Annotated in this window: 62 protein-coding genes and 2 rRNA genes (1 of these 64 running past the window's edge); 33 read left to right on the plus strand and 31 right to left on the minus strand. The window is 36.9% G+C overall.

The annotated features are described in order from the left end of the window. The 4 genes from G504_RS0106910 to trhA all read left to right on the plus strand — a co-directional run. Positions 1-283: ribosomal RNA gene (locus G504_RS0106910) — 23S ribosomal RNA — on the plus strand; the annotation flags it as partial. A gap of 157 nt (positions 284-440) precedes the next feature. After that, positions 441-552: ribosomal RNA gene (gene rrf, locus G504_RS0106915) — 5S ribosomal RNA — on the plus strand. Between the two features lie 116 nt (positions 553-668). Further along, on the plus strand, positions 669-2,006 hold the full coding sequence (locus G504_RS0106920) for an amidohydrolase family protein (RefSeq protein ID WP_019669425.1): 1,338 nt from the start codon (positions 669-671) through the stop codon (positions 2,004-2,006). Continuing rightward, a complete protein-coding gene (gene trhA / locus G504_RS0106925; protein ID WP_026348441.1) occupies positions 2,006-2,632 on the plus strand; it encodes a PAQR family membrane homeostasis protein TrhA in 627 nt (208 codons plus the stop codon). The genes G504_RS0106920 and trhA overlap by 1 nt, the downstream gene beginning before the upstream one ends. Here the strand turns inward: trhA and G504_RS0106930 are convergent. Beyond that, complete coding sequence (locus G504_RS0106930) at positions 2,629-3,300, minus strand: ZIP family metal transporter (RefSeq protein WP_019669427.1); 672 nt, start codon at positions 3,298-3,300, stop codon at positions 2,629-2,631. The two genes, trhA and G504_RS0106930, sit on opposite strands and share 4 nt — an antisense overlap. A gap of 82 nt (positions 3,301-3,382) precedes the next feature. Between G504_RS0106930 and G504_RS0106935 the strand changes: the two genes are divergently transcribed. Beyond that, a complete protein-coding gene (locus tag G504_RS0106935) occupies positions 3,383-4,546 on the plus strand; it encodes a THUMP domain-containing class I SAM-dependent RNA methyltransferase (RefSeq protein WP_019669428.1) in 1,164 nt (387 codons plus the stop codon). A gap of 23 nt (positions 4,547-4,569) precedes the next feature. Here the strand turns inward: G504_RS0106935 and G504_RS0106940 are convergent, their stop codons facing one another. From G504_RS0106940 to rlmD, 3 genes are read right to left on the minus strand one after another with little or no spacing between them, the layout of a single operon-like run. Continuing rightward, on the minus strand, positions 4,570-5,355 hold the full coding sequence (locus tag G504_RS0106940) for a DUF6048 family protein (protein ID WP_019669429.1): 786 nt from the start codon (positions 5,353-5,355) through the stop codon (positions 4,570-4,572). Beyond that, positions 5,336-5,839: a DUF6452 family protein gene (locus tag G504_RS0106945; RefSeq protein WP_019669430.1), complete on the minus strand. Its 504-nt coding sequence runs from the start codon at positions 5,837-5,839 to the stop codon at positions 5,336-5,338. The genes G504_RS0106940 and G504_RS0106945 overlap by 20 nt, the downstream gene beginning before the upstream one ends. 40 nt (positions 5,840-5,879) lie before the next feature. Further along, positions 5,880-7,295: a 23S rRNA (uracil(1939)-C(5))-methyltransferase RlmD gene (gene rlmD, locus G504_RS0106950; protein ID WP_019669431.1), complete on the minus strand. Its 1,416-nt coding sequence runs from the start codon at positions 7,293-7,295 to the stop codon at positions 5,880-5,882. A 111-nt stretch (positions 7,296-7,406) separates the two neighbouring features. Between rlmD and G504_RS0106955 the strand changes: the two genes are divergently transcribed. The 3 genes from G504_RS0106955 to rocD all read left to right on the plus strand — a co-directional run bounded on the left by G504_RS0106955 (position 7,407) and on the right by rocD (position 9,748). Then, positions 7,407-7,961, plus strand: a complete 555-nt coding sequence (locus G504_RS0106955; protein ID WP_019669432.1) for an RNA polymerase sigma factor — start codon at positions 7,407-7,409, stop codon at positions 7,959-7,961. Further along, positions 7,954-8,337 (plus strand): DUF6768 family protein, encoded by a 384-nt coding sequence (locus G504_RS0106960; protein WP_019669433.1) that lies wholly within the window; start codon positions 7,954-7,956, stop codon positions 8,335-8,337. The genes G504_RS0106955 and G504_RS0106960 overlap by 8 nt, the downstream gene beginning before the upstream one ends. 124 nt (positions 8,338-8,461) lie before the next feature. After that, a complete protein-coding gene (gene rocD / locus G504_RS0106965; RefSeq protein WP_019669434.1) occupies positions 8,462-9,748 on the plus strand; it encodes an ornithine--oxo-acid transaminase in 1,287 nt (428 codons plus the stop codon). A gap of 77 nt (positions 9,749-9,825) precedes the next feature. On the opposite strand, the gene rplS is transcribed toward rocD, so the two are convergent. The 6 genes from rplS to G504_RS0106995 all read right to left on the minus strand — a co-directional run bounded on the left by rplS (position 9,826) and on the right by G504_RS0106995 (position 15,226). Continuing rightward, positions 9,826-10,176, minus strand: a complete 351-nt coding sequence (gene rplS / locus G504_RS0106970) for a 50S ribosomal protein L19 (protein ID WP_019669435.1) — start codon at positions 10,174-10,176, stop codon at positions 9,826-9,828. Positions 10,177-10,313: 137 nt separating this feature from the next. Next, on the minus strand, positions 10,314-10,991 hold the full coding sequence (gene trmD / locus G504_RS0106975; protein ID WP_026348442.1) for a tRNA (guanosine(37)-N1)-methyltransferase TrmD: 678 nt from the start codon (positions 10,989-10,991) through the stop codon (positions 10,314-10,316). A 30-nt stretch (positions 10,992-11,021) separates the two neighbouring features. After that, positions 11,022-11,465 (minus strand): GNAT family N-acetyltransferase, encoded by a 444-nt coding sequence (locus tag G504_RS0106980; protein ID WP_019669437.1) that lies wholly within the window; start codon positions 11,463-11,465, stop codon positions 11,022-11,024. A gap of 40 nt (positions 11,466-11,505) precedes the next feature. Beyond that, positions 11,506-12,126 (minus strand): hypothetical protein, encoded by a 621-nt coding sequence (locus G504_RS0106985; protein WP_019669438.1) that lies wholly within the window; start codon positions 12,124-12,126, stop codon positions 11,506-11,508. A gap of 138 nt (positions 12,127-12,264) precedes the next feature. Further along, the gene (locus tag G504_RS0106990; protein WP_019669439.1) at positions 12,265-13,713 is read right to left on the minus strand and encodes a glyceraldehyde-3-phosphate dehydrogenase; all 1,449 of its coding nucleotides are present in this window, start codon (positions 13,711-13,713) and stop codon (positions 12,265-12,267) included. A gap of 121 nt (positions 13,714-13,834) precedes the next feature. Further along, a complete protein-coding gene (locus G504_RS0106995; RefSeq protein ID WP_026348443.1) occupies positions 13,835-15,226 on the minus strand; it encodes a S1C family serine protease in 1,392 nt (463 codons plus the stop codon). A gap of 128 nt (positions 15,227-15,354) precedes the next feature. On the opposite strand from G504_RS0106995, the gene dapF reads away from it, so the two are divergent. The 4 genes from dapF (at position 15,355) to G504_RS0107015 (ending at position 18,473) form a co-directional block, all read left to right on the plus strand. Then, a complete protein-coding gene (gene dapF, locus G504_RS0107000; protein WP_019669441.1) occupies positions 15,355-16,131 on the plus strand; it encodes a diaminopimelate epimerase in 777 nt (258 codons plus the stop codon). Beyond that, on the plus strand, positions 16,128-16,649 hold the full coding sequence (locus G504_RS0107005; protein WP_019669442.1) for a GNAT family N-acetyltransferase: 522 nt from the start codon (positions 16,128-16,130) through the stop codon (positions 16,647-16,649). Before dapF ends, G504_RS0107005 begins: the two co-directional genes overlap by 4 nt. After that, positions 16,649-17,692: an endolytic transglycosylase MltG gene (gene mltG / locus G504_RS0107010; protein ID WP_019669443.1), complete on the plus strand. Its 1,044-nt coding sequence runs from the start codon at positions 16,649-16,651 to the stop codon at positions 17,690-17,692. Before G504_RS0107005 ends, mltG begins: the two co-directional genes overlap by 1 nt. A 148-nt stretch (positions 17,693-17,840) precedes the next feature. Next, complete coding sequence (locus G504_RS0107015; RefSeq protein ID WP_019669444.1) at positions 17,841-18,473, plus strand: hypothetical protein; 633 nt, start codon at positions 17,841-17,843, stop codon at positions 18,471-18,473. 53 nt (positions 18,474-18,526) lie between these two features. Here the strand turns inward: G504_RS0107015 and G504_RS0107020 are convergent, their stop codons facing one another. The 3 genes from G504_RS0107020 to dnaA are packed head-to-tail and all read right to left on the minus strand — an operon-like array spanning position 18,527 to position 21,150. Next, positions 18,527-19,249 carry an SAM-dependent methyltransferase gene (locus tag G504_RS0107020; RefSeq protein ID WP_019669445.1) on the minus strand — a complete coding sequence of 241 codons (723 nt, stop codon included), beginning with the start codon at positions 19,247-19,249 and terminating at the stop codon, positions 18,527-18,529. Between the two features lies 1 nt (position 19,250). After that, a complete protein-coding gene (locus G504_RS0107025) occupies positions 19,251-19,718 on the minus strand; it encodes a low molecular weight protein-tyrosine-phosphatase (RefSeq protein ID WP_019669446.1) in 468 nt (155 codons plus the stop codon). 7 nt (positions 19,719-19,725) lie between these two features. Then, positions 19,726-21,150, minus strand: coding sequence for a chromosomal replication initiator protein DnaA (gene dnaA, locus G504_RS0107030; protein WP_019669447.1), 1,425 nt, complete (start codon positions 21,148-21,150; stop codon positions 19,726-19,728). Between the two features lie 207 nt (positions 21,151-21,357). Here dnaA and G504_RS0107040 point away from each other — a divergent pair, with 207 nt between their 5' ends. Continuing rightward, positions 21,358-21,780 carry an acyl-CoA thioesterase gene (locus tag G504_RS0107040; RefSeq protein ID WP_019669449.1) on the plus strand — a complete coding sequence of 141 codons (423 nt, stop codon included), beginning with the start codon at positions 21,358-21,360 and terminating at the stop codon, positions 21,778-21,780. Between the two features lie 30 nt (positions 21,781-21,810). Here G504_RS0107040 and G504_RS0107045 read toward each other — a convergent pair whose 3' ends face one another. Genes G504_RS0107045 through ribD form a run of 4 tightly spaced genes read right to left on the minus strand, consistent with a single transcriptional unit; the run spans position 21,811 to position 24,941 of the window. Next, entirely contained in the window at positions 21,811-22,428 is a 618-nt protein-coding gene (locus tag G504_RS0107045; protein WP_019669450.1) for an IMPACT family protein, read from the minus strand. Further along, positions 22,428-23,291 (minus strand): DMT family transporter, encoded by an 864-nt coding sequence (locus G504_RS0107050; protein ID WP_019669451.1) that lies wholly within the window; start codon positions 23,289-23,291, stop codon positions 22,428-22,430. The genes G504_RS0107045 and G504_RS0107050 overlap by 1 nt, the downstream gene beginning before the upstream one ends. After that, complete coding sequence (locus tag G504_RS0107055; RefSeq protein WP_019669452.1) at positions 23,285-23,896, minus strand: HAD-IA family hydrolase; 612 nt, start codon at positions 23,894-23,896, stop codon at positions 23,285-23,287. The genes G504_RS0107050 and G504_RS0107055 overlap by 7 nt, the downstream gene beginning before the upstream one ends. Continuing rightward, on the minus strand, positions 23,889-24,941 hold the full coding sequence (gene ribD, locus G504_RS0107060) for a bifunctional diaminohydroxyphosphoribosylaminopyrimidine deaminase/5-amino-6-(5-phosphoribosylamino)uracil reductase RibD (protein ID WP_026348444.1): 1,053 nt from the start codon (positions 24,939-24,941) through the stop codon (positions 23,889-23,891). The genes G504_RS0107055 and ribD overlap by 8 nt, the downstream gene beginning before the upstream one ends. Positions 24,942-25,041: 100 nt before the next feature. Between ribD and prmC the strand changes: the two genes are divergently transcribed. From prmC to ligA, 3 genes are read left to right on the plus strand one after another with little or no spacing between them, the layout of a single operon-like run. Then, a complete protein-coding gene (prmC, locus tag G504_RS0107065; RefSeq protein WP_019669454.1) occupies positions 25,042-25,893 on the plus strand; it encodes a peptide chain release factor N(5)-glutamine methyltransferase in 852 nt (283 codons plus the stop codon). Positions 25,894-25,941: 48 nt separating this feature from the next. Then, positions 25,942-26,523 (plus strand): LOG family protein, encoded by a 582-nt coding sequence (locus G504_RS0107070; RefSeq protein WP_019669455.1) that lies wholly within the window; start codon positions 25,942-25,944, stop codon positions 26,521-26,523. Beyond that, positions 26,523-28,520: an NAD-dependent DNA ligase LigA gene (ligA, locus tag G504_RS0107075; RefSeq protein ID WP_019669456.1), complete on the plus strand. Its 1,998-nt coding sequence runs from the start codon at positions 26,523-26,525 to the stop codon at positions 28,518-28,520. The genes G504_RS0107070 and ligA overlap by 1 nt, the downstream gene beginning before the upstream one ends. Before the next feature lie 52 nt (positions 28,521-28,572). On the opposite strand, the gene G504_RS0107080 is transcribed toward ligA, so the two are convergent. Further along, positions 28,573-29,340, minus strand: a complete 768-nt coding sequence (locus tag G504_RS0107080) for a hypothetical protein (RefSeq protein ID WP_019669457.1) — start codon at positions 29,338-29,340, stop codon at positions 28,573-28,575. A 133-nt stretch (positions 29,341-29,473) separates the two neighbouring features. Between G504_RS0107080 and G504_RS0107085 the strand changes: the two genes are divergently transcribed. Beyond that, entirely contained in the window at positions 29,474-29,776 is a 303-nt protein-coding gene (locus tag G504_RS0107085) for a hypothetical protein (RefSeq protein WP_019669458.1), read from the plus strand. Between the two features lie 45 nt (positions 29,777-29,821). Here G504_RS0107085 and G504_RS0107090 read toward each other — a convergent pair whose 3' ends face one another. From G504_RS0107090 to G504_RS0107100, 3 genes are read right to left on the minus strand one after another with little or no spacing between them, the layout of a single operon-like run. After that, positions 29,822-30,268 carry a hypothetical protein gene (locus G504_RS0107090; RefSeq protein ID WP_019669459.1) on the minus strand — a complete coding sequence of 149 codons (447 nt, stop codon included), beginning with the start codon at positions 30,266-30,268 and terminating at the stop codon, positions 29,822-29,824. A gap of 29 nt (positions 30,269-30,297) precedes the next feature. Next, positions 30,298-31,209 (minus strand): metallophosphatase, encoded by a 912-nt coding sequence (locus G504_RS0107095; protein WP_019669460.1) that lies wholly within the window; start codon positions 31,207-31,209, stop codon positions 30,298-30,300. A gap of 2 nt (positions 31,210-31,211) precedes the next feature. After that, the gene (locus G504_RS0107100; protein ID WP_019669461.1) at positions 31,212-31,976 is read right to left on the minus strand and encodes a 5'-nucleotidase C-terminal domain-containing protein; all 765 of its coding nucleotides are present in this window, start codon (positions 31,974-31,976) and stop codon (positions 31,212-31,214) included. 66 nt (positions 31,977-32,042) lie between these two features. Here G504_RS0107100 and G504_RS0107105 point away from each other — a divergent pair, with 66 nt between their 5' ends. The 13 genes from G504_RS0107105 to G504_RS0107165 all read left to right on the plus strand — a co-directional run bounded on the left by G504_RS0107105 (position 32,043) and on the right by G504_RS0107165 (position 44,566). Further along, complete coding sequence (locus G504_RS0107105) at positions 32,043-32,582, plus strand: DUF6913 domain-containing protein (RefSeq protein ID WP_019669462.1); 540 nt, start codon at positions 32,043-32,045, stop codon at positions 32,580-32,582. 11 nt (positions 32,583-32,593) lie between these two features. Continuing rightward, a complete protein-coding gene (dapA, locus tag G504_RS0107110; protein ID WP_019669463.1) occupies positions 32,594-33,484 on the plus strand; it encodes a 4-hydroxy-tetrahydrodipicolinate synthase in 891 nt (296 codons plus the stop codon). A gap of 170 nt (positions 33,485-33,654) precedes the next feature. Further along, complete coding sequence (locus tag G504_RS0107115) at positions 33,655-34,497, plus strand: outer membrane protein assembly factor BamD (RefSeq protein ID WP_019669464.1); 843 nt, start codon at positions 33,655-33,657, stop codon at positions 34,495-34,497. 2 nt (positions 34,498-34,499) lie between these two features. Then, on the plus strand, positions 34,500-34,829 hold the full coding sequence (locus G504_RS0107120; protein WP_026348446.1) for a DNA-directed RNA polymerase subunit omega: 330 nt from the start codon (positions 34,500-34,502) through the stop codon (positions 34,827-34,829). A gap of 1 nt (position 34,830) precedes the next feature. After that, positions 34,831-36,036 carry a bifunctional phosphopantothenoylcysteine decarboxylase/phosphopantothenate--cysteine ligase CoaBC gene (gene coaBC / locus G504_RS0107125; protein WP_019669466.1) on the plus strand — a complete coding sequence of 402 codons (1,206 nt, stop codon included), beginning with the start codon at positions 34,831-34,833 and terminating at the stop codon, positions 36,034-36,036. Then, the gene (gene porD / locus G504_RS0107130; RefSeq protein WP_019669467.1) at positions 36,029-36,922 is read left to right on the plus strand and encodes a type IX secretion system protein PorD; all 894 of its coding nucleotides are present in this window, start codon (positions 36,029-36,031) and stop codon (positions 36,920-36,922) included. Before coaBC ends, porD begins: the two co-directional genes overlap by 8 nt. Positions 36,923-36,982: 60 nt before the next feature. Next, entirely contained in the window at positions 36,983-38,635 is a 1,653-nt protein-coding gene (gene recN / locus G504_RS0107135) for a DNA repair protein RecN (protein WP_019669468.1), read from the plus strand. Positions 38,636-38,759: 124 nt separating this feature from the next. Beyond that, positions 38,760-39,572 (plus strand): enoyl-ACP reductase FabI, encoded by an 813-nt coding sequence (locus G504_RS0107140; RefSeq protein WP_019669469.1) that lies wholly within the window; start codon positions 38,760-38,762, stop codon positions 39,570-39,572. 66 nt (positions 39,573-39,638) lie between these two features. Continuing rightward, complete coding sequence (locus G504_RS0107145) at positions 39,639-40,655, plus strand: glycosyltransferase (protein ID WP_019669470.1); 1,017 nt, start codon at positions 39,639-39,641, stop codon at positions 40,653-40,655. Continuing rightward, positions 40,655-41,611 carry a CdaR family protein gene (locus tag G504_RS0107150; RefSeq protein ID WP_019669471.1) on the plus strand — a complete coding sequence of 319 codons (957 nt, stop codon included), beginning with the start codon at positions 40,655-40,657 and terminating at the stop codon, positions 41,609-41,611. Before G504_RS0107145 ends, G504_RS0107150 begins: the two co-directional genes overlap by 1 nt. After that, the gene (gene coaE / locus G504_RS0107155; protein ID WP_019669472.1) at positions 41,608-42,195 is read left to right on the plus strand and encodes a dephospho-CoA kinase; all 588 of its coding nucleotides are present in this window, start codon (positions 41,608-41,610) and stop codon (positions 42,193-42,195) included. Before G504_RS0107150 ends, coaE begins: the two co-directional genes overlap by 4 nt. 79 nt (positions 42,196-42,274) lie before the next feature. After that, positions 42,275-43,855 (plus strand): sensor histidine kinase, encoded by a 1,581-nt coding sequence (locus G504_RS0107160; protein ID WP_026348447.1) that lies wholly within the window; start codon positions 42,275-42,277, stop codon positions 43,853-43,855. Positions 43,856-43,861: 6 nt separating this feature from the next. Beyond that, complete coding sequence (locus tag G504_RS0107165; protein WP_019669474.1) at positions 43,862-44,566, plus strand: response regulator transcription factor; 705 nt, start codon at positions 43,862-43,864, stop codon at positions 44,564-44,566. Positions 44,567-44,614: 48 nt separating this feature from the next. On the opposite strand, the gene G504_RS0107170 is transcribed toward G504_RS0107165, so the two are convergent. From G504_RS0107170 to G504_RS0107205, 8 genes are all read right to left on the minus strand, one after another. Continuing rightward, positions 44,615-45,118 carry a gluconokinase gene (locus G504_RS0107170; RefSeq protein ID WP_019669475.1) on the minus strand — a complete coding sequence of 168 codons (504 nt, stop codon included), beginning with the start codon at positions 45,116-45,118 and terminating at the stop codon, positions 44,615-44,617. 1 nt (position 45,119) lies between these two features. Then, on the minus strand, positions 45,120-46,031 hold the full coding sequence (gene miaA, locus G504_RS0107175; RefSeq protein WP_019669476.1) for a tRNA (adenosine(37)-N6)-dimethylallyltransferase MiaA: 912 nt from the start codon (positions 46,029-46,031) through the stop codon (positions 45,120-45,122). Continuing rightward, on the minus strand, positions 46,031-46,873 hold the full coding sequence (locus tag G504_RS0107180) for an ion transporter (RefSeq protein ID WP_019669477.1): 843 nt from the start codon (positions 46,871-46,873) through the stop codon (positions 46,031-46,033). Before G504_RS0107180 ends, miaA begins: the two co-directional genes overlap by 1 nt. Further along, the gene (locus G504_RS0107185) at positions 46,870-47,991 is read right to left on the minus strand and encodes an exonuclease domain-containing protein (RefSeq protein ID WP_019669478.1); all 1,122 of its coding nucleotides are present in this window, start codon (positions 47,989-47,991) and stop codon (positions 46,870-46,872) included. The genes G504_RS0107180 and G504_RS0107185 overlap by 4 nt, the downstream gene beginning before the upstream one ends. Before the next feature lie 37 nt (positions 47,992-48,028). Then, positions 48,029-48,685, minus strand: a complete 657-nt coding sequence (locus tag G504_RS0107190) for a YggS family pyridoxal phosphate-dependent enzyme (protein WP_019669479.1) — start codon at positions 48,683-48,685, stop codon at positions 48,029-48,031. A gap of 95 nt (positions 48,686-48,780) precedes the next feature. Further along, a complete protein-coding gene (locus tag G504_RS0107195; RefSeq protein WP_019669480.1) occupies positions 48,781-50,031 on the minus strand; it encodes a DUF1015 domain-containing protein in 1,251 nt (416 codons plus the stop codon). Between the two features lie 4 nt (positions 50,032-50,035). Beyond that, the gene (locus tag G504_RS0107200; RefSeq protein WP_157473184.1) at positions 50,036-50,926 is read right to left on the minus strand and encodes a 3-hydroxyacyl-CoA dehydrogenase family protein; all 891 of its coding nucleotides are present in this window, start codon (positions 50,924-50,926) and stop codon (positions 50,036-50,038) included. A gap of 57 nt (positions 50,927-50,983) precedes the next feature. Next, positions 50,984-51,949, minus strand: a complete 966-nt coding sequence (locus tag G504_RS0107205; RefSeq protein ID WP_019669482.1) for a Gfo/Idh/MocA family protein — start codon at positions 51,947-51,949, stop codon at positions 50,984-50,986. Positions 51,950-52,066: 117 nt separating this feature from the next. Between G504_RS0107205 and G504_RS0107210 the strand changes: the two genes are divergently transcribed. Then, positions 52,067-52,708, plus strand: a complete 642-nt coding sequence (locus tag G504_RS0107210) for a protein-L-isoaspartate(D-aspartate) O-methyltransferase (protein ID WP_019669483.1) — start codon at positions 52,067-52,069, stop codon at positions 52,706-52,708. A 34-nt stretch (positions 52,709-52,742) separates the two neighbouring features. Here G504_RS0107210 and smpB read toward each other — a convergent pair whose 3' ends face one another. Further along, positions 52,743-53,204 carry an SsrA-binding protein SmpB gene (gene smpB, locus G504_RS0107215; RefSeq protein ID WP_019669484.1) on the minus strand — a complete coding sequence of 154 codons (462 nt, stop codon included), beginning with the start codon at positions 53,202-53,204 and terminating at the stop codon, positions 52,743-52,745. A 112-nt stretch (positions 53,205-53,316) separates the two neighbouring features. On the opposite strand from smpB, the gene G504_RS0107220 reads away from it, so the two are divergent. Then, positions 53,317-54,066 (plus strand): DUF6503 family protein, encoded by a 750-nt coding sequence (locus G504_RS0107220; RefSeq protein ID WP_019669485.1) that lies wholly within the window; start codon positions 53,317-53,319, stop codon positions 54,064-54,066. Here G504_RS0107220 and G504_RS0107225 read toward each other — a convergent pair. Next, positions 54,044-54,589 (minus strand): SixA phosphatase family protein, encoded by a 546-nt coding sequence (locus G504_RS0107225; RefSeq protein ID WP_019669486.1) that lies wholly within the window; start codon positions 54,587-54,589, stop codon positions 54,044-54,046. The genes G504_RS0107220 and G504_RS0107225 overlap by 23 nt on opposite strands. Positions 54,590-54,680: 91 nt before the next feature. Between G504_RS0107225 and G504_RS0107230 the strand changes: the two genes are divergently transcribed. Beyond that, on the plus strand, positions 54,681-56,273 hold the 5' portion of the coding sequence (locus tag G504_RS0107230; protein WP_083930711.1) for a PorP/SprF family type IX secretion system membrane protein. 66 nt of this gene lie beyond the right edge of the window; only the first 1,593 of its 1,659 coding nucleotides appear in the window; the start codon lies at positions 54,681-54,683; its stop codon lies beyond the right edge, outside the window.

Here is a 56,273-nt window from a genome sequence, read left to right on the forward strand (position 1 = left end):
TCGGTCTCTATCTACTGCGGGCGTTAGAAATTTGAGCGGTCCTGACCCTAGTACGAGAGGACCGGGTCGGACCGACCGCTGGTGTACCGGTTGTCCCGCCAGGGGCATTGCCGGGTAGCTAAGTCGGGAAGGGATAAGCGCTGAAAGCATATAAGCGCGAAACCCGCCGCGAGATGAGATTTCTTTAAAGGGCCGTGGAAGATTACCACGTTGATAGGTCATAGGTGCAAGTGCCGCAAGGTACGCAGCCGAGTGATACTAATAGCCCGTTGAGCTTGCGCCGTCAAGAGCCTTGTAGAAAAGGTAGTCTTGCACATCCTCCCTATTAAATACGTTACCTCCCAGAGTAAACACCCTGTCTCATTATGTTAAGATATTGCTGCCAGCGCTAGTGAAAACTAACCGGCAGACGTTGTTCCGCAAATCGGACAACGCAAAACTCGGGTGGCCATGGCGACGGGGTCCACCCCTTTCCATACCGAACAGGGAAGTTAAGCCCGTCTGCGCCGATGGTACTGCCGTAACTGGTGGGAGAGTAGGCCGCCGCCTTCTTTAAAAGCACTTATCAATTCGTTGGTAGGTGCTTTTTTTTATCTGTAATTTTTGTGCTACGCAAATGGAACAACACACTATATGTTTTTCCTATCTTTATAGAAAGAAAAAGCACTATGCAAAAACATGTACTTACAATAATAATTTGCCTTTTTACAGTAATAATTTCTTCTCAGGAAAATAAAATTAAAGCCCTTGTTGGCGGAACACTTATTGATGGGTTCGGTTCTGATCCAATTAAAAACAGTGTTGTAATTATTGACGGCCAAAAAATTAAGGAAGTAGGAACAGTGGGGAATATCAACATACCCACTAATGCCGAAATTATTTCTACAGAGGGAATGACTGTACTTCCCGGTCTATGGGATATGCATGTCCATACCATGATCAATGGCCACGCAGACTATGCCTATTGGGATAAAACCTATCCTCCTCTTTTTAAAGATGTCATAATGCCTTCTTCCGCGCATCAATTACTGATGGCAGGAGTTACAAGCGCCAGAGATCTTGGAGCTCCTCTTGAAGAAAGCATAGCCGTAAGAGATGCTATAAATAAAGGAGAAATACCGGGGGCTACGCTATATGTTTCAGGACCTTTTATTCAGCATAAACCCTATCCGGGGACAGAAGATTTCAGATGGGGCGTGGATGGCCCGGAGGATGGAAGGAAAAAAATACAAAAGTTGGCCAAAGCAGGCGTAGATGTTATCAAACTTATTGATCAGGACCAGATGACCAGGGAAGAGCTCAAAGCGGTGGTAGACGAAGCACATAAAAACAATTTAAAGGTCGTGGCACATGGGCACAGACCAGAAGAAATTAGAAGAGGTCTGGAAGTGAATGTAGATTGTTTTGAACATACCGGTTTGTCCTCCGCACCCCAATATCCCGATGATGTAATGCAAATGATTAAAGAGAGAACTGCTCAAATGAATTTAGGACCCCTTTTTTGGTGCCCAACAGTTGAAGGCTTATATAACTATGAATATGTTCGGGATAATCCCGAAAAACTCGATAATGACTCCTGGCATCTTGGGCTACCAGATAGTATTGTTGCTGATATTAAGCGAAGTATTGCGCATCCGGATAGACTACCGTATTTTCAGCTGACACCTTCAAGAAAACCTACATTAAAAACTAAAATTAACCAGTTACTGGATGCAGGTGTTGTCTTACTGGTTGGTACAGATAGTGGTATTCCAACAAAGTTTCATAGTCAGTCTACATGGAATGAACTGGATGTTTGGGTAAATGAATTTGGAATTGACCCGATGTATGCAATCAGATCTGCCACATATTGGCCTGCCTTATGGATGGGAGTCGCGGATGAAGTTGGGACTATAACCCCCGGAAAATACGCAGACATCATTGCTGTGAATGGTGACGTTTTGAGATATATAAGTTTATTACAAGATGTAGATATGGTAATAAAGCGGGGTAAACGCTATAAATAGTGGATATAGATTATCATAAGGAAGAAAAGCTAAATGCCATATCCCACGCAATTGGGATTTTCCTCGGTATAATTGGATTCTTTTTCCTTTTAAAATTTGATACCCACAAAACGGAGTACTCAACTGTTTCCATAGTCATATATAGTATTTCAATCGTCCTTTTGTTTTCGGCATCAACACTTTACCATTATGTATCTACCCAATCGGTAAAGATGAAACTGAGAGTATTGGATCATATAAGTATTTATTATTTGATAGCCGGCACCTATACACCAGTAGCGCTAATTACTCTGGAGGAAGGAAATGGATGGTTAATTTTCTATACAGTTTGGGGAATAGCTCTTGGAGGTACAATTCTAAAACTTTTTTTTACAGGAAAATTTGAGGTACTGTCACTAATATTATATCTTTTTATGGGGTGGTTGATTGTTTTTGACCTTCAAAGTATACTTATAAATACTTCCGGGCTGGGCTTATTTTTACTGCTATTAGGAGGGTTTTTTTATACTTCAGGTATTTTTTTCTATGCATTTAAGCGTATGCCGCATAACCACCTCATTTGGCATTTCCTGGTATTAGGTGGTGCAATAAGTCATTGGTTTTATGTTGCCTTAGCAGTAATCTAAAGAAAATATGCTATTACTGTCCCAAGTACAATCGCTGTTAACTTTCTAATGTTGAATGTATGTCCTTCAGAGCTTTCAAAAAGGATAACTGTAGAAATATGGAGAAATACGCCTATGACCAGGGCAGTAATAGGAGCGCTATAATTTGAAATAAAATCGAGCTTTGAGGCGGCAAAACTTCCCAGTGGCGTCATTATAGAAAAGAATACCATAAACAAAGTCCCGTATAAAATATTAATTTTTGAACCTATAAGAAAGATACTTAATATAAGGGCTATAGGTATTTTGTGTACCAAAATGCCATAAATTATATCATTGTTCTGGTTTATAGGAATGCCCTCTAAGAATGAATGTACACAAAGACTGATAAAAACCAGCCATGGAAAATTTCTTTGCTCACTATTAAGATGCACATGTCCATGCTCTGCACCTTTTGAAAAGAATTCCAGAAAAATCTGCAGGAGAATCCCCAGCATTATACAGATACCTATGATTTTTGGATCAGCCTTTTGATAGACCGAAGGTAAAAGTTCGAAGAGGGTAAGAGCTAATAAAAATGATCCGCTGAATGCCAGTAATAAACGAAGGCCTTCTTTCCTTTTCGGTTTTGTTAAGACAACAAAACCAAAACTTAAAAGAACAGCAATGATCAGTAAAATATAAGTCATGCCAATTTAAAATGGTCTTAGGGATACTAAAAAACAATGTGGATAAAATTAGTGTATTTTTGTGGCATTCTTTAAATGTATTATGGGTAATAATTTTAAAATGGTTGCTAAGACCATGTTTGGTTTCGAGGAAATACTTGCAAAGGAATTGCGCAACCTCGGAGCTGTAAATGTTGTCGAAGGGGTAAGGATGGTTTCTTTTGAAGGTGATACGGGTTTTATGTATAAAGCCAATTTATGCCTGCGTACTGCTATTAAAATATTAAAGCCTATTGATTCTTTCTATGTTAAGGACGAAACAGATCTTTATAAGAAAATATTTGCGATGGATTGGTCTAAATATCTAAATCCGGAAATAACATTTGCAATAGATGCCACCGTTAATTCAGAAAATTTTACACATTCATTATATGTCTCTCAAAAAACGAAAGACGCCATTGTAGATAAATTTCGTAATACTGTAGGTAAACGACCGGATGTAGATGTGAAATTTCCCGATTTGCGAATAAACATCCATATTCAAATGAACCGGTGCAATGTATCCCTCGATACTTCAGGGCGTTCCCTACATCAGCGAGGTTACAGGACAGCAACAAATATTGCTCCTATCAATGAAGTTTTGGCGGCAGGACTTCTTCTTTTAAGCGGATGGGACGGACAGTCTCATTTTTTAGACCCAATGTGTGGTAGTGGAACATTCTTAACGGAAGCCGCAATGATAGCATGCAACATACCCGCAAATATTAATCGAAAAGAGTTTGCATTTGAAAAATGGCACGATTTTGACAGTGAACTTTACGAGAAAATAGTAGAAAGTTGTTTAAACAAAACCAGAGAGTTTCACTATAAAATCATAGGTTATGACAAAGCTCCTTCCGCCGTGCAGAAAGCTAAGGATAATGCAGCGAATGCTAATTTGTCAGAATACATTACTGTTGAACGTAAAAACTTCTTTGAATCAGAAAAATTCACTGAAAACCATTTGCACATCGTATTTAATCCACCTTATGGAGAGCGCCTGAATATTGAAATGGAAGAATTTTACGGGAATATTGGGGATACTCTGAAACAAAATTATCCCGGTACAGATGCCTGGTTCATTACTTCGAACCTGGAAGCTTTAAAATTTGTCGGACTGCGTCCATCACGAAAAATAAAAGTATTTAATAGCCATTTGGAATCCCGGCTTGTAAAGTATATAATGTACGAGGGTAGTAAAAAGGCTAAATACAATAAGCAGCTTTAGTAACCAAAAACCTGTAAAATAAACTATTCTTCCACAGGATTTTCGTTCTTCTTTGCCTTTGCCTTTTTTCTATATAATGGAATGAAGTAAGAAATGGAATAATTATAGCCCACTCCAAATTTGCTATTATCATTTACCTTATTGAAACCGGGAATCCACAGATTTGGGAAGGAATCAGCTTCAGTGTTCGTGAATAAATAAGCCAGCCTGACACTGGCTCCAAGGTATAAATTTGCAAAAAGTTCGACTTTTATTCCTAAAAGGAATTCCAACCAGGTGGCATTTAATCCTGAAAATTCCTGAGGAGCATCAGACCCCGGAGCAAAATTATTGGGATTCCAATACCTGTTGCTATCGTAAATAGTATAATTATTTAATGTCTGGCTAAAAGTGCTACCTGCGTATCTGGCACCAAAAATTATAGAATTAGTCATCCCATACCAATTCTCATAGGTGTTATAATCAATGCCGAGTTTTATATAACTTCCGGAGGTGGTATAGTTGTATATTTCCACTCTGTTAAGGTCATCTATATTTTCCAGAGCTTCAAAACTGGTTTTTTCCTCATTGCCAAACTCAGCGGCAATGTATATCTTATTCGTAATACGATAGTCTGCCACAAATTCCAGTCCGGAATAATCACTATCTAGCAGTGCCCTAATAGGTTTGCTTAAATCTACACCAATGCGCAAGCCATAGCGCTGTCCAAAACTTGTTGAATCTCTGGGACTTAAATCCAGTGAATCGGTTTGGGCACTACTTGTTAAGATGCTTAAAAGCAGGGAACAACTAATGATATATCTTAACATGGGCGCTGTCTTGCAATTTTATTAATGGTGAAACTATTTCAATGTTCTGGATCCAATTTTCACTGTCTGAAGTAATCGTTTCACTTAAGTCATCATAATTGGCAATATAACCGCAGGCCCTCGAAATAAAAATTTCCTGTGTGCTATAGTCGAAACTGAGTGTGTCAATGTTACCTGTTTCCAAATCATCTTCATCTGCTGAATCGGAAATAAATATAAAACTGGTATTGACTTCATTTATTCTTAATGGCAGTGCAACAGAATCCAAAGAAGTTCTGTCGGCAATTGTATTGACGGTGGAGGATTGCCCTAACCCGATTATTCTCAGATTTGGGACGGCTTTTAACTCGCTTGGGTTATCATTATCATAAAATCGAATGATCATAAGTGGTGTGTCGCCATCCACGCAAATATCGTCTTTTTCGCAGGCAGAAAATGAGATAACAACCATTAAAATCAAGAGTAGAATCTTTATTTTTCCCATATCTATTTAACAATATCTTTAAGCATATATGAGCTTTTTTTCAATGAATCCGTTTTTTCAAAAGTACAACATTTTCCACGTGATGTGTTTGAGGAAACATGTCTACAGGCTGTATTGCTTTTATTTCATACACTTCTTTCATTAGTTCCAGGTCCCTTGCTTGCGTAGCACTATTGCAACTAACATAAACAATTTTTTCAGGAGCAATTTCAAGAATTTGCCTCACTACATCTTTATGCATACCATCTCTGGGCGGATCCGTTATTATAACGTCTGGTTTTCCGTTAAAGGCCACAAACTCATCATTCAGAATGTTTTTCATATCTCCTGAGTAAAAGCCCACATTGTTAATGTTATTCTCCTGAGCATTTGTTTCGGCCGCCAGAATAGCTTCTGGAATTGCCTCAATTCCTACAACTTTTTTAGCTTCAGCAGCTATGAATTGTGCTATGGTGCCTATGCCCGTGTAAAGGTCATAGACAAGCTCCGTTTTATTTAAACCAGCTAATTTTCTTACTATTTTATATAATTCGTAGGCCTGTTGAGAATTGGTCTGATAAAATGACTTTGCCGTGATCTTAAATTTCAGACCCTCCATTTCTTCGTAGATATATTCTTTGCCGCTATGGCAATGTACCTCCTGATCATAAATGGTGTCATTACCCTTACGGTTAATAACATATAATAAGGAATCAATTTGGGGAAATTTATTCTTCAGGTGATTTAATAACCCGTTTCGTTTCTTCTCGTCGTCATCATAAAATTGGATTAACACCATTATTTGTTTTGTTGATGATGTTCGGATCATCAGCGTTCTTAAAAGACCACGATGACTTCGGGGGTTAAAAAAACTAAGTCCATTTTCCAGCGCATATTTCTTTATTTGAAGACGAATTTCATTGGAGGGATCTGATTGTAAATGACATTTTTTAATATCCAGTATCTTATCCCACATGCCAGGGATATGAAATCCTATGGCATTTTTATCTGTTATTTCATTATTTGATTTAATTTCCTCCTGGGTTAACCACCTGCTGTCCGAGAAAGAGAATTCCATTTTGTTGCGGTAAAAATATTTTTGATCAGACCCTATTATTGGTAAAATTTCAGGTATTTCCAGATGACCAATTCTCCTCAAATTGTTTTCAACTTCTTTTTGCTTATAGAACAACTGGTGTGTATAATCCATATGTTGCCATTTACATCCTCCGCAAATTCCAAAATGCTCACATACAGGGGTTGCCCTTTTATCAGATAAGCTGTGAAAATTTGTAGCTATACCTTCAAAATAGGCCTTTCGTTTTTTAGTCGTTTGCACGTCTACAACATCGCCCGGTACCGCGTTGGAAATGAAAATGATTCTGCCATCTGGTGCTTTACCAATAGTTTTGCCTTTGGCTCCTGCATCAGTGACAGCTATATTCTCAAAAACCTGAGGACTACTTCTTTTTCTCATGCCCCAAAAATACCATTTACCACGAATCTTTAATCTTATCTTTAGTAGGAATTAAATAAAAGGATAAAAATAATTGAACCTTTTTCAAATTAATCTGTCTCTAAAGTTGGAATGGACAAGGGAAACGCTAAGAAAATATTCGAAGGATTATTGGTTTTACAATATCGATCAGGGAATAAGAAGGCATTTTCCTTATTGGTAAGTCGTTATAATTCAAAAATGTGCAATCACGCCTATTGGTTTACTTATGATAAAGATATTGCGAAAGATATAGTTCAGGATAGCTGGGGGTTAATCATCAAAAAAATACCCCACTTAAAAAACCCAAACAGTTTTGGAAGTTGGGCGATGCAGATTGTTACCAGAAAATCTATTGATTATTTGAACAAGAATAGTAGAAATAGAGAAAAACTAAGGGAATACCATAACGAACCCAAGGCAGATTATGACTTGAACCATATAGAATCTGATCTTCTAAAAGTTTATGAGGCCATTAAAAGATTACCTCAGGAACAACAAGTTGTACTTAGGTTGTTTTATCTGGAAGAATATTCCCTTCGGGAAATTAGTGAGATTATAGAAAAATCTGAAGGGACCGTAAAATCGAGATTATACCATGCCCGTGAAAAATTAAAAACAATTTTAAAAAACAGAAATCATGAATAAGAAAACAGAAAAGATCGACGAACTAATTAAAGAGACATTGTCAAAGGAGGAGGCCGCCTTTTACGATGACCTGGAAGAGCAGAATCTCATAGGAAAAATAGGAGAGATTTATAAGGGAAAATTGGGATGGTTAGCAGCGATTATGAATGTTGTACATCTACTAATGTTTATGGCTTTCATTTATTGTATAGTCCGGTTTTTTAATACAGATAGCACCAATGAACTTATAAAATGGGCATCAGCCGGTTTTTTAAGCATGATTGCGATGGCAATGCTTAAGTTGTTTGTTTGGATGCAAATGGATAAGAATGATATTCTTCGAGAACTCAAACGACTGGAATTACAAATTTCAACTCTCGGCAGAATGCAAAAATAATCAGAATAGGTAAGGATGGCATATTTTTTAAATTGTGCCAAAATTTGTAATTTAGCTATACTGCATAGGATGATTTCTCTCCCAAAGAAGGAATAGCTAAAGTTTTATCAAAATTGTAAGGAAAATGTCAGTTTTAGAAAAGATATCTTCCCAGGATGCTATAGCATTGGAAGAAAAATACGGGGCGCAAAATTATCATCCATTACCAGTTGTTTTAAGCAGGGGAGAAGGTGTTTATGTCTGGGATGTAGAAGGTAGAAAGTATTATGATTTTTTATCGGCTTATTCAGCTGTAAATCAGGGACATTGTCACCCACATATTATTTCGGCCTTAAAGGCGCAAGCTGAAAAATTGACGCTTACATCCAGAGCATTTTATAATGATATGCTCGGTAAATACGAAAAATACATTACGGAATACTTTGGATTTGACCGTGTATTACCAATGAATACGGGTGCAGAAGCAGTAGAGACAGCTTTGAAACTTGCACGAAAATGGGGCTATGAGAAAAAGGGTATTCCTGTAAATCAGGCTAAAATAGTTGTTTGTCAAAATAATTTTCACGGTCGCACGATCACAATTATTTCTGCTTCCAATGATCCAATAGCAACAGAGAATTTTGGCCCTTTTACTCCGGGAATTTTCTCAATCAGATATAATGATATCAATGCCCTGAGCGAGGCTTTGGAGGATAAGAATGTTGCTGCATTTATGGTTGAACCTATTCAGGGTGAAGCAGGAGTTTATGTTCCGGGGGAGGACTATCTAAAGGAAGCGTATAGCCTATGCAAGAGAAACAATGTTTTGTTCATTGCAGATGAAGTACAGACCGGGGTTGCCAGGACCGGTCGATTATTGGCTTCTTGCGGCAATTGTTCCTGTGCGGATAAATTATGCAGCGGAACTCCAGATGTGAAACCTGATATTTTGATATTGGGAAAGGCTTTATCCGGAGGTGTTTTTCCTGTATCGGCTGTTCTTGCCAACAATGATATTATGGACGTCATCAGACCGGGTAATCACGGTTCTACTTTCGGTGGAAACCCTTTGGCCTGTGCAGTTGCGATTGCCGCGCTTGAAGTGGTGAAAAATGAAAATTTAGCGGAAAATGCCTATCGTCTGGGCAAATTATTTCGATCTGAAATAAGGAAGTTAATAGAAAAAAGTAATCTTGTTCGGCTGGTTCGGGGTAAAGGACTTTTAAATGCCATTGTTATAAATGACGATGAGGATAGCTCTACAGCCTGGGATATATGTATTGCATTAAAAGAAAACGGGTTACTTGCAAAACCTACTCATGGAAATATTATTCGTTTTGCACCGCCACTGGTTATGACAGAAGAACAACTTTTAGATTGCGTTTCTATTATTTTTAAAACTATTTTGGAATTTGAAAAAAAAATGGCCTAAAAGAGAAGAAATAAATCTCATGTAATAAAAAAACCCTGATAATTAATTTATCAGGGTTTCTTAATACTGTGAACTTTTTAAGATCGAATTTCTTTAATCCTTGCCTTTTTACCGGTAAGGCCTCTAAAGTAATAAATACGAGCCCTGCGTACTTTACCTTTCTTATTGATTTCAATTTTCTGCAAAGCCGGCATATTTATGGGAAATATTCTCTCCACACCTATAGTACCAGACATTTTGCGAATTGTAAACGTTTCTGTAGCACCTGTTCCTCTTCGTTGTATAACTACACCTTTAAAAAACTGGGTACGTGTTTTTTCGCCTTCCTTTATTTCGTAGTATACCGTAATTGTATCACCTGCAGCGAATTGTGGAAATTCTTTTTTCGGAACAAATTCGTTCTCAACAAATTTTATTAAGGATTCCATTGATTTTTATTTTATTTAAGCCAAAAACAACATTCACGTATTTCGTCAGAGGTTGGTTTCAAATCGATTGCAAAAATACTCTTTATATTAGTACTTCCAAGAGATTTATCGCAATTTTTAAGCAGAAGCATAAGTTTTTACTCTTCCAATAAATCAGGTCTGCGTTCAATGGTCCTTTTAATTGCCTGTTCCTCCCGCCATTTTTCTATTTCAGGAAAGTTACCACTTACTAATATATCCGGAACTTTCAGACCTTTATATTCCCTTGGTCTTGTATATACCGGCGGGGCTAATAAGTTGTCCTGAAAAGTATCTGTTAGTGCAGAAGTTTCATCATTTAGAACCCCCGGAAGCAGACGAATAATTGTATCACAGAGAACAGCGGCCCCCAATTCACCTCCGGAAAGCACATAATCTCCAATGGATATTTCCCTGGTAATTAAAGTATCTCGGACCCTCTGATCGACTCCTTTATAATGGCCACAGAGTATGATAATATTTTTTAATAAGGACAAACTATTTGAAGTTTTTTGATTTAGGGTATCCCCATCCGGTGTCATGTAAATTATCTCATCATATTTTCGATCTCTTTTGAGAGAACTAATGCATTTATCAATTGGCTCAATCATTAATACCATCCCTGCACCACCTCCGAATTGATAATCATCTACCTGATTATAGCTTTTATCTGTATAGTCCCTTAAGTTATGGACGTGTACTTCAACCAGTTTCTTATCTATTGCACGCTTCAGTATAGAAGCCTCAAAGGGGCTTTTTAATAATTCTGGTAAAACAGTAATAATATCAATACGCATAAGCATATAACTTATTTTATTTAGACAAACCTATTTTGCTTCCCAAAAATAATGAAGCGTAGTAGTGTTTCTTCTCCAACCCAGACGTTCATATAATTTTTGTGCAGGATTGTTTATACCTGTTTCCAGAGCCAACCCCTTGTATTCCTGCAACAGGCAATATTCTTTGGCGTTGTTTAATAATACTTTGCCTATACCTTTATTTCGAAATTCGCTATACACATACAAATCGTTTAAAATAAATATGGGTTTAAGACTTACCGAGGAAAAGGAAGAATATAGTTGTGTAAAACCTGCCGGAGAACTGTCATAAAAAGCAAGGAAGATGACAGAATCCTTATTTTTCATTCTATTCTCCAAAAATCTTCGGGCCGCCTGTTCATCTGAATTCTGGTTGTAGAAAGTTCGGTATTTATCCAAAAGCGGAATCAATACGGAAATATGCTCTTTCGTTGCCCGAATTATAGTAGTCATAATGTATTAGGCTAAAAAAAGCCCCTTAAAGGAGCTTTTTCTATTTTGATTTTTTGTATTTATTTATTTCATCCTGGAGCTGCCTGCTTATCTTTTGTTCTCTTTCCAAAGCCCGTCGCCTGTGGTCCTCATATTCAGTTTCAAGCTCAGCTAAATTAGATTTCGCCTGTTGTGTTAATATATTACTTCTTCTAAACTTAAACACAAATAATAGGAATAACATGAGTAAACCAATTATCACCGTCCACAATATAAAATTATAAGTTCCTTTTGAAACCGTAGCACCTAGAAAAGCCATACTGTCTTTCTCGTTAGTAACAGCTGTAAGGTTATCTGTTGTCTCTTTTAATTTGCTATTTAGTGAATTGATAGAGGCCTCTTGCGCACTAATTGTGTTTTTTAGCTCAGCAGCTTTTTTATTAGCTGCATTTATAGAATCCAGGACATTTTTCTTAAGCTTATCCAGGTTTATAGTGCGAACCACTTCATATCTTTTTCCTTCCGCATTATAATTGCCTGATTTTTTGTATAAATATTCAAATTGACTTTCTATGGAACCACCGTCTAAAGACAATTCCTCTTGTTTGTCATCCTGCTGTGCGAAGTGTAGGTTACATGTCAGTAGGGCGATTAAAAAATAAACTTTGCTGAAACCTTTCATTTGAAATATTCTTAGTATTAATTTATGATTCAAGGAGGGAACTAAAGTACTCTAATAATATTAATTAATAAAAAAAAATCGTTCAATCATAAGATTGAACAAGAAGCTATTATCTTCATATTCTTAGCTGAGGAAAATTTAATAATACGTAAATCTTCGGACTTTCGCTAAATATTTTGCCAACCTGATTACCTGATGCGAATACCCAAACTCATTATCGTACCAAACATATAACACAATATTCTTACCATCGGCAGATACTATGGTAGCGTTACTATCATAAATAGAAGGGGCTGCGGTACCAACAATATCTGTTGATACCAACTCATTGCTTAGTGAATATTTAATTTGCTCTACCAAATCACCTTCCAAAGCATATTTTTTTATAATTGTATTTATTGCTTCCCGAGACGTTTTATTTTTGATTTCTAAATTGAGGATGGCCAGAGAACCGTTAGGCACAGGTACTCTTATTGCATTTGAAGTAAGTTTGCCTTCCAGCGATGGAAGCGCTTTTGCTACAGCACTTCCTGCACCCGTTTCCGTTATTACCATGTTTAATGCGGCAGCTCTTCCCCTTCTGTACTTGCCATGTAAATTATCAACTAAATTTTGATCGTTGGTATAGGCATGAATGGTTTCCAAATGGCCCTTTTTTATGCCCAATGAATCATCAACAACCTTTAATATTGGGGTAATGGCATTTGTTGTGCAAGAAGCAGCGGAATAAATATCATAAGTATCCGGATCAAAATCATATTGATTAACACCATGCACAATATTTGGGATATTTTTACCAGGGGCGGTCAGAAGTACTTTGCCTCCGCCTTTAGCTTTCAAATGCCTTTCCAGGGAATTTTTATCCCTGAAAGCACCAGAATTATCAATAATCAATGCATTTTTGATTCCGTATTTGGTATAATCTATATCTTCAGGTTTATCAGAATTAATGATATGGACCGTGGTCCCATTTATAATTAATGCCCTTTTAGCTATATCATAATCTACAGTACCTGTGAATTGACCATGAATCGAATCTGTTTTTAACAATGTAGCTCTTTTCTCCAGAATTTCTTCTGTTAAGTCTCCTCTGGTTACAATAGCCCTGAGCCTTAGCTGATTGCCTTTCCCAGTTTTGGCCATTAATTCCCGTGCAATCAACCTTCCAATTCTGCCAAAGCCATAGAGTACTACATCCTTTGGCTTAATTTCTTTAGAATTATTGGCCTCTTTTAATTTGTAGTGAATAAATGACTTCACGTCGTGCAAACTATTATTATCGGAATGAAACTCATAAGTGAGTTTTCCTATATCTATCTTTGAAGGAGGTAAGTTTATATCATGAATGGCACGCAGTAATTCTACAGAATCAAATATGGAAATTGGTTTTTGCACAAATTCACCGGCGTATTCATGAAGGTTTATGATATCACTGACATTTTTGTCAATCACCTGGTTTTTGAAAAGCACTACTTCAATGGCTTTATCATACCACAGATCGCTGATTATTTTGATGAATTCTGTGGTGGCTTTTCTTCTGTCGGCTTGAAACGCCAATTCCTTTTCATAAGATTTGATAGGGCTCATCTATGTTCAGTAATTTAATTTAAGGGCAAAATTATTGAATTCTACCGGCACCGCATAGAGAAAATATAAATAAAAAAGCACCCGAATCCGAGTGCCTTTAAATGCTTTAAAAGTTCATTCTTTATTGAAATACAATTCGTTCTTTCTCTCCATTTTTATCAATTAAAGTTATGACCGTTTTGTCATATCTTGAGATAGCACCAAAGAGATTTTTTGCTTCATAAATATCATTTACTTTTTCATTATCAATTTCCAGAATAACTTTTCCATTTAACCCATACCCCCTGTAAGTTTCAGGTACTCCGGTGATCTTGACCCCGGTTTTTGTATTGTAAACTTCCTTATCGTTCTCTGATAAGTTCTTAACCCTAAGGCCCATAACCGGAACAATAATGGATTGTCTTTCTTTCAGTTCAACAGGTACTAAAATATCTTCTCCGTCACGATCAATGGTAACATTAATTTTATCTCCGGGTCTTTTTGTTGATACATAGCCTGTTAAATCTGCAAATTTTCTAACTTTAATATTATCCACCATTTTTATAATATCTCCCGATCTCAGATCAGCATCATCTGCACCGGAATCCTCTTCAATGCCATCAATATATACACCATCAATTTCATTTATCCCATTATTCATTGCATAAGGCGTGCTAAGGCGCGGGGAAGTTATACCGAGTATGCCTTTTTGAACATTTCCATATTCCATGATGTCTTCCACAACCTTTTTGGCAATATTGCTGGGCACTGCAAATGAGTAACCCACATAGGAACCGGTTTGTGAAGTAATCGCCGTATTTATCCCTATAAGATCACCATTAGTATTAACTAAAGCACCCCCGCTATTGCCCGGGTTCACTGCTGCATCTGTTTGTATAAATGATTGGTCTCTTCCTAAATCTCTGGCTTTTGCGCTAACTATTCCAGCGGTTACGGTTGAGGTAAGGTTAAATGGATTACCAACAGCTAAAACCCATTGACCGATCTTGGCTTCATCAGAATCACCAAAAGCAAGATAGGGCAGATTCTCATCTACATCAATTTTGATTAATGCAATATCAGTATTGGGATCAGAACCAATAATTTCCGCCTCATAGGTCTTATTATTGTTCAGGGTAATTCTAATCTCATTAGCTTTTGCAATTACATGGTTATTAGTCACTATGTAGCCGTCCGGTGAAATAATAACCCCGGAACCTGTTCCTATCTGCGGAATTTGCCTGCTTTCGGAACCATAGAAAAAATCCAATAAACTTCCCGGGCTGCTATTTAAAGTAAGGTTTTTAACATGCACAACCGCATTAACGGTATTTTCCGCCGCAACAGTGAAATCAACTTCATTGATACCATTGCCTTTAGAAGACGCAGGTCTGTTGCTTGTAGTTAAGAATGGCATCCCGGAATCATCCGTTACTACGGCGTAATTGGTCTTTTCAAAAAACATTTTATAAGAAACGAGGGTGATTACCCCGGCAAAAACGGCAACTAGTAATAAGCTTCCAAATCTTTTCATATATAAAGGATTTTTAAGTTTATAAAGTAAAAGTACTCGATTTTTTAAACTAAATATTTCCATTTAACTACTTTTTAACTGAATGAAACTGCTTAAATAAAGTCATATCTTTGCTACCTGAATAAGCTATGGCAATTACATTTTATAAATACCAGGGAACAGGCAACGATTTTATCATGATTGATAATCGGCATGGAGGATTTCCAAAAACGGATAACCAATTAATTTCATTTCTATGTGACAGAAGATTTGGTGTTGGCGCTGACGGGTTAATCTTGTTGGAAGAAGATAATTCATCGGATTTTAGTATGGTATATTATAATTCTGACGGGAATCCCGGAAGTATGTGTGGTAATGGCGGCAGATGTATAGTTGCATTTGCACAATTCCTGGGTATTATTACTGAAAAGGCAGAATTTAATGCTGTAGATGGGTTGCATATTGCTACCATTGATAATGAAATTATTAGTTTGCAGATGCAAAATGTTACCGATATTATGCCAAAACCCAATTGTCTTTTTTTAGATACAGGTTCTCCTCATCATGTTCAGATGGTATCTGATTTAGAGGGTTTTAACGTATTTGAAGAAGGTGCAAAACTGCGTTATGGAATTTATGGCAAGGGGGGGAGTAACATTAACTTTGTTGAACAAACTTCAGAAAATGATTTTGCTGTGCGTACGTATGAAAGGGGGGTGGAAAATGAAACCATGTCCTGTGGAACAGGAGTCACAGCAGTTGCACTGGGCATGCATTATTGGGGAAAGACCAAAAGTGAGAAAGTAAATATTTCTACTAAAGGGGGTAATTTATCAATTACGTTTAAGAAAGGCTCCGGGGGATATGAAAACATATGGCTGGATGGCCCGGCTAAACAGGTATTTAAAGGAACAATAGCGATTTGATATTAAAGGGTAATCATACCAGTTTGCGGGCGTTGGAGCCGGGAGATCTTGATTTTTTATTCGAACTGGAGAATAATCCCTATATCTGGGAAATTAGCGGCACGATCACACCCTATTCAAAACATGTTCTTAAACAATACCTTGACAATGCACACCGCGATATTTATGAAGTGAAACAGTTGCGTCTTGCAATTTGTGACAGAACTAATAAAGTGATAGGGTTTATTGATCTGTTTGATTTTGATCCTAAACACAGAAGAGCCGGAATTGGGATTGTTATTCTTAATGAGTCCGACCGTAAGAATGGTCATGGTTCTGAAGCTTTGTCCTTGCTTTGTGAATATGCCTTTGAGGTACTTAATTTAAACCAGGTATATGCCAATGTAGGCGAAGACAATCAGGCAAGCATACAACTATTCAAAAAGATGGGGTTTGAGCTTTCGGGAATTAAAAAAGATTGGATCCTTGTTGGAGGAAAATTTAAAAATGAACTACTGTTTCAAAAGTTTGGAAAATAATGTATATCAAAAAAATCTTATTGACTATAGTACTTCTGGGGTTAATTGCGGGAGGAGCTTTTGCCTATTTAATTTATAACGCCCTTTTTTCACCCAATACGGCTTTTAATAATGAGGAAGCTTACATTTATATTACAACCGGCAGTTCCTATGATGATTTAAAAGGTCTTATTACCCCACTTTTGTCTGATATTGAAACTTTTGAGGCAGTCGCAAAACAGAAAAAATATATTGACTATATAAAACCAGGTAAATATATTTTAAAGAAAGGGATGAATAATAACGAGATAATAAATACCTTAAGGAGCAACAATATACCGGTTAATGTCTCTTTTAATAATCAGGAAACTTTCGAAAAATTGGCGGGAAGAGTTGCTGGTCAAATTGAGGCGGACAGCATTTCTTTACTGAAGTCTTTTACAGATTCGCAATTTCTGCAGGAGAATGGCTTTACAGCAGAAACGAGCCTCTCACTTTTTATACCTAACAGCTATGAATTTTTTTGGAATACGTCTGCCACAGATTTCCGCGATAGAATGCTGAAGGAATATCTTCGCTTTTGGAATAAAGAGAGACTAAGAAAAGCAGAAGCATTAAATTTGTCGCAAATTCAGGTAATATCCCTGGCTTCAATTGTTCAAAAGGAAACGGCCAAGGTTACTGAGAGACCCAGGGTTGCCGGATTATATCTTAACAGGCTGAAAAAAAATATGCTACTTCAGGCAGACCCCACGGTAATCTATGCCTTAAAACGGGAACTTGGTAATTTTGATACGATTATCAAAAGAGTACTGTATAAAGATTTAGAACTAAATTCTCCCTATAATACCTATAAATATGCAGGGATACCTCCGGGTCCAATAACAATGCCCGATATTTCTTCTATAGACGCCGTCCTGAATCCTGAAAAACATGATTATTACTATATGGTAGCAGATGTTGAAGACTTTGGCTACCATAAATTTGCCAAAGACCTCTCGCAACACAACCGGAATAAAACGCAGTATATCCGATGGATAAACGAACAAAATATCAACCGGTAGACTGTTAATCCGAAATTTAAGACAGCTCGTCAAATAAAGGTGTTATTCAAAGAATTCTGAGGAATATTCGTACAAATCTGCTATATCTTTGTTTAAGAAATTTAAGCATACCGGCTTATTTGGTAGTTAGTCTTAAGAAAACACATATATGAAGAAGTGGTCATGGTTTATCTGTCCGCTTATCATGATTTTAGTTTTAGTTAGTTTTGGGTTTACCACAAAGTCTGAAGTTAAGGTCCCCGAAATTCTAAAAGTAAAAGAACCTACGCTAGTTCTGTTCCCCAAAAACAGAACAATTGAAAACTCATCCTTTCTAACGCCTCCTTTTTTGGGAAGTTGTTATACAGGGTTTAAAGAGGCACTGGCTTTCAAAGAGTCTCAGGGTAATTACTTTATAATAAATACGCTCGGCTATCTGGGTAAGTATCAATTTGGAATAGGAACACTACAATTGATGGGTGTTTATAACGCTACCAGGTTTCTCAATGATCCGAGTTTGCAGGAGAAAGTATTTTATACAAATATTTCCCGCAACAAATGGATATTGCGTAAATACATCAAATATTTTGTAGGTAAAAAGGTTAAGGGTATAGAAATAACTGAATCCGGAATATTGGCAGCTGCTCATTTGGCAGGTCCGGGAAACGTAATGCAGTATTTATACTCCAATGGCAGGAAGGATGTAAGAGATGCCTATGGAACCAGTCTTGCGGATTACTTAAAAAAGTTTTCGGGATATGATATCTCAGATATTTCAGCAATTCGAAATCCTAAAGTATAATAAAATAACTAAAGAACGTAATAAAATGACCCTGGCTTAATCGTCAGGGTTTTTTATGCCTGTATTATAAAAATTGTAGGCCTTTTATGGAGTTCAATGGATTCAGCTATCCAATTCCCGGCTATTTTTGTGGCAATAAATTCCGTGGGCAAGGTAAGATCCGTAGCTATACACAGCCATGTATTCTTTGAAAGAGTCTTGACAAACTCTTCAAAAAGGCTATCGTTTCTGTATGGAGTTTCTATGAACAGCTGACTTTGATTATTTTCTCTGGATATTTTTTCAAATCTCTTAATGGCTTTTTTTCGCTCGGCAGTTTCAATAGGCAAATAGCCATTAAATGCAAAGTTTTGGCCGTTCAGACCACTAGCCATAAGAGCTAAAATTATAGAAGAAGGTCCAACCAGGGGTACTACTGCTATTCCTTTCTGATGGGCAATCCGGACTATTTCAGATCCGGGATCGGCAATTCCGGGGCAACCGGCTTCAGATAAAACACCTACATCCAGACCTTCAAAACAGGGATCAAGGTAAGAAGGTATAGTTGCAGGATCAGTGAATTTATTTAGAAGAGCAATGTTTAAATTAGGTTGTGATTTCCTGGGACTGATTTTTTTAATAAACCTTCTTGCAGATTTTTCGTTCTCAACGATGTAATGATCTGTTTCTTCAATGATTCTCTTAATGGAAATTGGCAATACTTCCAGAGGTTCATTTTCGCCAAGGGTAGTTGGGATCATATATAACTTACCTTTTGAAGTATTTTTATTTTGCATTTTAGGAAGTCTGTTGTGAATTTAATCTTTCAGCAATTGTGTCACAAGCTTGATTTATTAGTTCAAAAACCTCTTCAAAACCATCTGCTCCACCATAATAAGGGTCAGGTACTTCCCTTACTGGTGCAGAGCTTTCCTCCAATAAAAGTCTAACCTTCTCAATTTCGCTTTTATCATTCGTCAAAGCCAGGATATCATAGTAATTACTTAAGTCCATTGCATAAATAAGGTCAAATTCAGCAAAATCGCCATAGTTGAATTTTCTGCATCTTTGGCCAGAGATATCAATGCCATATTTTTTGGCAACCGCTACAGATCTTTGATCCGGATTGCTTCCTATATGGTATCCTGCAGTCCCCGCAGAATCAACAAAAATAAGCTGTGAGTCGGTTTTTGATTTTAATATACCTTCGGCTAATGGAGACCTGCAGATATTACCCAGGCAAACCATAAGAACCTTTATTTGCATAATTCAATCAGGAAAATTTCTTTGTTAAATCTTCAATGTATTTTCTAAACTGCTTATCCGTTTCAGCCAGATTATCCACTGTTTTGCATGCGTGAAGAACGGTCGCATGATCTCTTTTACCAATTTGAGAACCAATACTAGCCAATGAAGCTTTTGTGAATTTTTTAGCAAAAAACATGGCCAGTTGGCGCGCCTGCACGATATGTCGTTTCCTTGTTTTGGATTGTAAGGTTGCTACATCCATTTCGAAGTAATCTGAAACAACTTTTTGTATGTAGTCTATGGAAACCTCCCTTTTTGTATTTTTTACAAATTTTTCAACTACCTGTTGTGCCAATTCCAGCGTAACTTCCTTCTTATTGAAAGAAGATTGAGCAATAAGAGAAATTATGGCACCTTCTAATTCCCTGATATTTGTCTTAATGTGTTTGGCAACATATTCAACTATTTCATCGGGCATTTCAACACCATCCCTGTATAGTTTGTTTCTTAATATTGATATACGAGTTTCATAATCCGGATTTTGAAGCTCAGCAGATAAGCCCCACTTAAATCGGGAGAGTAAACGCTGTTCAATATCCTGCATATCCACAGGCGCTTTATCTGAAGTCAGGACAACCTGTTTGCCATTTTGGTGCAAATGATTGAAGATATGGAAGAAAACATCTTGCGTACCCGATTTACCGGATAAGAATTGTACATCATCAATTATAAGTACATCGATCAACTGATAAAAGTGAATAAAATCATTCCTGGTATTTTTCTTAACAGACTCAATGTATTGCTGTGTGAATTTTTCAGCAGAGATATAAAGTACAGTTCGTTCCGGATATTTATCTTTGATCTCTACGCCAATTGCATGAGCAAGGTGCGTTTTGCCGAGTCCTACCCCTCCAAATATCAAAAGCGGATTAAAAGAAGTTCCTCCGGGTTTATTGGCAACTGCCATACCTGCTGACCTGGCCAGCCTGTTGGAATCACCTTCAAGGAAATTATCAAAATTATAATTCGGATTTAGCTGAGACTCTATTTTTATGTTTCGAATTCCAGGTATTACAAAAGGATTCTTTAATTCCGGATTTTTAGATTTTATAGGAACATCCATTTCCTGTGGATTGACACTTCCTCTGTTTGAACTTGGGATTTGTTCCGTGAAGGGCTCCCTGTTGCCATAAGTATTCTCCATCTTAATGATGTAGACCAGCTTGGCATTTTCTCCAAGTTCTTTGGTGAGCGCAACCTTAAGTAGCTTTACGTAGTGCTCTTCAAGCCATTCATAAAAGAATTTACTGGGAACCTGAATGCTTAAAGCGTTATCAGATAATTTTATTGGTTTAATAGGTTCAAACCATGTTTTGAATGCCTGCGGTTGGATATTATCTTGGATAAAAGCCAAGCAATTTTTCCAAACGGAATTAGCAGTAACACTCATATTAAAAGATATCTTATTTGGTTGGTAAGAGATTAATCTTAGTTGATCAAGAAAATACTTGTTTTGTCATTCTCAAGAGCGAGACAAATATGTGAACAAATATTCTAAAAAAAAAATCATTTTGGGTTGAATTTTTTCTTTTTTTTTTGCATGTTCACCCCCCTCTTTAGGCCACTTAATAAATATATTGTTTTTAGCTGAAAAAATATGCATTTTTATCGATTTTCTTTTAGGGTACGTTACGGAGAAACGGATCAGATGGGCGTGGTATATCATGGGAATTATCCACAATACCTGGAGATGGGAAGGGTTGAATGGTTAAGGGATCTGGGTATTTCTTACAAAAGCATGGAAGAAAACGGAATTTTACTACCAGTAATTTCCTTACAGCTAAAATTTAAAAAATCTGCGGTTTATGATGACCTGATAACAGTGGTTACCAAATTAAAAAAAACACCTTCTGTCAGAATAGAATTTGACTATGAAATTTACAATGAAGCAAACGAACTTTTAGTAGAAGCAAACACAGTTTTGGCGTTTATAAATGCCAAAACAAAGAGACCGGTTAAATGCCCTGATTATCTGTTGAATAAACTCCTGGATCTCGATAATGATTCAAGAGTAAATTAGTCCCGGTTCGAATATTATTTCGTTTATTAACTAGCTGCCTAATTTAGTTATTGAGACTCCATAAACCCCTTTAAACATGTTTTCAGACTCAACCGCTTCGTTAAGCAATACAGCTATTGTAATAGTACATGTCATAGACATGTCCTGATTAACTATTTCTATCGAATTTTGTTTAATAAGCCGCATTACTTTGCTAAGCAGGGGATAGTCAAAGCACAATTCATATTTTACTTTGACCGACTTTTCTATAATTGAAGAAGATTCGAGTGCCATTTGTGCTGCTGTGCGATAAGCAGCTATGAGGCCGCCAACACCTAATTTGGTGCCACCAAAAATACGCGACACAACTATCAGAACATTTGTTAATTCCCAAGATTTTATTTGACCGTAAATTGGCATTCCCGCAGAGTTATTTGGTTCCCCATCATCATTTGCCCTGTACCTCTGCTTTTCTATGCCTAATCTCCATGCATAGCAAAAGTGACTTGCTGTTGGGTATTTTTTGCGAAGATTTTCTATAATTGTTTTTATATCCTTCTCATTCGCTACTGGAAAAACATGTGCATAAAACTTACTCTGGCGATCTTTATAAAGTATACTATCTGATGCCCCGGAGACTGTTTTATATTTACCTGCTTTATTTTCCATCAAAAAAATGTAACCAGCATAATACTAATAACGGCCATTATTATACCACCCCAGTTTTTAGCGCTTATTTTTTCTTTGAACAAAACAATTCCGAGTAAGGTCGAAAACATAACAATGGCCACATTATTTACAGTAAAAATTGAGGCGCTGTTCAGCGCTTCATTTTGTAGTGCCCTCAATAAAAAGTAGATTGAAAAGAAATTAGGAATCCCCAGCGCAATTCCTCCCAAAACGTTTTTGAAATTTAATTTCAGCGGTTTGTCAAAGGATCTTAAAAGGATAAATAAGATTCCGGCTAGCGCCGCGGCACCAAATACGGTAGCAGAAAATAGTGGAAATTCATTTGACGTAACATGGTTCTCTTCCATATATTTTAAACTGGCATCAATTATGCCTGAGCCTAAAAACACCATGATTGGCAATAAAAGAGATTTTCTCTGGATAGCCCTCGGAGTATCTTTTACAGAAGCAAAGTAAACGGCAGCAAGAGCCAAAACAATACCTGCCGATTTTAATAAACTGAGCTTTTCGCCGTAAAGTAATAGACCCAGTGCCACAGGGATCACAAAGGACATTTTGGTAGCAACGGAAGCTACCGATACCCCCAGGCGTTGTGCTGTTTTTGCCATAAGATTGAAGATCAGGATAAACAGAAAACCCAATGAGGCAGTGCCATAAAACCAATCATTTTCGTATAACTCATAAAGTTTTACTGGCTTTTCATAAAATAGAACGCCTACAAGACAAGCGGTAATATAATTTATAATAATCGCATAAATGGTTTGGATTTTATGCGTATCAAATAACTTAAAAATCACAAATATCAGACTTGAAAAAAAGATACTTAAAGAAAGGTCTAACATTTTGATATTTTGAATTTCAAGTCTGAAATGTCCTCTTTGCCAACATCCAGGTGCCAGCATCTAATACCTAATTCTGCAGCCGCCGTAGTGTGTTCACTGCTGTCATCTACAAAAAATGTCTTTTCTGCTTTAAGATTATTTGAATTCAGTACAAATTCGAAAATTTCGTGTTCCGGTTTTCTCAAATTTATCTCATGCGATAAATAGAATTTTTCAAAACAATTTTTAAAACGAGCGTACCTCTTTTTACCCATTCTTTGTTTAACAAAGTCTATGTGCAATTCATTTGTGTTGCTTAACAGGAATAGACGATAGTCCTTTTCCTCAGCCAATTTTTCAATAAACTTTAATCGATCTTCCGGGAAATCCAGTATTATGGAATTCCAGGCCCGGATTAAATTAAGTCTGCCGGCTTTGGGGAACATATAACTGGTTTGATCAAGAAAATACTCCGTAGTTACAAGACCTTTTTCATAAGCAGCAAATAATTCTGCAAGCTCAGGAGTAAGAGATTTAAAGCCAAACTTCTGCATTTCACGGGCAGTTGCTTGCTTGTCGAGATTTATAAAGACATCTCCAAAATCAAAAATGATATTCTCAATCATTTAAGAGCCTTTTTATAGTATTATTACCAATAATTTCTGTGGCTATCAGTTTGCCTTCAATATATGGCGCTTTTGTACCACTGCCAAAGGTGGTATCTCCTTCAATAATTCTAGCCTCATCCCAAAGTCCGGAATTGATAAAAGTAGCCAGGGTTTCCCCACCTCCTTCTATGAGAACACTGCTTACATTTTTTTCAAAGAGTATACTACAGATTTCTTCTGCAATATTCTTCTCAAAATCAATAATACCATATTCAATACCCGGGTGAAACTTTGTTTCATCTTGTAACTGAGTCAGAATAATAGTTCGGCAGGATTTATCATGGATATTTAGATCTTCAGGTAATTTTAGGGTTTTGTCTATAATTATTCGAATTGGAGAGGCACCATCCCAAAAACGAACATCTAATCTTGGATTATCAGCCAAAACGGTGTTTGTTCCAACCAGGATAGCCTGCTCTTCGCTCCGCCATTGATGCACGCGTTGCCGTGCAAAGGAATTACTAATCCAATATGGTTCCGGATTTCCTCGTCGTTTGTCCTTATCAGGTGCAATAAAACCATCCCTGGTCTCGGCCCATTTCAAAATAATATAAGGTCTTTGTTTTTCCTGAAAGGTTAAAAATCGCTTATGATGCTTCCTGCATTCAACTTCGAGTACTCCGGTTAATACTTCACAACCAGCTTCTTTAAGTTTCTTTATTCCACTTCCAGATACCTTTTTATTGGGATCCTGAATACCTATAATCACTTTTTGCAAGTTATTTTTAATGATCAGATCGGCGCAAGGAGGTGTTTTTCCATAATGGGCGCAGGGCTCCAGGGTAACATATAGGGTAGCTTTATTTAGAAGTGATTTGTCAGAAACAGAATTTATAGCATTTACTTCCGCATGTGGTCCGCCATATCTGCTTGTAAACCCTTCCCCGATTATTTTATCTTCACAGGTTATTACGCACCCAACCATTGGATTGGGAGCAGAAGAACCCAGGGCCTTTTTGCCCAATTCAATACAGCGCCCCATATATTTTTCGTGTATCTTCACCCGGCAAAAATAGGACATTCCCAGCGAAAAATGATACTGTGTTATTAATGCAGAAGCATATCCGGGTCAGGCCTGTTTTAAAGAAAAAAGTGCCATATCCATGTTGTTAAAGGAAATAAAAGAGATTTATCATAGGGAATTGGATGAAATTTATCCCAGGGAGGAAGTAGACAGTATGTTTTATCTCATAATAGAACATTTTTTGGGATTAGAACGATTTATTCTCGCTATAGATCCTGAAATTGTTATCACTAAGGAGGAAGAGCAATATATGTTTGAAGGTTTGTCAAAACTAAAGAAAGAACAGCCTATTCAATATGTTTTGGGGGAGACCACTTTTATGGATTTGAAATTTATGGTTAACGAATCGGTTCTTATTCCCAGGCCGGAAACCGAAGAGTTGGTAAACTGGGTACTTGAAGATATTGAAAATATAAATGATGTTTCTGAGATTATTGATATTGGAACCGGCAGTGGTTGTATTGCCATTTCTCTTGCTAAGCTCAAACCAAATCTCAAGGTCTCCGCTATTGATATATCGGGATCTGCGCTCGAATTAGCTAAAAAAAATGCTTTGTTAAATGAAGTAGATGTCCAATTTAATTTGGTGGATATTCTTAAAACCGGATCATTGCGCAAAAAATATGATATTATTATATCCAACCCACCCTATGTGAGGGAAATGGAGCGAGACAAAATGCGGAATAACGTTCTTCAAAATGAACCCTATTCAGCTTTGTTTGTACCTGATGGCAATCCACTTCTTTTTTATAGAGCGATAGCCGAAATGGCAAAGGAAAGCTTAAAGGAAAACGGCATGCTTTATTTTGAAATAAATCAGTATTTAGGAGAAGAATTAAAAACGCTTTTGAAGAATTTCAATTTTTCTGATGTTGAACTAAGAAAAGATATCTTTGGAAAGGATAGAATGATCAAAGCAAAGCTGCCTTGATAAAATGAAAATGTTTTTTAATATTTTTAGATTCCCAAAAAAAGCAGGATGAATAGTATTGTTGTCTTTTGTGGCAGTAGTGAAGGAAAAGACCCTATTATATTGGACACAGCGTATTCTTTGGGTAGAGAGATGGCAGAAAGGTCGATAAAACTAGTCTATGGAGCTGCAAGAATTGGTGTAATGGGTAAGCTGGCACAGGGGGCACTGGACTTTTCTGGGAATGTAATCGGAATAATCCCTGATTTTCTTAAGCACAAGGAAGTATTTCATGATGGTTTAACAGAATTGATCATAACGGAGAATATGCATGAACGTAAACTAAGGATGCATGAAATGTCTGAAGGCGTCATAATGCTCCCAGGGGGCTATGGTACTTTAGAGGAGTTTTTCGAAATGATAACATGGGCCCAATTGGGTCTTCATCAGAAGCCCATTGGGATACTTAATATCAACGGATTTTACGATAATTTAATGGGGATGCTCAATAAAATGGTCATTGAGGGATTCGTCAAAAAGGAAAACTATGATATGATACTCATAGACCATTCCATTGATGGTTTGCTGGATAGGATGCGATATTATATACCTCGGCATGTACCTAACTGGATAAACAAAGATCAGCTCTAATGAGTATAAAGGAAAAAATAGAAGCCTTGCGCGAGGAATTACGGGAACACAATTATAAGTACTATGTATTGGCCAGTCCAAGTATATCGGACTATGAGTTTGATATGAAACTAAAGGAGCTGCAGGCGCTCGAGGAGCAGTATCCAGAATATATGGATGCAACTTCGCCAACAATGCGAGTAGGAGGAGCTGTTACAAAAAGTTTTGAGACCGTGGTTCACGAACACAGGATGTATTCATTGGATAATTCCTATTCCAAAGAAGAGTTGTTGGATTGGGAAAAGCGGGTATTGCGTATTTTGGGTGATTCCGAAGTTAGTTTCACCTGTGAGTTAAAATATGATGGAGCTTCCATTAGCATAACTTATGAAAATGGTGAACTCGTAAGAGGAGTTACAAGAGGTGATGGATTTCAGGGAGATGATGTAACTGCAAACATAAGAACTATAAAATCTGTGCCTCTAAGACTTCGGGGAGATTTTCCATCAAAATTTCACATTCGTGGAGAAATTGTACTTCCCCTGGATGGCTTCGCCAGAATGAATGAGGAACGCGTCAATAGCGGGGAGGATCCTTATATGAACCCCCGTAACACTGCAGCTGGAAGCCTTAAATTACAGGATAGCTCACTTGTTGCGGAAAGACCTTTAGAATGCCTTCTGTATGGAATTACCGGAAATAATCTCAATTTCTCATCCCAGTATGAAATGCTTCTCAAAGCCCGGGAATGGGGTTTTAAAGTGCCTTCTGCAGCAAAGCTTTGTAAATCCACTGATGAAGTAATGGAGTATTTGGAATACTGGGATACTAAACGCCATGACCTTCCCTATGAAACGGACGGTGTTGTTGTAAAGGTTAACAGCTTTCAACATCAGGAGGAACTTGGGTATACAGCAAAGTCGCCAAGGTGGGCTCTTGCATATAAATTTAAGTCGGAACAAGCTGTCACACTACTTAATGAAATTACTTATCAGGTAGGCAGGACCGGGGCCATTACCCCTGTGGCAAATTTAGCACCGGTACTCCTTGCTGGAACAACGGTTAAAAGGGCTTCTTTGCACAATGCCGATCAAATAGCCAAGCTCGATATCCGCGAAGGGGATACGGTATTTGTAGAAAAAGGTGGTGAGATTATACCTAAGATTGTGGGTGTGGATTTATCTAAACGTCCTGCTAACTCCAGACCCACAATCTATATCACAAATTGTCCGGAATGTGGAACGGAATTGATTAGAAAAGAGGGTGAAGCACAGCATTTTTGCCCTAATGAAAATGGTTGTCCACCTCAGATAACCGGAAGAATACAACATTTTATTTCAAGAAAGGCCCTGGATATTGAAGGCTTGGGAATAGAAACTGTGGAAATGCTATATAAAGAAGGCCTGATAAATAATTATGCAGATTTGTACACACTAACAAAAGACCAGTTAATGCCTTTAGAACGAATGGCAGAGAAGTCTGCCGAGAATTTAATTAATGGTGTGGCAGCATCTGTAACTATTCCTTTTGAGCGTGTATTATTTGGACTTGGTATACGATACGTAGGCGAAACCGTAGCTAAGAAACTTGCAAAAGCTTATAAAAATATAGATGCATTAATGGCAGCTACAGCAGATGATTTGGTAATGGTAGATGAAATTGGGGAGAGAATTGCCGAGAGCACAGTAAATTTCTTTAGTGATGAAAAAAACAGGGATATTATAAACCGCCTAAAGGAATATGGCCTTCAATTTTCACTTACAGAGGAGCAATTAGATGCGCAAACGGAAAAACTAAAGGGTCAGAGCTTTGTGGTCTCCGGGGTATTCGAAAAAGTTAGCCGGACAGAATTAAAAAAGCATATCGAAGATAATGGGGGTAAAGTTAGCTCTTCAATTTCTTCAAAGACTTCTTTTGTAGTGGCAGGTGCCAATATGGGTCCAAGCAAAAAGATTAAGGCTGAAAATTTTGGTATTCCAATTATTTCGGAGGACGACTTTTTAGCTATGTTAAAATAAAACCCCTCTTTCCAAATAAAAAGAGAGGTTTAAGAAACTTCATGTTGGTCAATTAATCACCGCTCAGGTTTTTATCATATACCCAGATTTCATCCCAGCTGTTATCCATTACTTGTTCCATATTCCGAACAAAAGCATCCCAGGAGTCATCTCCATGAACTTTTGCAAAGGTTTTTCTAAATGTTGAATCCTCATCAAACTCAGCCCAATTTTTATAGAACCCTACAGTGGCAATATGCCTGCCTATTTTGGAGCCTTGTCTGAATTCATTATAATAAACACCCCATGCATTGTTACCTTCCATGGCTTTTATTGTTTTGCTGATAATTCCTAACATGGCCTCAGCGTTATGGCCGTGTTCACGGTTAACCTCCCAATATCTGATGAATTGAATGGGGTATAGGGAAGGATCACCTGTTAACATGTCGGTATTTGAGAGTTTTACATCACCTTTCCAATATTCTCCATATTCCATTTTCTTAACATAAGCCATTACATTATCTCTCCAGTCTTCATCATGGCCTCCTTCAGCAGGTCGGGAATCAAGGTGAGCATATTTCAATGGCCCCATCATCCAAACTATTTTTCCAATGTCCGGACCGCTTGAAATACTGTAAACCGTAGCCTTATAGGCACCTTCATTATGGTATTTTTTGTTATGAGCCCGCATATTTTCACCGAGAACTTTTAATTTAGTGTTATCCGGTGTCAAGACTATTGTTTCCCACATGGGTGCTTCGGCATCCTGTGCCTCAACTGTTGTAAGTGTGCCCAAAAAGAGCGAAACAACGAATAAAAAAGAAATTGATGTTTTTTTCATAATGATTGTGTTTAATTTTAAGTGATTAGTTATAAGGCTCAAGAAAAGATTATTTGTTTTTTAATTCAAATGAAAAAGGACCAAACATGTTAAAACATGTCCGAACCAACCAATTAAATTATCCAAGCGCAAAATGAACATTCCAGTTAGTTATGAAGATTTTTTAAAAGGGTGTCAAAATGATCATCCACCAAAGCCATGGTCAAAAGGATTGCAGGCGCTTTGGTATGACGCTAAAGCGAATTGGAATGCATCGCATGACATTGCCCAGGACTTGCCATCAGAACCGGGCTATTGGATGCATGCATATCTGCATCGCAAGGAAGGCGATCAATTCAACGCCAGTTATTGGTACAGAAGGGCAAGCAGGCCCTATCCCAGCATTACCCTGGATGAAGAATTTAAACTTTTGGTGGAATATGTCATAAGGAGCTAGATGCTTAACCGGGCTAAATGATCTATGATTTGATTGGTTAAAAACCTAAGGCTTAAAGAATTGAAGTTGTTTATCTTCAACTTCAATGCAAGCTTTCATTCCATATGCAAGCCCGGGAATTTTTGGCATGATTAGTTCAAGGATTGCTTTTTCCTGAATATGATCAACTTTGGTAAGTGGGTCTGGCATATAAATGAAACCTTTGTATTCTTTATCCTCAAAGCTTAGAGCAACATCAAAAAAATAAAAATTTTCCGGTGGGATATAATCAGACCAGGGGATAGCTTCGAAAAAATATTTCGGGTTACCTATAACAAATTCATAAGGGGAAATATCCAGATTGACAGTGCCTAAAAAGCAGGAAGACAAATCCAAGCCTCTTTCCATGAAATGAGGGAGTTGCTCATGCAAAGTACCCTTTGGATATCTATGACTGTCAGATAGGCCAGAAGCCACACCATGTCCTTTGCATATCAGTCCATTTACCTTCATTACTTTTTAAAATAGTGCCTTATTCTAAATCAGACTGTAATAGAGATCCCTTCTGACTGTATATTATTTTTAGAATCAAAATAAAAATCGATTCTGCCGAGATTTATTCCATAACACCCAACCTGATTTATCAAAACGGATTTATCCAAACGGTTTTGCCTGGTAACGGGTTTCTCTAAAAAGGTATGTGTGTGTCCGCCAATAATGAGATCAATATTATCAGTTTTTGCAGCCAATTTCAGATCACTTGGTCTTTGGTCATCCCGGTAGGAGTAGCCTAAATGAGATAAGCAAATTACCAAATCACATTTTTCTTCATTTTTTAACAAAACGCTCATGTCCTGGGCAATTTCAATAGGATTAAGATAAACAGTTTCCTTAAAAAGGTCCTTGCCAACAAGGCCATCCAGTTTTATTCCCAATCCAAATACGCCAATTTTAATGCCGTTAAGTAAAAATGTTTGGTAGGCTTCCACAAAGCCATTCATTACCGTATTTTTAAAGTCATAATTGGCCGAGAGCAATTTAAACCTGGCAAAAGGCAGTTGGGCTAAAAGGCCTTCAATCCCATTGTCAAAATCATGGTTGCCAATTGTTGCAGCATCGTATTTAAGCATGCTCATCAACTTAAACTCTAATTCTCCCCCGTAAAAATTAAAATAGGGCGTGCCCTGGAAAATATCTCCGGCATCCAATAATAGCGTGTTTGGATTTTCCTCTCTGATATTTTGAATTAATGTGGCTCTTCTGGCAACACCTCCCAGGTTAGCAAACAAACTGTGTTCTTTTGGAAAAGGATCTATATGACTGTGGACGTCATTTGTATGAAGAATAGTAATGCGTTTTGAATTCTGAAAACCACAACTATTTAATCCAAGTCCCCCCATGCCTATAAAGGCACTTCCGGCAATTGAATTTGTAACAAAATTGCGTCTATTCATTTCTATTCAATTATAATAAACCGGTCATCTACTTGAGCGGTTAGGGTATCTACTTTTTTAAAATAATCAATCATTGCATTCCTGATCAAATAGTTTAAGTCCAAAGTTTGCAGGCTATCCTTAAAAAACCCCATATTGCCGCCACCATTCACTAAATAATTGGAAGTGGCTACATTATAGGTTTTATTTTCATTAAATGGCAACCCATTAATATTAACGTTTTTAAGGGTTTTGTTTTTATTCAAAATAATCTGAATACCGGCTATAGGATGAGGATTTTTTGCATTTATCAGGAAGGAAACCAAATCCCTGACCGCCTTGCCTTTGAGAGCAACAACCACTATTGTATTATCAAATGGCATTACTTCAAAAGCCGTTCTGGCGTTAATTTTACCTTCAGAGATTATGCTTCGAATTCCCCCGTGATTTGAAATCACAAAATCTATTTCCTGACCGGTTCTCGATTGAAAAACAGGGTTGGCTTCACTGAATATTATATCAGCCATTAAATTTCCTGCTGAGGTATTGTATTTACCATCTTTCTTGGTGATTGGCCTGGGAGCATAGGCCAATGTGCTATCCAGAACTTCGTTTAGGCGATTTCTGTAGGGCTTTATAAATAAGTCTATGGAATCTGTTGCAAAAATAGAATCGGTTAAAGCGATCTGCTGGCCAGATATTTTACTCAGCTGTTTCGGAGCATCTTGGCAGGCATAAAGACAAATAATTGTTACAAAAATAACAAAATGTTGTATTTTTAAAATCATTATCCTTAGTATCTTAGCATAATAGTTGCATGGATATTAATTACATTTGCCTAAATACAAAGGTACATGTTTTTAAAGGCACTTAAAGAGAAATTTAAATACAAATCCGGCTTAAAATATCTAAAGGAACAAATTGAAAAACCTTCTGAGGAAGTCGCACGCAAAAACGGTATTACCTCAATTGCAATTATTGTAGATCTGGATAAATTTGATAAGGCGGAATTATTCTATGAATTTGTAGAAGATTTTAAATTAAGGCCCAATGCAGTTAAAATTATTGGTTATAAAAATTATTACGATAAGAATTCGCCTTATGCAACCCCTGTTTTCTCAGATAAGGACCTTGGCTGGAAAGGGGACATTGAAAATAGTTACGCACTGGAGTTTTTAAGCAGGGAATACGACATGTTGGTGAATTATTACAATGAAGAAAACTTAATGCTTCAGTTAATGACCGTAAAGACAAGGGCAAGAATAAATGTGGGTTTTGCGGAAATAGACGAGCGGCATAATGATCTGATATTGGAGACAACGCTTAGCGACTTTAATACTTTTAAGAAAGAACTTAAAAAATATCTTAAAGTCCTGGGTGAAATTGATGTTTGAAGTAAATAATTATGAAAAATTTGCTGGGAACCGGAGTTGCATTGATTACTCCTTTCAATCCGGATTTATCAATTGATATTGCTGCATTAAAGCGCATTGTAAACTATTGCATTGACGGAAATGTCGATTATCTTGTTATTTTGGGTACCACTGCTGAATCAGCAACGCTTACCAGCTCTGAAAAACAATTGGTTATTGATGCTGTGGTGCAGGAAAATGCCGGAAGACTTCCTATTGTTATTGGCATAGGAGGTAATAATACAATGCTTTTGGCGGCGGAATTAAAACAGATATCTCTTAAAGATTTTGCCGCGGTCCTATCCGTATCACCATATTACAACAAACCCACTCAGGAGGGAATATACCGACATTACAAAACTTTAGCACAAGCCTCTGCCAAGCCTCTTATTTTATACAATGTGCCGGGCAGAACGGGAAGTAATATTGAACCGGAAACCGTGCTGAGACTTGCACAGGATTGCACCAATGTTATAGGAATTAAGGAAGCTTCCGGAGATATAGCTCAGGTAAGAAGACTAATACGCATTTTACCCTCAGATTTTTTGGTAATTTCGGGGGATGATTTTTCAGCATTGCCAACCATTACAGCGGGGGGCGCAGGCGTTATTTCAGTTTTGGGTCAGGGTTTGCCGAATGAGTTTTCCAGGATGATCAAACTGGGATTGGGAGGCCAAGAAAATGAAGCCCGTGCCTTGCATAATTCAATGATGGAGGGAATGAAATTAATATTCAAAGAAGGAAATCCGGCAGGTATAAAATCGGTTTTGGAAGCCCATGGATTATGTGGCTCGGCAGTACGTTTACCTTTAGTTGAAGCCACACCACAACTTAAAGTAGAAATAGATAAATTTTTAAGAACTTTTTCAAAAATCAATGCGTAGTTTTTAGAACGGATTTTGCCTGTTATGGGATTTTCCTCAATTACAGTGCAATTGAAAAAGCCAAAATTGGGTTAAAACTTCATCTATATCACTTATTATTGATCTTTCAGGTGTTATCTTCGTGTTGAATTAATGTTTTTTATTCCGGCAATTATTCCTAATTTTGCAAAATGTTTTTCAGAACTAAATATTTTTATTTCCTACTCTTAGTTATTGTAACCCTGAATTCATGTGGTGAATACCAGAAGGTACTGAAAAAGCCTAACACAAAGGCGAAATATGAACTTGCAGAAAAACTATACAACGAGGGGGATTTTAAAAAGGCTAACCGCTTATTCGAACAAATTGCTCCGGGATACGTAGGAAAACCCCAGGGAGAGCGTGTAATGTTCTTTTTTGCAAACAGCTACTTTGAGATTAAGGATTATAATTTTGCCGGGTATCAGTTCGAACGTTTTTTAAAGTCATATCCCAAAAGCGATAAGGCTTCAGAAGCGGCTTTTCTTGGAGCAAAAAGCTATTATATGCTTTCACCAAGATATTCTGTAGATCAGACTGACACGGACAAGGCCCTTACTAAATTGCAGTTGTTTATTAACCTTTACCCGGAATCTGAGTATTTTGCAGAAGCCAATATAATGGCCAGGGAGTTAACAACTAAGAAAGAACGTAAAGAGTTTGAAGTTGCCAAACAATTTACAAAATTAGGCAAGTCTTATATTTTAGATTACAGCATTTCGGCAATAGCGGCCCTGGATAATTTTATTTCAGATAACCCGGGTTCAATTTATCGCGAGGATGCGCTTTATCTGAAAATTGAAGCAACTACAAATTTGGCAATAAACAGTACAGAGAATCGCAAAAAAGAGCGACTCGAGGAAGCAAAAATAGCTTATAACAATTTGTTTAAATACTACCCTGAAACCAAATATGCCGAAGTGGCCAATGAATTGATAGAAGAAGTAGATGAGCAATTAAACAATTATTCCGAACAAGAAAACCTTTCAAAATGAATATGAACGATTTGAAGAATTCCAAAGCCCCGGTTTCGACGGTTACCATCAATAGAAATGAGTTTGATGAGAAAACAGATAATATTTATGAAGCTATATCTGTAACGGCGAAAAGAGCAATCCAGATTAATTCTGAAATTAAAAAGGAACTTTTGGAAAAACTTGAAGAATTTGCTACTTACAGTGATAGCCTGGAGGAAGTATTTGAAAATAAAGAGCAAATCGAAGTTTCCAAGTTTTACGAAAAACTTCCCAAACCACATGCTTTGGCTGTCCTGGAATGGTTGGAAGATAAAATATACTACAGGAATACAGAGAAAGACCAGCAGTAATATGTTGAGCGGCAAGAAGATCCTTTTAGGTATTACCGGAGGTATAGCTGCTTACAAGACCACTTTTCTGGTTAGATTATTAATTAAGGCGGGCGCTGAGGTTAAGGTTATCTTAACTGAAAGCGCTCTTTCATTTGTTACCCCCCTTACCCTCGCTACTTTATCCAAAAATCCTGTGCTTACCAGTTTTATACAGGAAGAAGAAGCGAGTGTGGACTGGAACAACCATGTTGAACTTGGCTTGTGGGCAGATATAATGCTAATTGCTCCGGCTACTGCCAATACACTCAGTAAAATGGCAAATGGCAGCTGCGATAACCTTTTGCTGGCTACCTATTTCTCAGCTAAATGTGACGTATTCTTTGCACCGGCGATGGATCTTGATATGTACAAGCACCCGGCAACAAAAGCCAGCCTTAAAAAACTTGAGAATTTTGGCAATATTTTGATTCCTGCCGGAGAAGGCGAATTGGCAAGCGGATTATTTGGTGAAGGGCGTATGGCGGAACCGGAAGAAATTGTTCAGTTTATGCAGAATCATATTGCCGGTACCTTACCGTTAAAAGATAAAAAAATATTGATCACAGCAGGGCCGACTTATGAAGCGATTGACCCAGTGCGCTTCATCGGTAATCACTCATCAGGTCTTATGGGATTTGAATTGGCAAAAGCTGCGGCCAAACTTGGGGGTCAAGTTGTTTTAATTTCAGGACCTTCTCATTTAACAGCAGAGAGTCCGTCTATAGAAGTTGTAAGGGTTGTATCTGCACAGGAAATGTTTCATGCAGTCCACAGGTATTATGAGGATTGTGACATTGCTATTAGTGCTGCGGCTGTATCCGACTACAGACCAAGCAACGTATCCGAACAAAAAATTAAAAAAGACGGCGATACCCTTCAAATTAATCTGGTTAAAAATAAGGATATCCTTTTATCAATGGGAGATAAGAAGAAGCATCAATATTTAGTGGGTTTTGCATTGGAGACTGAAAACGAGTTGGAGAATGCCAAAAATAAATTGCGCAAAAAGAATTTGGATGCCATTGTTCTTAATTCACTGAATGACAAAGATGCTGGGTTCGGGAAATCGACAAACAAAATAACATTTATAGATAAGAATTCAGAGATAAAAACGTTTGAAGTAAAGAATAAGGCCGAAGTAGCCTTAGACATATTCAACGAAATCATCCATAGGGGTCATGCGTAATTTATTAATTTTCTTTTTTAGTTTTCTTTTTGCCAATTACATTAATGCCCAGGAACTTAACTGCACAATTACAGTTAATGCGGATCAGGTTAATCAGACCAACAGGCAAATATTTTTGACTTTAGAACGCGCTTTAAATGATTTTGTAAATAAAAGTCAATGGACGAACAGGATTTATAAGGAAAATGAGAGGGTTAATGCCAGAATGTTTATTACAGTAACGGACTATGCTTCTGACAGGTTTAGCGCAAACATTCAGATTCAGTCTTCCCGTCCCGTATTTAATACCTCCTATGAAAGCCCCATTTTTAATTATAAGGATAATGAGTTTAATTTTCGTTATATAGAATTTGAACCTTTGGTTTATAACCCAAATGTTTTTGATTCTAATTTGGTTGGGGTTATCTCTTATTATGTTTATATAATACTAGGCCTGGACGCAGATACATTTGCACTTGAAGGCGGTACAGAATTTTATAAAGAAGCACAACAAATTGTAAATCAGGCTCAGGGATCTGGTTCTTCAGGTTGGAGTCAGACTGCCTCGAATAATAGAACAAGATTTGTATTGGTAGATAACCTTTTGTCCAACACTTTTAGAGAATACAGGATTGCAATGTACAATTATCATCGAAAAGGGCTGGATATATTAGGGGATAACAATAGTACCGGCAAGCAGGTCATAGCAGGTTCTATGCGATTGTTCGAGACTTTAACTCAAAGAAGACCTAATGCATTCTTAATTCAAACTTTCTTCGATGCCAAATCAGAAGAAATACAAGATATTTTTTCAGATGGACCTAAAGTAGATATTGTTTCCCTAAAAGAGACTTTGAATAAAGTAGCACCATTTTATTCTTCTACCTGGGATGAAATAACCTATTAACCCCTTTCATTTCATTCCAATAATAATTTATCTTTACAGATCATATCATATACTGTAATTGTGCTGATAAATCTGTCTATAAAAAATTATGCATTAATTGATAATCTCAATGTTAACTTCACTGAGGGATTTACCACTATTACAGGTGAAACAGGAGCCGGGAAGTCTATTCTTTTAGGGGGGCTGTCCTTAGTTTTAGGTAAACGAGCAGACATGTCTTCACTAAAAGATAAAGAAGCCAAATGTGTAATTGAAGCTGTTTTTGATCTCAAAAATTATAATTTAAAGTCATTTTTCAATAAGAATGATCTGGAATATGAAACACATACCATTGTGCGAAGAGAAATCCATCCCAGTGGTAAATCGAGGGCATTTGTAAACGACTCGCCACTTACTCTGGATATATTGACACAATTGGGGAAACGACTTGTAGATATTCATTCACAGCACCAGACATTGCAGTTGACTGAGCATGATTTTCAGTTAAAGCTAATTGATGCATTTGCAGACAATGCAGGAATCCTGGATGCCTATACCATTAAACTGGGGAAATATAAGGCTACTTTACAGGAATTTGAAGAACTCATTGAATTTCAAAAAAATGCCAATAAAGAGCATGACTACAATGCCTTCCTGTTAAATGAATTGGATTCAATATACCTTGAAGAAGGGCTTCAGGAAAAACTGGAAGATCAATACGAACAATTGAATAACATTGAGACTGTCCTTGAAAATTTATCCAAAGGAAATCAGATACTGAAGGATGATCAGATAGGAATTATAAGTTTATTCCAGGAACTAAAGTCTATATTGGTAAAACTATCCGGTATTGGAAACAAATTTACACCACTTAGGGAGCGATTTGATTCCGTTTTTATTGAATTAAAAGACCTGGCCGAGGAAATGCAAATTATGCAGGAATCTATAGAGCCAGACCCCGGGAAACTTGAGGAAATTAATTCTAAATTGCAGGCCATATATGACCTGCAAAGAAAGCATGACGTATCTGATATTACTCAATTGATTGACATAAGGAAAACACTTGCAAACAAGGTTAGTGCGACACAAAATCTTGAAGAAGCAATAGAAGATAAAAGAAGTCTAATTGAAGGATTAAAAAAAGAACTGGATAAAGAAGCTGATTTGTTATCTGTTCGCAGAAAGAACGCGATCCCTGAAATAAAGCAAAAACTAGAAGCTTCTTTAAGCTCCCTTGGACTGCCTAATGCCACCTTTAAAATTGATACTATCCCCGCTGAAGAATATAAATCTAATGGCACTGATAAGCTGATATTTCTTTTTTCCGCAAATAAGGGATCGGATTACAATACTTTAAAAAAAGTTGCTTCAGGAGGAGAACTCTCCCGTATTATGCTGGTAATAAAATCGATTCTTGCGCGCTACGAGCACTTACCAACCTTAATGTTTGATGAGATAGATAGCGGTGTTTCCGGTGAAATATCAAACCGAATGGGAGATATTATGCATAAAATGAGCAGAAACATGCAGGTTTTTTCTATAACACATCTTCCCCAAATTGCCTCCAAGGGGGATCATCATTTTAAAGTGTTTAAAACCGATAAAGAGGATAGTACTCAAACCCAAATGAAAGAATTGCTGGAAGATGAGAGAGTATTTGAATTGGCAGAAATGCTGGGAGGGAAAAGCCTTTCAGATTCAGCACTTGCACATGCCCGTGAGCTTTTGAACTAAAAAGCCATATCTCAATACGGATTATATTTCCTTTGCAAAGTGTGTTTCAAATATCCGACAGGAGCGGTTTAGTTTCTACTTTTTTAGATATCTTTGACTTCAAATCAAACCAAAGCACTTTAACATGGCGTATAATTTATTAAAAGGGAAAAAAGGAATTATTTTTGGGGCACTAGACGAAAATTCTATTGCTTGGAAAACAGCCGAACGTGTTCATGAAGAAGGCGGTACATTCGTCCTGACCAATGCTCCAATTGCCATGCGGATGGGTCAGATTAATGCTTTGGCAGAGAAAACCGGTTCGCAAATAGTGCCTGCGGATGCTACCAATGAAGATGATTTGAATGCTTTGATTTCCAAATCAATGGAAATTTTGGGAGGAAAGCTGGATTTCGTTTTACATTCAATCGGAATGTCGGTTAATGTCCGTAAAGGACGTTTATATACCGATGAAAAATATGACTTTACCACTAAGGGCTGGGATGTTTCTGCACTTTCGTTCCATAAGGTTATGCAAAGCTTATACAAAGCAGACGCCATGAATCCCTGGGGAAGTATAGTGGCATTGACTTATATGGCTGCGCAACGCACATTTCCCGATTATAATGATATGGCAGATAATAAAGCTTATCTCGAATCTGTTGCCAGGAGCTTTGGTTACTTTTTTGGAAAAGAGAAGAAGGTAAGAGTTAATACTATTTCCCAATCTCCCACACCAACAACAGCGGGGCAGGGGGTAAAAGGTTTTGACAGCTTCATTAATTATGCGGAAAAGATGTCCCCCTTGGGTAATGCAACTGCTCAGGACTGCGCAGACTATACCGTATCTCTTTTTTCAGATCTTACAAGAAAAGTTACGATGCAAAATTTGTTTCATGATGGTGGTTTTTCAAGTACAGGCGTGAGCCAGGAGGTAATTGAGCATTTTGCAGAATAACAGCATCTAAAAAATTAAGAAGCCATCCCGGTACAGGATGGCTTTTGTGCATACCTTAGTTGTGATATGAAACTTTCTTTTTCTTTAATTATTCCTGTGTTTAACAGGCCTGATGAAATTCGCGAACTTTTAGAGAGTCTCTTGCATCAGTCCTATGATGAGTCATATGAAATAGTAATCGTGGAAGATGGCTCTCTTAATACCTCCAAAAACGTTATTGAGGATTATAAAGAAAAATTGAATATTAACTACCTGTTTAAAAATAATACCGGGCCGGGAGATTCCAGAAACTATGGAATGCGCAGGGCTGGTGGGAATTATTTCATAATACTGGATTCAGATTGTATAATTCCTGTTAATTATCTCGAAAACGTAGCCACGTCCTTAAACACTAAATATGTAGATTGTTTCGGTGGTCCTGATGCAGCTCATCACACATTCTCAAATGTTCAGAAGGCCATTAATTATGCCATGACATCTATTTTAACTACCGGAGGCATCAGAGGTAACAGGAAAGCTGTAGATAAATTTCAGCCAAGAAGTTTTAATATGGGGATTTCCAAAGAAGCTTTTGAAGCATCTGGAGGTTTTGGGAATATACATCCCGGAGAGGATCCTGATCTAAGTATGCGTTTATGGGAAAAAGGGTACGAAACTAAATTGATCAGGGAGGCTTTTGTTTATCATAAGCGAAGAATAAGCTTCAATAAGTTTTTTTCACAGGTTAAAAAGTTTGGTAAGGTACGTCCAATCCTTAATAAATGGCATAAAGGTTCTTCCAGGATATTCTATTGGTTTCCTTCACTTTTTTGCCTGGGCCTCATAATTTCTTTGTTATTATTGGTCATTGGGAGAGGGAGATATCCATGGCCCGGGATACTTTATGCTGTGTATTTTGCATTTATTTTTTTAGATGCTTTACTAAAGAATAAAAATTTAGTAGTAGCTTTTCTCTCTATTATTGCTGTAATTATTCAATTTTTCGGTTATGGATACGGTTTTTTAAAATCAGCAATCTTGGTTAACTTTAGCAAAAGTAAGCCACAGGAAATTTTTCCCGAATTGTTTTTTAGACAAATATAATGGAGCAGAAAGAAGTCAAAAGGAGTAATGACAAAAGAAAGATTAACATCTTTTTAATTTTCCTTCTATGCTCTTTTCTTGCCTGGCTTGTGAGTAAATTATCTGAAACCTATGTTGACCGGACTACTTTTGACCTGGAATATATTAATGTTCCGGATAGCCTGCTTTTGGCCGACAATACTTTTAAGCAGGTAGACGTTAAGCTCAGAGCCAGCGGGTTTCAATTTCTGGGATTTAATTTTAATAGAAAAATAATCAAGGTTGATTTGTCGGCTATAGAAAATAACGATTCTGATTTTTACATTGCGGAACTAGATTTCAGGAAACAGATAGAGCGTCAATTATCTGCTTCCATTACTCTCCTGGAAGTAGATCAGGATACAGTGTTTTTGGATTTTTATGAGCTTGGCTCCAAAGAAGTTCCTATCTCTCCCAATATTAACATAAACCCTGCCCAGAATTATCTTGTAGATGGGAAATTAGCTATTGAACCTTCGCTTGTTGTAATAACAGGGCCTAAGAATGAGTTGGATATTGTTAACACGGTTTCGACCTCTGTAGTTGAACTCAATGAAATTACTGAAGATTTTACAATAGTGGTTGATCTTGTTTTACCGGAGGAGTTGAAGAATTCTGAATTATCGGAAAAAAATGTAAAGATCTCAGGGAATGTTTTTCGATTCTCGGAAAAAGTATTAAAAATCCCGGTTGAGGTTATTAATATTCCTGAGGGGACCCAAATAAAAACTTTTCCCAATTCACTGGAGGTTCTCTGTAAAGCCAGAATAGAAAGATTGAAGGATATTGGTCCTTTGGACTTTAAGATTGTGGCGGATTTTCAGGAAGAAAGAGGGGGTAATCAAAATCTTCGGGTAAGCCTTATAGAAAAACCGGATAATGTATACAGTGTTCAGTTGTTGGAGAATGAAGTGGAATTTATCTTAAAACGCGAATGAAGATAATAGGATTAACGGGTGGTATTGGTAGCGGTAAAACAACAGTGGCCAAATTATTTGAAGAATTAGGGGTGCCGGTTTATAATTCTGATTTGAAAGCCAAAAAGTTAATGCAAAATTCTAAAAAGCTCAGAACTGCAGTTATTGATCTTTTAGGAAAGGAGTCCTATGTATTACAAAAGTTAAATAAAAAATATATTGCAGATAAAATCTTTGACGATAAGGAATTACTTCAAAAGCTAAATGCCATAGTTCATCCGGCTGTTAGACAAGATTTTATTAAATGGGCAAAAAGGAAAAGTGCTCCATATGTGATACAGGAGGCTGCAATACTTTTTGAAAACAATTCGTATAAGACATTTGATAAGATAATTCTTGTAAAGGCCCCAAAAGAGGTCCGTGTGCAAAGAGTCTTAACAAGAGATGCCATATCTGAAAAAGAGATCTTAACACGGATGGAGAATCAGTGGGATGATTCAAAAAAGATTCCTTTGGCGGATTATGTCATCGAAAATACGGACTTGGAAAAGACCAAAATACAGGTTGAAAAAATCCACCATGAACTTACTAAAATGGTGGCCTAGGTGCTTTTTTAACATTTTTGTTAAGGTTAGGTTAAACAGGCAATCCGCTAAATGTTAAATTTTTAAATTTACCAAAACGATGAATAAGAGATTATTTGTTAGCCTGGTCATTTTAATGAGCCTCTCTCTTATTGGGATTATCTCTGTGCAACTGTATTGGATAAAAAGTTCTGTTGAAGATAAAGAAGAACAATTTTCAAATACAGTTTCGGAAGTTCTCAATAAAGTAATAGACAAAATTGAAGACCGTGAAATGGGCGATTACTCCGAGAGGTTTTTAAATCTTAAGGACAGCGTAGGAGAGTTTAAGAGTTCCCATTTGAGCAACATATTTTTTATTGATCGGGATATTAATTCTAACGAAATTCTATTCTATTCGCATGGAATTTTGGAAGAAGATTATAATATCGCATCTACGTTCTTTGACAGTGGCAATGGTAATGATACCACAACAATAAAAAATTACACTAGTAAACGCACGAAAACCGTTTATAAAGAAGATTTTGGACTGGATGGTAAAAGCTATAAACTGAACCCAATACAAAAATTGGAGAAAGTAGGCGGCTTGTCATCTATTGATAAGGCAATTTTTGACGATGTCTATCGTGAATATGCAGAAAAAGTTCCCATCCATAAACGCGTTACAATACAGGAAATAGAATTATTGCTGGACCGCGAGCTGGAGAATCGGGGTATGGATATTGAATATGAGTATGGAGTCTACAGCAAGGGCTTGCCTACCAAATTGAAGTCTAAAAGATTCAAATATGGGGGTACAACATTATATAAAGCTCCATTCTTCAAGAACAGTGAAGGGATAAGTAATTTTACATTCTTATTGTCTTTTCCGAAAAAGAAAAAGTTTTTACTGCAAACCATTCTTGGGATGGCGATCTTATCTCTGGTTTTCACTCTTATCATCGTAGTGGCATATGCGGGTGCAATTTATCAGTTAATAAAGCAAAAGCAAATCTCAGAAATAAAGTCAGATTTCATAAATAATATGACGCATGAGTTTAAAACACCCATTGCTACAATAAACTTGGCGGTTGAGGCAATAAAAAACCCTAAAATTATTGGAGATCAGGAAAAGGTACAGCGGTATTTGCAAATGATAAGGGAAGAGAACAAAAGAATGCATGCGCAGGTTGAAAATGTTCTTAGAATCTCTAAACTGGAAAAAAACCAGTTAGATATAAGTAAGGACAGAGTAGATGTTCACGACATTATAAAGAAAGCAATTACGCATGTACAGCTTATTGTAACAGATAGAGGAGGGTATATACGAACTCATTTAGACGCTTCAAGATCAGAAGTATTGGCAAATGAGATGCATTTTGGAAATGTAATAGTAAATATTTTGGACAATGCAGTGAAATATTCACCAGATGCTCCTAAAATTGATGTTTTTACAGAGATTGCGAATAATTATATTGTCATTAAAGTACAAGACCAGGGTGCAGGAATGAGTAAAGCTGTATTGAAAAAAGTTTTTGAAAAATTTTACAGAGAGCATACCGGAGATATACATAATGTTAAAGGGCATGGGCTAGGGTTAGCTTACGTAAAGAAAATTGTTGAAGATCACCAAGGGGAAGTTTATGCTGAAAGTGAAAAAGATAAAGGAAGCAGCTTCTATATTAAATTACCATTAATTTAAAAATTTATGGAAACAGAAAACAAAAAAATACTTTTAGTAGAAGACGATCCAAACTTTGGAATCGTTTTAAAAGACTACCTATCCATGAACGATTTTGATGTTACGTTGGCAAAGAATGGCATGGAAGGATTTGAGAAATTTAAGAAAGATAATTATGATATCTGTATATTGGATGTGATGATGCCTTACAAGGATGGGTTTACGCTGGCCAGGGAAATTCGGGAGAAGAACGAGAATGTTCCAATTGTATTTCTTACGGCTAAAACCATGAAAGAAGATGTTCTTAAAGGCTATAAAGCAGGTGCTGATGATTATTTGAACAAACCTTTTGATTCTGAAGTCTTGCTAATGAAAATAAGGGCTATTCTTCAGAGAAAAGCTTCAAATACCCTTGCTGACAGTAAACAGTTTGAATTTAACATTGGGAATTTCCACCTGAATTCCAAACTAAGGTTTCTTAAATATAAGGATGAGGAGCCCATAAAATTATCTCCGAAAGAGAATGAATTATTAAGGCTGCTTGCTTTGCATGAGAATGACCTTATGCCGAGAGAATTGGCCCTGACGAAAATTTGGCGTGATGACAATTATTTTACCTCCAGAAGTATGGATGTTTATATTGCCAAATTGCGGAAATATCTTAAGAGAGATGATGTTGTGGAAATTTTGAATATACACGGCGAAGGCTTCAGACTTGTCGTAAAAAGCTAAATTCATTTAAAAGATCTTTAAATCAGGCACCATTTAGTGGTGCCTTTTTTATTGGGATTCTAATAGTTCTAAGATGCGTTTGACTATTTGTCCGGCAGACTGATTAATAGAAACCCTAATGGCATTTCCGGGTATTTCCAGAGTTTCAAACTGAGACTTGAGCAATGCTGCAGGCATAAAATGACCTTTTCTTTGGTTTAAGCGGCTCATTACTTCATCAAAAGAACCACTAAGATAAATCCAGCTCACGTCATTTTCCAGGTTATTCCCTAAGATTTTCCTGTAAGATTCTTTTAACGCGGAGCAACCTATAATTGCACCTTTTTCACGTTGGTTAAGTGCTATTTTATTTAAACTCAATAACCAATCCATTCGATCATCATCGGTTAATGGCTGTCCCGATGCCATTTTTTTCACATTTGCTTCAGGGTGGTAGTCGTCACCATCGTAAAAAGGAATTTTAAGTTCATCAGAAAGTAAATTGCCAATTGTAGATTTGCCACAACCGGAAACGCCCATTATAAAGTAAATTTTTGAATCCCCCTGCATCATCCTACATATTTTGTCTTAAGTACATAATTTTATCAATTATCTCCTCAAATGAAGTGTTTTTCTCTGCCCAAACGATATTCTTATTTTTTCTAAACCAGGTTAATTGCCTTTTTGCAAAACGCCGTGTATTTTTTTTAATTTCGGAAATAGCAAAATCCAGGTCCCATTTTCCATCAAAGAAGTTAAAAAGCTCTGTATAGCCAACAGTTTGCAGGGCATTTAAATTTTTGTGTTTATATAATGACCTTGCTTCCTCAACAAGTCCGTTTTCAATCATGGTATCTACCCGTTTATTGATCTTGTCATAAAGGATGCTTCTTTCTGTGGAAAGGCCTACCATAATCGTACAGAATGGTCGGGGATCCTTTTTTTTATTTATAAAGGAAGAATAAGATTTGCCTGTACCCAGGCATATTTCCAGGGCACGAATGATTCTGTGTGGATTTTGAATATCTGCCTTGGCGTAATATTGAGGATCGAGTTCTTTAAGTTGATTTTGTAAAACTTCAATCCCTTCTTTTTTAAGACTGGTATTTAAATTAGCTCGTATTTCCCTGTCAATCTCAGGGAAAGCATCTAAACCCTGGATAACCGCATCAATATATAAACCACTGCCGCCCGCCATTACAACATAATCATGCTTCTTAAATAGATTATCGAGAACCTTGAGGGCATCCTTTTCAAAATCCCCCACATTGTAAGCTTCGTGAATACTTTTGTGTTGAATAAAATGATGGGGTACAGATTCTAATTCATGCCCGGAAGGAACCGCTGTACCTATTGTCATTTCTTTATAAAATTGTCTGGAATCCGCAGAGATGATCTCTGTTTTGAAATAAGTTGCCAGATCAATGGCCAGTTTTGTTTTGCCAATAGCAGTTGGCCCTACAACCGTAATAAGCACCTTTTTCATTATAGTTTACCCCCGCAATTAAAGCAGTGCTTTGCCTCAGGTGGATGTCCCCCGGTTGAACAATTTTCACAGATTATTATTTCTTCGCCGGAATCCTTTTTCTCTCCCTTGGCAAATTCAACAGTTACAATTCCGGTTGGGACTGCAATAATACCATAACCAATAATCATTATTAATGTAGCAATGAATTGCCCTAATCCGGTTTCGGGTGAGATATCACCATAACCCACTGTTGTTAGAGTTACAATGGTCCAATATACACTATGGGGTATGCTATTGAAGCCATGTTCAGGACCTTCTATTAAATACATAATTGTCCCAAGTATAACAGAAACAACCAGCATAAAGAAAACAAAAATGAAGATTTTGGTTCTGCTGGCTTTTAAGGCTCTCAACAAATTATTGGACTCTCCAATGTAGCGGACTAATTTTAGAATCCTGAATACACGAAGAAGTCTTAATGCCCTGAAGGCCGTAATATACTGAGATCCTCCAATAAAAAAGGATAAATATTTTGGGATAGTAGAAAGTAGATCAATAATGCCAAAAAAACTAAAAATATACCTGGAAGGCTTTTTTATGCATATAAGACGCAGTATGTATTCCAGGGTAAATAAAATAGTGACTATCCATTCCGAAATATTAAGAAAAGAATGGTATTTGGCATCTATTGTCGGAACGCTCTCCAGCATCACTATAATAACACTGTACACGATAACCACCAGGAGAACTATATCAAATAGCTTACCTGCCGGCGTATGAGTGCCGTAAATTATTTCATGAAGCTTATATTTCCAGCCTTTTTTTGGTATAAATTCTGGCTCTATCTCTGTATCCGTCACTGTTGGTTTTTCAATTCAATAATCTCAAGTACTTTTTTGTCTCTAAGGTACGATTCAATAATTTTGCTTGTATACCGGGTGTTATTCATTGGGGTAATAATTGATTCTAAGATATGAATATTATTTATTTGATAGTTCAGGTTATAGAAACCCAAACCAGTAAATTCCCCGTTTTTGATAAGTATAGCACTGCGTTCACCAAATTCTCTCCCTTTATCGACTATGATTAAATTATCAGATAGAATATCATAGCCATTAATTTTCACTTGATGGTTTTTATTTGAGACCGCAATTTTTTTGCCCTGTGTATTATATTTAGGTTGATTCTTTACAAGTTCTTCATTTTCTTTCAACAGTGCTACCAATTCACTGCCGGTTTTTTCATAGGTGACCTTTTTGGTTTCTTTCTGAATTTGTCTTGCAAGGTCTCCACTCTTTATAAAGTGGCGGTTAACCCGCTTTTTGATATTGTTACTTTTTCCCAGAAAAATGATTTCACCATCTTTATTGTGCATATAATATACCCCTACTTCGGTTGGCAAACTTGCCACGATATCCAGCTGCCTTTGAGAGAGTTCACCCAAAGACTCTTCTCTCACAATCTCTTTTATTATTGCCTTATCAGTATCTTTGGTGAGCAAAAGTTTAAATAATTTTAATGTGGCCAGGGCATCGCCGTTAGCCCTATGACGGTCACTAACCGGGATTCCTAAGGAGCGAACCAGTTTGCCCAGACTATGTGATTCGGCATCAGGAATCAATCTTTTGGACAGATCAACTGTGCACAGGGTTTTCCTTTCAAAATCGAATCCTAATCTTCGAAATTCCGTTCTTAAGATTCTGTAATCAAATTGGGCATTGTGAGCTACAATGACAGTATCCCTGGTTATTTCAACTATACGTTTTGCCACTTCACAAAACTTAGGAGCTGAGCGTAACATTTTGTTATTAATCCCTGTAAGATTAACAACAAAAGGCTGAATTTCTTTTTCCGGATTTACAAGGCTAATGAATTTATCGACAACCTTATGGCCGTCAAATTTGTGAATGGCAATTTCGGTTATCCCTTCTTCATTGTATTTACCTCCTGTGGTTTCTATGTCAAGTATAGCGTACATTTAAACTTTTACAAATTCCTGTTTACCTACATTTAGATTATTTATTTCTAACACCAAAGATACTACTTCCTATGCGTACCATTGTACTGCCTTCTTGAATTGCAATTTTGTAATCTCCGCTCATACCCATTGACAGAACATTTATACCTGGTATGTTGTTCTTTATTTTTAAATAAATTGAACTCAAATATGCAAATTCTTTCCGGATTTGTTCCTCATCATCAGTAAATGTGGCCATACCCATCAACCCCTGAACGGTTATATTTTTGAGGTTTCCAAATTCCGCTGAATCTATTAATTCCAGTAGCTCTCCTTCATCAAGTCCGAATTTTGTTTGTTCCTCGGCAATGTGCATCTGAAGCAAGCAGTTGATCTTACGATTATTTTTTATTCCCTGCTTGTTAATCTCTTTCAGGAGTTTTAAGCTATCTACACTATGAATCAGAGAAACAAACTCTCCCATGTATTTTACTTTGTTCCTCTGAACATGCCCTATCATATGCCATTCAATGTCTTTGGGTAATTCAGACCATTTAAGAACCATTTCCTGAATTTTGTTTTCGCCAAAAATGCGCTGACCAGCTTCATAGGCCTCCATAATTTCCTCCTTGGTTTTGGTTTTGGAAACTGCAACAAGGCTTACATCCTGGGGAAGATCATCAAGAATTTTGAGAAGATTATTTTTTATGGACACTTATTTTAATTTGAAATTAGTAAATAATTTAAGATCAATGAAGGAGTTAGGTTTATTCCATATCCGAAAATGTTGGTTATAAACGGGCTTAATATTTAGCCTTTGGCTGAATCTAAATCGTAGATAACGAGTGCACTTCTGAGTTTTGGTTCAATATAGGTGCTCTTTGGAGGCATAACCAATCCCGCGTCGGCAATTGCCTTTATCTCTTCAACATTTAAAGGAACCAACCCAAAACCTACTGCGAAGTTCCCTTTATCAATTTCATCTTTCATCTTAAGGACATTACGCTTCCCATGGCCGTATTGGATTCGTTTATCATTTCTTAGATCTTTTATTTTAAGAATAGGTTCCAGAATTGTCTTGTATAAGATTTGAGTATCTAATTTATTTAGTACGTCAGAATGTTGATAAACTTTTTTTCTTAGGTATAAGGAATAAAATGAGCCATTTAGATACATACTAAAATGATGCTTCTTGTGGGGCCTGTACAATTGATTTCCAAGATTTTTAATTCTATAAAATTTATCTAGTTTTACAAGGAATTCTTCCGGCGTATGACCATTCAGGTCGCTCACCATTCTGTTAAATTCAAATATTTTGATCTCAGATTCGGGAATTAAATAACTCATAATAAAATTATAAGGTTCCCGGCCTGTATGCCCCGGGTTTTCCTTTTTTGCCCTAAGGGAAAGGAGGTTGGAAGAAGAACTTCTGTGATGCCCATCTGCTATATATAAAGAATTTACTTTGGCAAATTCATTTTGTAAATTTTTTAATGTACGTTTTTCCGATATTTTCCAAAGGGTATGTGTAACATTGTCCGGGGTTGTGAAATGACATTCCGGAATATTTTTTATCTCCGAAGCAACAAGGGAAGCAACCTCATTGGTGTCCGGGTAAATCATTAAAACCGGTTCTGCTTTAAACTTTACGGCATTGAGATAATTCGCAAATAACTTTTCCCTTCTTTCAATGGTGTTTTCGTGTTTTTTAATTACGGAATTCCTGTAATCCTCAGTACTGGTTCCACATATTATTCCGCAGCAATTGAAATCATTTTTTACAATTTTATAAATATAAAAGCTTTCCTCATTGTCCTTTAACAGGATTTTGTCTTCCAAAAACTCCGAATATCTGTTGTACACAAGTTTAAAACGCTCCATCCCCGAAACTGTTTTATTAAACCTATACCCCGGATTTATTATATGCAAAAAAGAAAATGGATTGTAGTTTAAGACACAGTCTAATTCTTTTTTTGAATACTCTTCATAAGAACGCGAAGCAACAAATGGGGTTTTATCGTTTACGGGTCGTACCGCTTTAAATGGTTGAATAATTGCCATAGGCTTAGTGTACGAATTGTTTTGCTACTTTTTCCGCCTTGCGGGACTCTGAATAGTCATAGAACCCTTCCCCCGATTTAACTCCTGTTTTACCTGCCATTACCATATTAACAAGAAGCGGACATGGTGCGTATTTAGGGTTTTTAAAGCCGCTATACATAACATTAAGAATTGAAAGGCATACATCAAGGCCAATGAAATCTGCCAACTGTAAAGGTCCCATGGGGTGTGCCATGCCTAATTTCATTACCGTATCTATCTCTGTTACACCTGCTACATTATTGTACAGGGTTTCAATAGCTTCATTTATCATGGGCATTAAGATCCTGTTTGCTACAAATCCGGGATAATCATTTACTTCAGTTGCTGTTTTGCCTAATTTTCTTGAAATTTCCATCACGGTTTTGGTAACGCTATCGCTTGTACTATAACCTCTTATAATCTCCACTAATTTCATTATTGGAACCGGGTTCATAAAGTGCATCCCTATTACCCTGTCCGGTCTTTTTGTAACCGCTGCAATTTGTGTTATGGATATGGAAGAAGTATTGGTCGCCAGAATTGTGCTTTCTTTGCATTGACCGTCTAATTCTTTAAAAATTCCCAATTTCAGATCTACATTCTCACTTGCCGCTTCAATAACCAAATCCACTTCTTTCACTCCTTCCTGCAGAGAAGAATAGCTGGTTATATTCGCTAATGTGTTAGTCTTAAGGTTTTCAGTAATGACATTCTTTACCAACATCCTGTCCAGGTTTTTGGATATCGTTAGGATCCCTTTATCCAGTGCTTCCTGCGAGATGTCAATCAAATGTACTTTGTATCCGTTTTGTGCAAAGACATGGGCAATTCCGTTACCCATAGTTCCTGCTCCTATTACTGCAATTGTTGTTATCATTTTAAGCGGATTGAGGAGTGAGAATTCTGTTATTCAATTTTGGTTCCAATACTATTAGTTTTTGAAAGATGAAATTATCTGTAAAGCTACATTGAGAGCCTGAGTGCCTTGTTTTAGAGTTACTACCGGAGTGTTGTTAGTGTTTATGGCCCATGCAAAGGTTTCAAGTTCATCCCGGATGGCGTTATTATTTAGAATTTCAGGATTCTCAAAATAAATTTGTTTTTTTTCTCCTTCTGCATTCTGAAGGACCATGTCAAATTCTCCCGGTATTTCAGGGGCGTCTTTCATTTTTACAACTTCGACCTGCTTTTCCAGAAAATCAACGGATATATAGGCATCGCGTTGAAAAAACCTGGATTTCCTCATGTTTTTTAATGAGATTCTGCTTGCCGTAAGATTGGCAACACAACCATTTTCAAATTCAATTCTGGCATTGGCAATATCCGGGGATTTGCTGATAACTGAGACCCCACTCGCATTTATTTTTTTTACTTCGGACTTAACCACACTGAGAATTACATCTATATCGTGAATCATTAAATCTAATACTACAGGAACATCAGTTCCTCTGGGGTTGAATTCGGCCAGCCGGTGGGTTTCAATGAACATAGGGTTCTCAATATTGTTCTTTACCGCCGAAAATGCCGGGTTAAAGCGTTCTACATGCCCTACCTGTCCTTTCACCTTATTCGCTTGTTCAATTTTCAAAAGTTCCTCGGCCTCCTGCAGGGTGTTGGTAATTGGTTTTTCAATAAAAACATGCTTTCCTTTCTCCATTGCTTTCTTAGCACATTCATAATGCGATAAGGTGGGTGTTACAATGTCAACGACATCTACTTCATCCATTAAGGAATCGATATTTTCAAAATAGGAATAGCCGAATTCCGCAGCAACCTTTTCACTGTTTTTTGAATCTGGGTCGAAAAATCCAATTAAATTATATTCAGGAGATTCATTCAGAAGGCGCAAATGAATTTTTCCTAAATGACCTGCGCCTAATACGCCAACTTTGAGCATAAATTTGAGTTTCCTCAAAAATAAGGAGATTAATTCTAAATTAAGCTAATGTATCCCATGGAATATAGCCATAGTTCCAATTGGATTTTCTAATTTTAGCGACACAAAATCAAACCCTTGAAAGATACTTTCAAACATAAAGGAATGCGCAATAAACTTGTAGAAATTATTGCTTCCAAAGATATAAAAGATAAAAAGGTTCTGGATGCTATTAGGGCAGTGCCAAGACACTTATTTATGGATAGTAGTTTTGAAGATCACGCATACCAGGACAAAGCCTTTCCAATTGCTGCTGAGCAAACCATATCACAACCATATACCGTGGCCTTCCAAACAGAATTGTTAGAGCTGAACCCCGGAGATAAAATACTGGAAATAGGAACGGGGAGTGGTTACCAGACTGCTGTACTGCTGAAATTGAAAGCCAGAGTTTTTACGATAGAACGACAGTTAGAATTATTTAAAAAAACATCTTTGTTCTTTAAGAAAATGGGTTACCGACCCAAAAAATTTATTTTTGGTGACGGATATAAGGGCCTTCCTGAGGAGGCTCCATTTGAAGGTATTATTGTAACTGCCGGAGCTCCTGAAATTCCCAAAGTGCTTTTATCTCAATTGAAAATTGGGGGTAAATTGATTATCCCTGTTGGCCTTGATGACCAGATCATGACTCGTATAATTAGAAACTCAGAGAAGGAATTTGAACGACAGGAATTTGGCTCCTTTCGATTTGTTCCACTTTTAGAAGATAAAAATTGATTAATTCGCCCAGCCTTTTTTGGTCCTAATGTGCTTAATTATTAAAATTCTTTTTTAGCCGATCCAGATTTCTTTTATTGTCCCTATCTCTAATGCTCTCCCGTTTGTCGTATAATTTCTTTCCCTTTGCCAGAACAATTTTAAGTTTTGCCAATCCTTTATCATTTACAAATAGGTTTATGGGAACAATAGTCAGCCCGGTATTTTTTACTTCTTTTTCCAGTTTTTTTAATTCTTGCTTTTTTAACAGTAGTTTTCGTGCGGCCTTAGGTTTGTGGCTGAAGTGCGTAGCATGAGAATATTCATCGACTTGCATGTTTATTACAAAAAGTTCTCCCTGTTCATTAAATTCACAAAAACTTTCTGTAATAGACGCTTTTCCAAGGCGTATAGATTTTATTTCAGACCCTGTAAGCACAATTCCTGCTATATAGGAATCCAGGAATTCATATTCGAAACGGGCTTTTTTGTTTTTTATATTTATTGCTTTCTGCATAAGAAACAAAAGTAAGAACAAATACCAGAGTACGATATATTGGAAATTGAATTTATTTCTGTGAAAAGTGTAATGAAAGTATGATTTTTGCGATTACTCTAAAAACGTAACTATGTTGAGGTTAATATTCATACTTATCTTTTTTGTAGCGGTTGGTTGCAAGGATAACAGCGCAACTAATCCGGCAGTGCAAGATATCGTCGATAAGTCTATAGAAGTATCGGGGGGTAATCTGTACAAAGCCTGTGATATATCCTTCGCTTTGAGGGGTATTAGGTATGAATTGGAAAACGTAAATGGGAGAAAAATATTAAAACGAATTATTAAAAAAGATTCAACCATCATTTTGGATATCTTAAAGCACAATAGCTTTGAAAGATACATTAACGGGGACCTGGTTAATGTGGCCGATTCCATGGCTGCTAAATATTCAAATTCAATTAATTCTGTTCATTATTTTGCGTATCTCCCATACGGTTTAAATGATCCTGCTGTTAATAAAAAGCTTCTGGGTGAAACCCAAATAGGAGATGGTCAGTACTATAAAGTGGAGGTTACCTTTGATAAAAAAGGCGGAGGTGAGGATTTTGAAGATATTTATATATACTGGATTAATAAAGAGACATTTAAGCCAGATTACTTAGCATATCAATTTAATACTGATGGTGGCGGAGCCAGATTTCGTAAAGCGTTCAACGAACGCATTATAAATGGGATTCGGTTTGTTGATTATTACAATTATAAAGCATCAGAAAATATTTCTGTATATGAGCTGGAAGCTCTTTTTAAATTAAAAAAATTAGAGCTTTTGTCTACTATCCGTTTGGAAGATATTAGTGTTAATCCGCACAGTTGCAATTAAAACGAAGACGATTGGAAGTTACATTTTTTCCGGTTACCTGCACGATGAACAGGCTGCCATTGTCATAGTCATCCATAGCTTCATATTTCTCTTCCCCAAGCATTTTATTTACAAAATCAGGTGTGGAATTGCTATGTCCGACAACAAGTACTTTTTTACCCAAATTATCTATCTTAAATTGCTCGATATCAATAGTAGATGGGTCATAATATTGGACCGTTATATCTTTTTTAACAGAAGTGGGAGCAGCAGTCATGGTTGTTCGCTCATAATCTGTAGAATAAATTGCATCAAGATCAACGTCGTTAAGTATTTCTGCCCAGTGCATAGCCCGGCCAAGTCCTTTTTGGCTAAGTTCAGGATCGATGTCTTCTGAATCACTTCTGATCTTTTCTGCGTGTCTTATGAAATAATAAGTAGAAACAGCCGGCTCAACATAGGCATCTGATAATTTTTGATCATCTTTGCATGAGATTTGGCCTGTTAATAAAAGGGCAAAGATTAGAAGTTTAACTATTTTCATCCTGGATTGGTTTGAATAATTTCAATATATGCTCTAATTTAACTGAAATTCAGCGAAATTAGTATGTTAACCCTTGGTTTTTTCTATTGTTATGTTGAATAGAATCCTGTTTCTTTTAACGATTTTATCCGTGTTTTCTGTGAAATCTCAGCAGGCGGAATTACCATATGATTACAGACAGCACAACCTTACTGAGTATAATAGTAGTTTATTAAGTCCGGTATTTTCATTAGACAGGAATAACCCGCAGTCGGTTGCGTTATGGACAAGATGGCAATGGCAAACGCTGGATGCCAATCCCACAACCTTCTTTTTTAATTATACCCGTAAATTAAATGAGGAATCTGCCATTGGTGGAGGTTTCCTGCAGCATAATACTGGAGTATTTGTAAATAAAGGGGGAGTGTTAAATTATGCATATAATTTCGTATTGAATGCTTCAACCCAAATATCTCTTGGACTTAATGTAATTGGCTATCAACGAGAACTTGCCAGGGAGTTTATTTTGGACCCGGATTTTGATTTTCCTCAGTTCGAAGAAAAAAGTAATTTTATTCTTCAGATGGCACCGGCTATCAGACTTCAATTAGATGCATTCAGTTTTGGGATCGCTATGGAGAATCTGGTAGATAGAAACTTTACAACTAATGAGGGCAAAGCCAGTGCTTCGGGTTTAATATATATGGGTCTGGCAAGCTATGACTTCCCAATAACAGTTTTGGGCGATACCTCCAACTCTTATATCAGACCTACGCTTTACTACAAGCGTTTGCCCGATTTTGACAATCAAATAGGATTTAATACTTTGTTTTCTACTACAAAATTCTGGGCTCAGGCAGGATATAATAGCTTTTATGGTATTTCTACGGGAATAGGGGGGCACTTTTTTAAAAAGCTATCTATTGGGGCTTTGGTTGAATTTGGCACAAGCAGCGAACTTAAGGGCGAGGATCCGAGTATTGAAATCGTTACTGCCTTTAGTTTTGGCAAACAAGTATTTGAAGTTGAAGAGCTTACAACAGAAGATGAACTTGAAGAGGAGCCGGCTAAGGATGAGCAAATATTAGAAGAAGAAGAACGAATAAAAGAGGAATTAGAATTATTGGAAATCCAAAGAAAAAATGACTCTTTAGCCGCCGTTAAAGCAGCAGAATTATTAGCATTGGAGCAACTACAGAATCAGAAAAGCAAAGATTCTATTGCAGCGCTGAACAGACAAATTGAATTAGCCAGAGAAAGAGCCCTGGCCGAACAAAAGAGAAAGGATTCTATCATAAAAGCTGAAGAAGCAGTGGCGATTGCTGTTTTAAAAGAGCAGCAAGAGAAAAGGAGGATAGATTCATTAAATACTGTTAAACAGGCAGAAGTTCTGGCAGAAGTCAATAGGCTCAAGGAACAGAAAATGCAGGATTCTATTAATAAAGCACAGGAAAAAGAAAAAGCCGAAATAGAAGTGGTGGAATTGAAAAAAGGCGAAGTATATGAGGAAGTAGCTGCAAGTGATGGTTTGGAACCGGGCTTTTATTTAATAGCAAATGTATTTGGTACCAAGAGATACTATGAAGCCTTTATGAAGAAATTGACGGATGAAGGATTGCAGCCAAAATCTTTCTACAGGGCTAAGAATAAGTACAATTACGTGTATTTGAATAGATATGATTCCATGCAGGAAGCAAGAGAAGCC

Source organism: Eudoraea adriatica DSM 19308 (genome assembly GCF_000382125.1).
GTDB lineage: Bacteria > Bacteroidota > Bacteroidia > Flavobacteriales > Flavobacteriaceae > Eudoraea > Eudoraea adriatica.

What these genes read in the sequence shown, in the direction of transcription:
- G504_RS0106920 (WP_019669425.1), top strand. Translation starts at nt 669, where the DNA reads ATGCAAAAACATGTACTTACAATAATAATTTGCCTTTTTACAGTAATA.
- G504_RS0106930 (WP_019669427.1), bottom strand. Translation starts at nt 3,300, where the DNA reads ATGACTTATATTTTACTGATCATTGCTGTTCTTTTAAGTTTTGGTTTT.
- G504_RS0106935 (WP_019669428.1), top strand. Translation starts at nt 3,383, where the DNA reads ATGGGTAATAATTTTAAAATGGTTGCTAAGACCATGTTTGGTTTCGAG.
- G504_RS0106940 (WP_019669429.1), bottom strand. Translation starts at nt 5,355, where the DNA reads ATGTTAAGATATATCATTAGTTGTTCCCTGCTTTTAAGCATCTTAACA.
- G504_RS0106945 (WP_019669430.1), bottom strand. Translation starts at nt 5,839, where the DNA reads ATGGGAAAAATAAAGATTCTACTCTTGATTTTAATGGTTGTTATCTCA.
- rlmD (WP_019669431.1), bottom strand. Translation starts at nt 7,295, where the DNA reads ATGAGAAAAAGAAGTAGTCCTCAGGTTTTTGAGAATATAGCTGTCACT.
- G504_RS0106955 (WP_019669432.1), top strand. Translation starts at nt 7,407, where the DNA reads ATGGACAAGGGAAACGCTAAGAAAATATTCGAAGGATTATTGGTTTTA.
- G504_RS0106960 (WP_019669433.1), top strand. Translation starts at nt 7,954, where the DNA reads ATGAATAAGAAAACAGAAAAGATCGACGAACTAATTAAAGAGACATTG.
- rocD (WP_019669434.1), top strand. Translation starts at nt 8,462, where the DNA reads ATGTCAGTTTTAGAAAAGATATCTTCCCAGGATGCTATAGCATTGGAA.
- rplS (WP_019669435.1), bottom strand. Translation starts at nt 10,176, where the DNA reads ATGGAATCCTTAATAAAATTTGTTGAGAACGAATTTGTTCCGAAAAAA.
- trmD (WP_026348442.1), bottom strand. Translation starts at nt 10,991, where the DNA reads ATGCGTATTGATATTATTACTGTTTTACCAGAATTATTAAAAAGCCCC.
- G504_RS0106980 (WP_019669437.1), bottom strand. Translation starts at nt 11,465, where the DNA reads ATGACTACTATAATTCGGGCAACGAAAGAGCATATTTCCGTATTGATT.
- G504_RS0106985 (WP_019669438.1), bottom strand. Translation starts at nt 12,126, where the DNA reads ATGAAAGGTTTCAGCAAAGTTTATTTTTTAATCGCCCTACTGACATGT.
- G504_RS0106990 (WP_019669439.1), bottom strand. Translation starts at nt 13,713, where the DNA reads ATGAGCCCTATCAAATCTTATGAAAAGGAATTGGCGTTTCAAGCCGAC.
- G504_RS0106995 (WP_026348443.1), bottom strand. Translation starts at nt 15,226, where the DNA reads ATGAAAAGATTTGGAAGCTTATTACTAGTTGCCGTTTTTGCCGGGGTA.
- dapF (WP_019669441.1), top strand. Translation starts at nt 15,355, where the DNA reads ATGGCAATTACATTTTATAAATACCAGGGAACAGGCAACGATTTTATC.
- mltG (WP_019669443.1), top strand. Translation starts at nt 16,649, where the DNA reads ATGTATATCAAAAAAATCTTATTGACTATAGTACTTCTGGGGTTAATT.
- G504_RS0107015 (WP_019669444.1), top strand. Translation starts at nt 17,841, where the DNA reads ATGAAGAAGTGGTCATGGTTTATCTGTCCGCTTATCATGATTTTAGTT.
- G504_RS0107020 (WP_019669445.1), bottom strand. Translation starts at nt 19,249, where the DNA reads ATGCAAAATAAAAATACTTCAAAAGGTAAGTTATATATGATCCCAACT.
- G504_RS0107025 (WP_019669446.1), bottom strand. Translation starts at nt 19,718, where the DNA reads ATGCAAATAAAGGTTCTTATGGTTTGCCTGGGTAATATCTGCAGGTCT.
- dnaA (WP_019669447.1), bottom strand. Translation starts at nt 21,150, where the DNA reads ATGAGTGTTACTGCTAATTCCGTTTGGAAAAATTGCTTGGCTTTTATC.
- G504_RS0107040 (WP_019669449.1), top strand. Translation starts at nt 21,358, where the DNA reads ATGCATTTTTATCGATTTTCTTTTAGGGTACGTTACGGAGAAACGGAT.
- G504_RS0107045 (WP_019669450.1), bottom strand. Translation starts at nt 22,428, where the DNA reads ATGGAAAATAAAGCAGGTAAATATAAAACAGTCTCCGGGGCATCAGAT.
- G504_RS0107050 (WP_019669451.1), bottom strand. Translation starts at nt 23,291, where the DNA reads ATGTTAGACCTTTCTTTAAGTATCTTTTTTTCAAGTCTGATATTTGTG.
- G504_RS0107055 (WP_019669452.1), bottom strand. Translation starts at nt 23,896, where the DNA reads ATGATTGAGAATATCATTTTTGATTTTGGAGATGTCTTTATAAATCTC.
- prmC (WP_019669454.1), top strand. Translation starts at nt 25,042, where the DNA reads ATGTTGTTAAAGGAAATAAAAGAGATTTATCATAGGGAATTGGATGAA.
- G504_RS0107070 (WP_019669455.1), top strand. Translation starts at nt 25,942, where the DNA reads ATGAATAGTATTGTTGTCTTTTGTGGCAGTAGTGAAGGAAAAGACCCT.
- ligA (WP_019669456.1), top strand. Translation starts at nt 26,523, where the DNA reads ATGAGTATAAAGGAAAAAATAGAAGCCTTGCGCGAGGAATTACGGGAA.
- G504_RS0107080 (WP_019669457.1), bottom strand. Translation starts at nt 29,340, where the DNA reads ATGAAAAAAACATCAATTTCTTTTTTATTCGTTGTTTCGCTCTTTTTG.
- G504_RS0107085 (WP_019669458.1), top strand. Translation starts at nt 29,474, where the DNA reads ATGAACATTCCAGTTAGTTATGAAGATTTTTTAAAAGGGTGTCAAAAT.
- G504_RS0107090 (WP_019669459.1), bottom strand. Translation starts at nt 30,268, where the DNA reads ATGAAGGTAAATGGACTGATATGCAAAGGACATGGTGTGGCTTCTGGC.
- G504_RS0107095 (WP_019669460.1), bottom strand. Translation starts at nt 31,209, where the DNA reads ATGAATAGACGCAATTTTGTTACAAATTCAATTGCCGGAAGTGCCTTT.
- G504_RS0107100 (WP_019669461.1), bottom strand. Translation starts at nt 31,976, where the DNA reads ATGATTTTAAAAATACAACATTTTGTTATTTTTGTAACAATTATTTGT.
- G504_RS0107105 (WP_019669462.1), top strand. Translation starts at nt 32,043, where the DNA reads ATGTTTTTAAAGGCACTTAAAGAGAAATTTAAATACAAATCCGGCTTA.
- dapA (WP_019669463.1), top strand. Translation starts at nt 32,594, where the DNA reads ATGAAAAATTTGCTGGGAACCGGAGTTGCATTGATTACTCCTTTCAAT.
- G504_RS0107115 (WP_019669464.1), top strand. Translation starts at nt 33,655, where the DNA reads ATGTTTTTCAGAACTAAATATTTTTATTTCCTACTCTTAGTTATTGTA.
- G504_RS0107120 (WP_026348446.1), top strand. Translation starts at nt 34,500, where the DNA reads ATGAACGATTTGAAGAATTCCAAAGCCCCGGTTTCGACGGTTACCATC.
- coaBC (WP_019669466.1), top strand. Translation starts at nt 34,831, where the DNA reads ATGTTGAGCGGCAAGAAGATCCTTTTAGGTATTACCGGAGGTATAGCT.
- porD (WP_019669467.1), top strand. Translation starts at nt 36,029, where the DNA reads ATGCGTAATTTATTAATTTTCTTTTTTAGTTTTCTTTTTGCCAATTAC.
- G504_RS0107140 (WP_019669469.1), top strand. Translation starts at nt 38,760, where the DNA reads ATGGCGTATAATTTATTAAAAGGGAAAAAAGGAATTATTTTTGGGGCA.
- G504_RS0107145 (WP_019669470.1), top strand. Translation starts at nt 39,639, where the DNA reads ATGAAACTTTCTTTTTCTTTAATTATTCCTGTGTTTAACAGGCCTGAT.
- G504_RS0107150 (WP_019669471.1), top strand. Translation starts at nt 40,655, where the DNA reads ATGGAGCAGAAAGAAGTCAAAAGGAGTAATGACAAAAGAAAGATTAAC.
- coaE (WP_019669472.1), top strand. Translation starts at nt 41,608, where the DNA reads ATGAAGATAATAGGATTAACGGGTGGTATTGGTAGCGGTAAAACAACA.
- G504_RS0107160 (WP_026348447.1), top strand. Translation starts at nt 42,275, where the DNA reads ATGAATAAGAGATTATTTGTTAGCCTGGTCATTTTAATGAGCCTCTCT.
- G504_RS0107165 (WP_019669474.1), top strand. Translation starts at nt 43,862, where the DNA reads ATGGAAACAGAAAACAAAAAAATACTTTTAGTAGAAGACGATCCAAAC.
- G504_RS0107170 (WP_019669475.1), bottom strand. Translation starts at nt 45,118, where the DNA reads ATGATGCAGGGGGATTCAAAAATTTACTTTATAATGGGCGTTTCCGGT.
- miaA (WP_019669476.1), bottom strand. Translation starts at nt 46,031, where the DNA reads ATGAAAAAGGTGCTTATTACGGTTGTAGGGCCAACTGCTATTGGCAAA.
- G504_RS0107185 (WP_019669478.1), bottom strand. Translation starts at nt 47,991, where the DNA reads ATGTACGCTATACTTGACATAGAAACCACAGGAGGTAAATACAATGAA.
- G504_RS0107195 (WP_019669480.1), bottom strand. Translation starts at nt 50,031, where the DNA reads ATGGCAATTATTCAACCATTTAAAGCGGTACGACCCGTAAACGATAAA.
- G504_RS0107205 (WP_019669482.1), bottom strand. Translation starts at nt 51,949, where the DNA reads ATGCTCAAAGTTGGCGTATTAGGCGCAGGTCATTTAGGAAAAATTCAT.
- smpB (WP_019669484.1), bottom strand. Translation starts at nt 53,204, where the DNA reads ATGCAGAAAGCAATAAATATAAAAAACAAAAAAGCCCGTTTCGAATAT.
- G504_RS0107220 (WP_019669485.1), top strand. Translation starts at nt 53,317, where the DNA reads ATGTTGAGGTTAATATTCATACTTATCTTTTTTGTAGCGGTTGGTTGC.
- G504_RS0107225 (WP_019669486.1), bottom strand. Translation starts at nt 54,589, where the DNA reads ATGAAAATAGTTAAACTTCTAATCTTTGCCCTTTTATTAACAGGCCAA.